This is a genomic window from uncultured Merdimmobilis sp. (assembly GCF_902471145.1).
Lineage (GTDB): Bacteria > Bacillota > Clostridia > Oscillospirales > Ruminococcaceae > Merdimmobilis > Merdimmobilis hominis.
In genome coordinates, this window is the sequence record NZ_CABRJC010000016.1 from 1 (window position 1) to 50,067 (window position 50,067).

Here is a 50,067-nt window from a genome sequence, read left to right on the forward strand (position 1 = left end):
GGGGCTCATTTCCACAACGACGTGGGCTGTGCCGTGGCCAATTGCACCACTGCGGTGCGGGCTGGAGCCACCCAGATCCAGGGCAATTACCTGGGCCTGGGGGAACGCTGCGGCGACGTGCAGCTCTCAGTGGTCATCCCCAATTTACAGTTAAAATCCGGCTACAGCTGCATCCCCAACAGCAAGATGGAGCTGGTCACCCGGGTGGCCTCCTTTATCGCCGAGACGGCCAACATCAATATCCCGGCCAACATGCCCTATTTGGGGCGCAACGCCTTTGCCCACAAGGACATTGACAGCTGCGGGGGCAAATCTGCCCCTTCGGCCCATATCTCCCCAGAACTGGTGGGCAACCGGCGCAACGTGCTCCTCTCCGAATTTATCGGCAAATCCGGCCTATTGGCTGCGGTGCAGCGGCTGGATCCCACCATCACTCGGGAAGAGATCCAGGGAAAACACCTGGGGAACCATATCCGGGCGATGGAGCGGGAAGGGTACCAGTTTGAATCCGCTGTAGCCAGCCTGATCCTCATGGTAGTGCGTGAACTCCGGCCGGGGAAACAGCCTTTTGAATTGGCCTCCGCCCAGATTGCCGGTGACCCCTGCCGCAGCGACCAGCCGATTTTAGCGGTAGTCAAAGTGAAACGAAAAGGGGAGTCCATTCTGGGGGCCGGGGAGGGAAAAGGGACCATTGACGCTTTGGCTTCCGCTTTTTACCAAGCCCTGGGAAGCTGGTATCCCGCTTTGCAGAAGATCCGGATCATCGACTATAAGGTCCGGCTTTTGGACACCGCCCCGTCAGGGGAGCGCTCGGTGCGGGTAGCGGTTACCGTCTGCGACGGGGAACTGACCTGGTGCACGCTGGGCATCTCAAAAGATGTGCTGCAAGCCAGCTGCCAAGCCCTGCAGGACGCTCTCCTATACGGCTGCATGCAGACGGAAGAACAACAGGAAACCACAGTGGGCTCTACGCCCGTAAAACAATAGGAGGAGACGAATTTCCATGGATGGACAAGAATTTTACGGCGAATTTTCTGCTTGGCTGGACGAAGTTTTGAAGGAGGAACTCCCCCAAGGGATCGCTGCCTTCAACTTCAACCTATATGAAGGGGAGGATGCCTTTGACATCCAGTTAATCGGTGCCAGCCGGTTTGATGAGGCGGACGATGACTGGGCTTGCGACGAAGCCTTCTCCAGCGAAGAGGATGTCTACTACCTCCCACGGGAGAGTGAGGACATCGAGTGGCAGGAGGGGCTGTCCTGTGCCGCTGACCTGGTGGATCTGTACCTGGATCAAGGTCAGTACGCCGGAAAGCTCAAAGCGGCCCAGGCGGTGGCCATCGGTTTTGTAGACGGGGATTTGACCATCCTTTACACCCGGGAATAACGGTGTCAATTGGGGCGGGTAGCGCTGGATGGAATCCGGCCTGCCCGTTTTTTGTGGGGGCAAGGGCCGCGCTGGCGGCTTTCAGCAGGAGGAGCAGGAAATTATTTGGTGGCCGGCGAATTATGGATTGCCAAAAGAGGATGTTTTTGGTATAATGACACCGTTTGGACCTACTCTAGGCAATCCTTGAAGGGGATAACGCCGCCCGGCAGGCAACAAAAAGGCCGTGCATCCTGCGGGGGAGGCACATCCACTGCGGCGGCCCTTTCAGCAATTCGGAAAAATCCATAAGGACACAAGAGGTCTTGTGTCCTATTTTTTCGGGAAAAAGGGGCTAAATTGCAAGCATTTTGTGAAAAAAAACCTTCCGGCGTTTCAATCCACCTGCAATGGGTGTATACTAGGGTTGGTTCCTTTCACGCCGGGAAAAAGCTTTACAACGGCGTGGCAATTGTTGTAAAATAGAATAAAACTGTGGGAGTGAGTCGAATGGCATTGAAGTATAAACGAATCCTGCTCAAACTCAGCGGCGAAGCCCTTGCCGGAGATCAAAAATTCGGCCTGGATTACGACACCGTATACCGGATCTGCGCCAGCGTCAAGAAATGTGTGGAACTGGGCGCAGAGATCGCCATTGTAGTGGGCGGCGGCAACTTTTGGCGGGGCCGCAGCAGCGGCCAGATGGACCGCACTCGGGCTGACCACATGGGAATGCTGGCCACGGTGATCAACGCCCTGGCCCTGGCAGACGCCCTGGAGGCCCAAAAGGTGGATGTGCGGGTGCAGACCGCCATCGCCATGCAGCAGATCGCCGAGCCCTACATAAGGAACCGGGCGGTCCGCCATCTGGAAAAGGGCAGAGTGGTTATCTTTGGCTGCGGCACCGGCAACCCCTTTTTCTCCACCGATACCACATCTTCCCTGCGGGCAGCGGAGATCGACGCGGATATCATCTTTAAAGCCACGTTGGTGGATGGTGTCTACGACAGCGACCCCAACAAGAACCCCGATGCAGTCCGGTACGACCGGCTTTCTTTCAGCGAAATCCTCAATAAGGAGCTGACGGTCATGGACATGACAGCGGCTTCTATGTGCAAAGACAACCACATCCCCATTTTGGTGTTTAGCCTGGATGATCCCGATAACATTGTCCGCGCGGTACAGGGCGAGGAAATCGGAACTCTGGTGCAGTAATAGAAGGAGGCGTCATTTATGAATGCTATGGTAAAACCTTACGAGGAAAAAATGAACAAAACCCTGCAAGTCCTGGACAAAGAATTCAGCGGCATCCGCGCCGGCAGAGCCAACCCCGGCCTGCTGGATCAGATTATGGTGGACTACTACGGCGTCCCCACCGCAATTGGGCAGATGGCGGCTATCTCGGTCCCGGAAGCCAGAATGCTGATGATCCAGCCCTGGGATAAATCCACCCTGAAAGCCATTGAGAAGGCCATCCAGACCTCGGATCTGGGCATCAACCCCAACAACGACGGCAGTGTCATCCGGCTGGTGTTTCCCCCTTTGACCGAAGAGCGCAGAAAAGACCTGTGCAAAACCGTCAGCAAGACGGCGGAGGATGCCAAGGTGGCCATCCGCGCCATCCGCCGGGATGCCAACGACAAATTCAAAGCTGCGAAAAAGGCCAGCGAAGTCACTGAGGACGACCTGAAACAGCTGGAAAAAGAGATTCAGGACATCACCGACCGGTTCATCAAGGACATCGACAAGGCGGCGGAAGCCAAATCCAAAGAGATTATGGAAATTTAGATAAGCCCTCCTGCATAGAAATCAGTAGAGAAGCGAGGCACGGTTCATGTTTGAGCAAAAATCCAAATCACTGCCCCCGGTGCTGCCCAAGCACATAGGCATCATCATGGACGGCAATGGCCGATGGGCTACCAAACGCGGCCTGCCCCGCACAGCCGGTCACAAGCAAGGCGCCAAGACTTTTGGCGATATCACCGCATACGTCCGCGATCTAGGCATCCCCTACATCACCGCTTATGCCTTTTCCACCGAAAACTGGAAGCGGCCGAAAGATGAGGTGGACGCCATCATGAACCTGCTGCGGGAGTATTTGAAAGATGCGTACCGGTTTGAAAAGGAGAATGTCCGGGTTCATTTTTTAGGGGATCCTGCGCCGCTGGACAGGGACCTACAGGAAATGATGGCGGACATCACCGAAAAGAGCCGGAACAATACCGGCATCACGGTAAACATTGCGCTGAACTATGGCGGCAGGGCGGAGATTGTAGAAGCTGCCCGCCGCCTGGTTCAGGATGTGCGGTCCGGCCTCCTGCGGGAGGAGGACATCACCGAAGAAGCGCTTTCAGCCCGGCTGTACACTGCGGGCCAGCCTGACCCCGATCTCATCATCCGGCCCAGTGGGGAACACCGTTCTTCCAATTTCCTGCTGTGGCAGTCCGCCTATGCGGAGTTCATCTACATGGATGTGCTGTGGCCGGACTTTAAGCCGGAACACCTGGATAAAGCCCTCTGGGAGTATGCTGCCCGGAACCGGCGGTTTGGAGGAATTTGATTTGAAGCAGCGCATACTTTCGGCTGCTGTGGGACTGTGTGTCCTGTTTGTAGTCCTTCGTTTTTTTGATACGCTGATTCTCAATGCAGCAGTCAGTGTCATTTCTCTTCTGGCGCTCTATGAAATGCTGGCGGCAACGGGGCATATCCGCTACCGGGGCCTCTCGCTGGCCTGCTTTCTCACCGCCGCATGGATTCCCTTTTTAAAGACCAGCTATTTTGTACAGCTTCGGCTGTTCCCAGTCCTCGTGTACCTGCTTGTGGTGGTGCTCTTCTGCATCCTGCTGGCAAAACACGAGACCCTGAATTTTGAAGATGTAGGCTTTGCCTTTTTTGTCAGTTTGTTTATCCCGCTTTCCATCACCACCGCCATCTATATGCGGGATTCCTTCGGTGCGGTGTTGGGCATGTTCTATGTGTTGGTGGCTTTGGGTGGGGCGTGGCTCTGCGACACCTGCGCCTATTTCTCTGGCGTGGCCTTTGGCAAACACAAAATGGCCCCGAAAATCAGCCCCAAAAAGACGGTGGAGGGCGCTGTAGGCGGGGTCATCGGAGCGCTGCTCCTCCTATTGGGGGTGGCGTATCTTCTCTCCCATGGGTTTGCTATGCTTGGCAGCCCCATTGAAGTGGATTACTTGCGCCTTGCGCTGATCAGCCCGTTGCTTTCCCTGACCAGCATGGTGGGGGATCTCTCCGCTTCGGTGATCAAGCGCCAATGCGGCATCAAGGACTTTGGCTCGATTATGCCCGGTCACGGCGGTGTTCTGGACCGGTTTGACAGTGTGCTGTTTGTCATGCCGCTGGTGTACATCATCGCCCGGCATCTGCCCTTGGCAGGGTTGGCATAACAGCGTGGAAAGGAAGATTCCTACGAAAAAAACAATCTCCATATTGGGCTCTACCGGGTCCATTGGGACCCAGAGCCTGGCGGTTTGCCGCAATCTGGGCATCCGTGTCCACGGCCTTTCCGCACACAAAAACTGCAGATTGATTGAAGAACAGGCGAGGGAGTTTCTTCCTCGCTATGTCGTTATTACCGACCTTTCTGCCTACCGTGAGGTGAAAACTGCTTTGGCGGATACCCCTTGCCAGGTGGTTTATGGGATGGAGGCGCTCTGCGCCCTAGCGGCGGACCCCCAGAACGACTTAGTGCTCAACTCGGTAATGGGGATGGTCGGCCTCCGTCCTACCCTGGCGGCGCTGGAGGCGGGGAACCAGGTGGCCCTCGCCAACAAGGAGACCTTGGTGGCTGGCGGGAGATTAGTCACCGGCCTTGCCCAGAGGAAGGGCCTTCCCATCCTGCCGGTGGACAGCGAGCACTCAGCCATTTTCCAATGTTTGCAGGGGAGTGCAGGGAACCCCATCCAATCCATCCTTCTCACCGCGTCGGGTGGCCCATTCTTCGGGAAAACCCGGGCGGAACTGGAACAGGTGGGAATCGGCGACGCCCTAAATCACCCCAACTGGTCCATGGGGGCGAAGATCACAGTGGATTCCGCGACCCTGATGAACAAGGGGTTGGAGTTTATTGAGGCCATCCGGCTGTTTGATGTCCCGCCGGAAGCCATCCAGGTGGTGATCCATCGGGAGAGCGTCCTTCACTCGGCGGTGGAGTTTGCCGACGGGTCGGTCATCGCCCAGCTGGGGGTTCCAGATATGCGCATCCCCATCCAGTACGCATTGACCTACCCCCAGCGGGTGGGGAGCGGCGTTCGGCGGCTTTCCCTGGCGGATTGGGGCAAACTCACCTTTTTTGAACCGGATTGCGAGACCTTCTCCTGCCTGCCCGCGGCGATAGAGGCAGTGAAGCGGGATGGGCTCGCCCCAGCAATTTTAAACGGCGCCAATGAGGAGGCTGTAGCCCTCTTTTTGGCGGGGGAGATCCCCTTCCTGCAAATAGGGGAGTTGGTGCGGGAGGCCCTGGAGAGGGTCCCTTCCCAGGATGATTTTACCCTTGAGGACGTGTTAGAGGCGGATCGAGCGGCAAAGGATTGTGTAAAAACCCTGGCGGCCTGTTATCGGCGGTAAAACGGGGCAAACTTTGCACAGGGGCGCCAAATAGGGCGCCAATACGCATGGCTTTAGGAGGTCTTTATGGGTAACACTTTGAGTACAATTGTCATTTCAGTGCTGGTATTTGGCGCGCTGATCTTCATCCACGAGCTGGGCCACTTTCTGGCGGCAAAATGGGCGGGGATCCGGGTCAACGAATTTTCCCTGGGCATGGGCCCGGTGATCTTCCAGCGGCAGGAAGGGGAGACCGCCTACTCCCTGCGGGCTTTCCCTATTGGCGGATTTGTCAGCATGGAAGGGGAGGACGACGGCAGCAACGACGAGCGGGCCTTCTGCAACAAGAGCGTGGGCAAGCGCTTTCTGGTCATCTCCGCTGGGGCCATGATGAACCTTTTGCTGGGTTTCCTGTTGATGATCCTTCTGGTCTGCATGGGCAACGCCGTGGGCACCACCCAGATCAGCCAGTTTGGAGAAGGGGCGGTCAGTTCCCAATGGCTACAGGTAGACGACGAGATCGTCTCGGTCAATGGCCATCGGGTGCGCACCCCCAACGACATCAGCTATGAATTTATGAATGAGGATGACGGCGTCCTGGATATGGAAGTAATCCGGGATGGGGAGAAGATCAACCTTTCCGGCGTCACCTTCGACATGCAGGACATCGGGGATGGCCTCAAAGCTATCCGCATTGATTTTAAGGTATACGGGGTGCAGAAAACCATCTGGAATGTGCCGCCATATGCTTTTAATTGGTCGGTTTCCATTATGAAGCAGGTCTGGTCCTCGCTGATCAAAATGGTCACCGGGCAGTTTACCCTCAACCAGCTCTCCGGGCCGGTGGGGGTGGCCTCCACCATTGGCGAGGCAGCCTCTATGGGGTTGGACAGCACCATTTTGATCATCGCCTTTATCACCATCAACCTGGGTGTGTTCAACCTGCTGCCCTTTCCCGCGTTGGACGGCGGCCGGCTGTTTTTCCTGCTCATTGAGATGATCCGGCGCAAACCCATCAAACCAGAATATGAGGGCTATGTCAACACAGCGGGACTTCTGATCCTTTTGGGGCTGATGGCTATGGTGACCTTCAACGACGTCATAAAATTGATTTTCCGCTAAAAAGGAGGAGACGCCATGACAAGGAAATTGACCCGGCGGGTTGCAGTAGGGGGAATCCCCATCGGGGGTGGGGAGCCGGTTGTGGTGCAATCGATGCTCAACACCCGGGCTGGAGATGTAAAGGCCTCGGTTGCCCAGGCCAAGGCGCTGGAGCAAGCCGGCTGCCAGATCGTCCGCATCGCTGTCCCAGACCAGGATGGGGTGCGGCTGATTGGTGTGCTGAAGGAAGCGGTCTCCATGCCGGTTGTGGCGGACATCCATTTTGATTACCGCTTGGCACTGGAATCCATCGCTGCCGGGGTGGATAAAATCCGCATCAACCCTGGAAATATCGGCTCAGATGACCGAGTCCGCCAGGTGGCTGAAGGCTGTAAGCGGGCGGGGATCCCCATCCGCATCGGGGTGAACTCCGGTTCGGTGGAGAAAGAAATCCTCCGCCGGTTTGGCGGCCCCACGCCGGAGGCCATGGTGGAGAGTGCAGCCTACCACGTCTCTTTGCTGGAACAATTTGACTTTCACGACATCATCCTATCCCTGAAAAGCTCTGGGGTGCCACAGACAATAGAGGCTTACCGCCTGGCTTCCCAGCGGTTTGATTACCCCCTCCATCTGGGGGTCACCGAAGCGGGAACTGAGCGGATGGGCTTGGTGAAATCCGCTGTGGGCATCGGCTCGTTGCTGGCGGACGGCATCGGCGATACCATCCGGGTATCCCTGACCGCCGACCCAGTCAAGGAGATCGCCGCAGCCAAAGACATCCTGCGGGCGGTGGGACTGGATCAAACCGGCCCTACCATTGTCTCTTGCCCCACCTGCGGCCGGACCCGGATCGATTTGATCGGCCTTGCTCACCAGGTGGAGGAGGCCCTTGCCGATTGTAAGAAACCCATCAAGGTGGCGGTGATGGGCTGCGCAGTCAATGGCCCAGGGGAAGCGCGGGAGGCGGACATCGGCATCGCCGGCGGCGATGGGGTGGGTCTCCTGTTCAAAAAAGGGGAGATCATCAAAAAGGTCCCGGAGGAGGAACTCCTCTGTGCACTATTGTCCGCCATTGAGGAATTGTAGTTACATAGAAGTGGTGAAACATTGAGCAGTTTTCATGAGATATTCGGCGCCTATTTGGGCCCGATGGATTTGAATTTGGCACGTGGGGAGATCACACGGCTGCGGGTTATCAAAGCGGAGCGGACCATGGAGGTGACCCTCTTTTTAGAGGACACTGTCTCCCACGAAGCGCTGCATATGGCAGGGCAAAAATTGGCGGAGGCGCTGAGGCTCTCCGCCGCTGTTTTACTGCCCACCTACCCCAAGGAGAAATTCAGCCCCGATTACCTGCCGGAGCTGGTTGTCCGTCTGCGGCAGGAGGGGGCGCTGGTCAACGGCTTTTTTGAAGGGGCCTCCGCCCGCTTGGAGGGAGGGACCCTGTATATCGCCCTATCCCATGGGGGGGCAGATCTGCTGCGCCAGGCCCGCTGCCCAGAGAAGATCAGCTCCATCCTCCGGGAGGAGTTTGGCCTGGGCTTCCAGGTGGAACTGGAAGGGGTCCTCACGGTCCAGAAGGACAGCGCCCAGTTCACTGAGGTGATCGCCAAAGCGGAAGCTGCCCTGCCCAAGGTGGAGCTGCGCCCTGCATCCGCCAGCGCGCCCAAAGAGCGGCCGAAACAGAAGGTGGCCTTCGACATCACTGGCCTGCCCTTTGAGCCGGACAGCATGCAGGTGGTCATCGGCAAACCCATTAAAGAGCGGCCGATGAAGCTCTCCGACGTGGATCAGGAGAGCGGCACCGTGGTGGTGTGGGGCGACATTTTCCGGGCGGAAAAGCGGATGACCCGGGATGGGAGCCGCGCCATCTACTCCATTGATTTTTCCGATTACACCAACTCCAACACCCTAAAGATCATCGCGGACAAGGATAAGACCGACCCGCCGGACAGCCTCACAGTAGGCAAAACCATTGTGGTGCGGGGGCTGGCCTCCTATGACAAGTACGACCGGGAGATCACCATCCGGCCCAGCGATGTCAGCACAGTGAAGAAGATTTCCAAGGTGGATGAGGCCCCCACCAAACGGGTGGAGCTCCACCTCCACAGCAACATGTCCGCTATGGACGGCATCACCGGCCTGGATAAGATCATTGACCAGGCCTATAAATGGGGTCACCGGGCCTTGGCCATCACCGACCACGGGGTGGTGCAGGCCTTCCCCGACGCCATGAACGCGGTGAACAAAATCACCAAGGAAGGCGGGGAATTTAAGGTCCTCTACGGGGTGGAGGGCTATTTCGTCAACGACATGGTGCCCGCGGTGGCTGGCGGCGAGGACGTCCCCTTTGACGGGGAGTTCATCGTCTTTGACCTGGAGACCACCGGCCTTTCCGCTGCCACTGAGCGGATCACCGAAATCGGCGCCGTGCGTCTGGTAAACGGGGAAGTGGCGGAGGAGTTCAACACCTTTGTGGACCCGGAGACCGCTATCCCGGTGAAGATCACCGAACTGACCGGCATCACCAATGAAATGGTGCAGGGCGCCCCAAAAGAAAAAGAAGCCCTGGAGATGTTCTATCAGTTTTGCAGAAAAGGCAATGCGGTGCTGGTGGCCCACAACGCCCCCTTTGACACCGGCTTTCTCAAAGCAGCAGCCCGGCGCAGCGGCATGAAGTACGAGTTCACCTCGGTGGACACGGTTCCCATTTCCCGGTCGTTGTTCCCCGGGCTGAAAAACCACAAGCTGGACACGGTGGCCAACCACCTGAAACTTCCCCCCTTCAACCACCACCGGGCCTGTGATGACGCCCGGGTGCTGGCGGGCATCTTCGCCAAGGAGATGGAGATCATCGAGGCGGACCGGGGAGTCAACACCATTGGGAGGATCAACACCGCCCTCACTGCCAGCGACCCCCAAAAATTGCCCTCCTATCACATCGTCATCCTGGCGAAAAACTCCCAAGGGCTGAAAAACCTGTACAAGCTGATCTCCATGTCCCATCTGGACTATTTTTATAAACGGCCCCGCATCCCCAAAAGCGAGCTGATCAAGCTGCGGGAGGGGCTGATTATCGGCAGCGCCTGCGAAGCCGGCGAGCTGTTCCGGGCCATCCTGGACGGCAAGGCTTGGAATGAATTGTGCGACATCGCCCGGTTTTACGACTACCTGGAGATCCAGCCCATCGACAACAACCGGTTCCTTTTGCGGGAACAGCGGGTCAACAGTGAGGAAGAGCTCCAGGATTTCAACAAGACCATTGTCAAGCTGGGCGACCGGCTGGGCCTCCCGGTGGTTGCCACTGGCGACGTCCACTTCTTAAACGAGAGCGACTCCATCTTCCGGGAGATCCTCATGGCGGGGCAAGGGTTCAAGGACGCGGGGGAGCAGGCTCCCCTCTATTTGAAGACCACAGGCCAGATGCTGGAAGAATTCTCTTACCTGGGCGAGAAAAAAGCCTACGAAGTGGTGGTGGAAAACACCAACCGAATCGCCGACATGGTGGAGGTGCTCAAGCCTATCCCCGACGGCACCTTCCCGCCCCACATCGAGGGCGCAGAAGAGGATTTGCAGCGGATCACCTGGGGCCGCGCCCGGGCTGTCTACGGCGATCCCTTGCCGGAATTGGTGGAAAAACGCCTGGACCGGGAGCTTTCCTCCATCATCAAACACGGGTTTTCCGTGCTGTACATCATCGCTCAGAAGCTGGTGGCCAAGTCGGAAGAAAACGGCTACCTGGTGGGGTCCCGCGGCTCGGTTGGCTCCTCCTTTGTGGCCACCATGGCCGGCATTTCGGAGGTCAACCCTCTGCCGCCCCACTACATCTGCCCCAACTGCAAGCACAGTGAGTTTATCACCGACGGCTCCATCGGCTCAGGGTTTGACCTGCCCGCCAAGGTGTGCCCGGTCTGCGGCACCCCCTATTTGCAGGACGGCCACGATATCCCCTTTGAAACCTTCCTCGGGTTTAATGGCGACAAATCCCCGGATATCGACCTGAACTTCTCCGGCGAGTATCAGGCCCGAGCACACAAGTACACCGAGGAGCTGTTCGGTTCCAGCCATGTTTTCAAGGCAGGCACCATCTCCACCGTGGCGGAGAAAACCGCCTATGGATTTGTGAAAAAATACCTGGAAGAGCGGGGGAGGATGGTCCATCGGGCGGAGGAAACCCGCCTGGCCCTCGGGTGCACCGGCGTTAAGCGGACCACCGGCCAGCATCCTGGCGGCATGGTGGTCATCCCCGGTGCCCATGAGGTCTACGACTTCACCCCGGTGCAGCACCCGGCGGATGACGCCGATTCCTCCATCGTGACCACCCACTTCGACTTCCACTCCCTCCATGACACCATCTTGAAGCTGGATAACCTGGGACACGATGTCCCTACCCTGTATAAGCACTTGGAGGACAGCACTGGGGTCAAGGTCAATGACATCCCCATGAGCGACCCTAAAATCATCAGCCTGTTCACCTCGCCAGAGGTGCTGGGGGTTAGTGAAGAGGACATCGACTGCAACACCGGCAGTTTGGGCCTTCCGGAGATGGGCACCAGCTTTGTGCGGCAGATGCTCCAGGATGCCAAGCCCAAGACCTTCTCCGACCTATTGCAGATTTCCGGCCTGTCCCACGGCACCGATGTCTGGTTGGGCAACGCCCAAGATTTGATCAAAAGCGGTACCTGCGACATTTCTGAGGTCATCGGTACCCGAGACAGCATTATGCTGTACCTGATTTACCACGGTCTGGAGCCGGGAATGGCTTTTAAGATCATGGAGATCACCCGTAAGGGCAAGGCTACCAAGCTTTTGACCGAAGAGCATATCACCGCCATGAAGGAACACGACGTCCCCGATTGGTACATCGACAGCTGTATGAAGATCAAATACATGTTCCCCAAGGCCCACGCCGCCGCCTATGTCATCGGCGCCATCCGGCTGGGTTGGTATAAGGTTTACCGGCCGCTGGAATTTTATGCCACCATCTTTACGGTGCGGGGCGGAGATTTTGACGCTGACGCCGCCATCCGGGGCAGGGGAGCGGTGCTGCAGAAAATGGAAGACTTAAAGCGCAAAGGCAATGAGCGCACCACCAAAGAGGATGACCAGTACGCCACCTTACAGATCATGAATGAGATGATGGCCAGAGGCTTCCAGTTCCTGCCGGTGGATTTGTACAAATCCCACGCCACCAAATACCAGTGCGAGGATGGAAAGATCCGCCTGCCTTTCTGTGCCCTTAAGGGGCTTGGAGCTGCCGCTGCCACCAGCATCCAGGATGCTGCAGCGGAAGGGGAATTCATCTCGGGGGATGACATTATCAACCGTGCAAAGGTCTCCAAAGCGGTGGTAGAACTTCTCAAAGATGCAGGGGCCCTCAAAGATATCCCTGACAGCAGTCAGATGACATTTTTTTAAAAAGGTGAAAAAAGCCTTTTGTATCAACAAAAATCCGTCTGTAAAGATAATGTTCTTTACAGACGGATTTTTGAATTATGTGAAATATTTTTGGAGAAAAACCCTAGTTTTAAAAATCATTATCGAATTTTGCCTGCAAGAAAATCTTCTTTAAACTGCACTTTTGGCACGGTGAACACCTTGCCATCCAGGTAGGAGAGATGCTCCCCATCGGTGGAAAAGCGGAACCCCAGCTGGTAAGAATACAGCGCCTGGAACCGGAATCCGGTGCCCTTGTTATCCCGGTTGAAACCGTATTTGGTGTCCCCCAACAGGGGATGTCCCACATGTGCCAGGTGGGCGCGGATCTGGTGGGTGCGGCCGGTGAGCAGCTCTACCTCCAGTAGGGAGAAGCGGCCGTTTTGGGCCAGCACCCGGTATTTGGTCAACATGGTCTTGGCGCCAGACCGGGGGGAGTCAAAGACAAAGACCTGGTTTTTGGACTCGTCTTTGATGTGGTAAGCTTTGAGGGTGTCGGATTTTTTGGGCATCTGCCCGTGGACGATGCAGAGGTACCGTTTGTCCAATTCCCGGTCCTTGATCTTCTGGTTGAGCACCCGCAGGGTGGGGGCATTTTTGGCCGCGATGACAATCCCGCCGGTGTTGCGGTCAATCCGGTTGCAGAGGGCTGGGGCAAAGCTGTTTTCCTCCTGGGGCCGGTACTCCCCTTTGTTGTAGAGGTAGTGGAGCACCCGGTTGATGAGGGTGTCCACCTGTTCCTTCTGATCCTCGTGGACCAAAAGCCCAGGTTTTTTATCTAAAAGAAGGAGGTTCTCATCTTCATAGAGGATGTCGACCTCCCCGGGGGCGGCTAAAAAAGGAAACTCCATCTGGGGTGTTTCAAAAAACTCATCATTGAGGTAGCATTCCACCAAATCCCCCGCCTGCACCCTGGTGGAGATTTCACACCGCTTGCCGTTGAGCTTGATCCGCTTGGTCCGCAGGGCCTTGTACAGCAGCGACTGAGGCAGTTTGGGAATGGATTTGGCGATAAACTTGTCCATCCGCTGGCCGGCATCGTTTTGGTTGACCACAAATTGTTTCATGATTCCTCCCCGCTGGGATGCCCAGCAATTCCATAAAAGTCTTGTTCCAGTATACCAAAAAGCAGGGGAAATGAAAAGAATTCCGGACAAAACCTCACCGATCCATTCCAAAATCCGCCGGTTTTTGCTATACTGGGAGCATCAAGGGGAGCGGAGGCAGAGACAGGTGGAACAACAAAAGGGATCGGGGAAGGATAAGAATATCCACAGCGGACACCGGCAGAGGATTCGGGACCGGTTTCTCAAAACAGGGCTGGATGGGTTCCAGGACCACGAGGTGTTGGAACTTTTGTTGTTTTATGCCATCCCACGGGGGGATACCAACAAAATCGCCCACCAGTTGCTGGAACGGTTCGGGTCTTTTTCCGGCGTATGCGACGCCCCGATAGAGGAACTGCAAAAGGTCCCTGGCGTCGGGGCAAGCGCCTCAATCCTGGTGGGGATGGTTTCTTCCTTAAGCCGCCGCTACCTGGACGACAAATATGCCGCGGGAACGGTGTTGGACACCACCGAAAAGGTGGGCAGTTTCCTCAAACACAAATTTGTAGGCCGCACCAATGAGGTGGTGTATTTGGCCTGCCTGGACAACAAAAAGAAGCTGCTGTACTGCGACATCCTCACCGAAGGGACCATCGACAGCGCACCCATCACCGTCCGCCGGATTGTGGAGGTGGCTATGCGTGTGGCCGCGGCTTCAGTGGTGGTGGCCCACAACCATCCCCAGGGGTTTGCACTGCCCTCCAACGACGATATCGCCACCACCATAAAGCTTCGCAATGCGTTGGATGCGGTCTCGGTTCAGCTGTTGGACCATATCATCGTCGCCCAGGATGATTTTGTCTCCTTGGCAGATTCCGGCCTTTTTGTGGGGATGTAGGCGGGCGCAGCCCCAAATCTCCAGATCCGCTGAAGCAATAAAAAAGCAGCGCGGCTTGTTGCCGCGCTGCTTTTTTATGTGCTGTTGTGCTGGCACTGAGGGGCGGGAATGCGAAAAGGGATGATTAAATAGAGAGGGTTATGCCTTTGCCGGGGGATAGCGCTCCTCCAGCCACTGGATTAAATCAGCTACGGCGCCATCCATACAGGGCCCAAGAACCATTTTGCACAAAGGCTTCAGATCCTCCGGAGTAGTGCCTACACAGGTAGGAAACCCGGCGGAGAGGAACATCTCCCGGTCGTTGTAAAAATCCCCGATAAATACGGTGTTTTCAATAGGAATGTTTTGCTCCTTGCACAGCTTCAAAAAGGCGCTGGCCTTGCTCACCCCATGGGGAAGCATCTCAATGGAGGTGAGGGCGGAGCGGACGAAGTCCACACCGGGGTAGGGGCGGCTTTTCAGTTCCTCATAGACTTGTTGGGCATCTTCTTCTGGAACAACAAAAAGGAATTTGTAGTAGGGGCCTTGGAGTTCCTCTAAGGTTCGGCGGGGAAATTCCCGGGAAAAGCACTGATCCGGCCGGCCCTCTTCTTTTAGGATGAAGTACCCTTCCTCATTGATGAGAAGCACGCCAAATTCCCGGTGCTGGGAAAGGATCTCCCGCAGGTAATCCTCTCCTTGTGGGGGGATATAGGTCACCGAATGAGCTCTGTCCTCCGCAAAACTATAGACAGCACATCCGTTGCCGATCACCGAATCGGCATTGATGGGCAGGCCCTCCACAAAAGGCTTGATGTTGGTAATGCCCCGGCCGGTGCACAGGGCAAAATGACCTCCTTTTTCCACAAACCGGGCGATGGCCTGGCGGTTGCGCTGGGGGATGCCAAGCCCTGCGATTCCCAAGGTGCCGTCAATGTCGCTGTAGAGATAGATGTCCGATAGGGTTTGAATCATATATTTCCTCCAGAAATTACTTGAGAATGGGGAAGGGTTTCCCCTCCATCTGTGGCATGTCCACACCCGCTAAGGCAGCCAAAGTGGGGCATTCATCCAGCAGGTCGGCGCCATCGATGACTACCCCGGGGCGGATGTCCGGCCCGAATGCCACAAAGGGGGGCTTTTCCCCTTTGGATGGGTGATGGCCGTGGGTGGCGCTGTATTGATCGTAGAGCGGGGATTCCCGGGAAATGAGGATAGGGGCGGTAAAACTGTTCTGGAACAAGGTGCCAAGGGCGCCCTCTACCACAAAGGAGAATTCTCCGGAAAGGCCCTCTTCTTTCAAGGCTTCTTCGGCGGTGTACACCCGGTCGATACACTGGGGATAGGCGGCCTGGAGGGCGAGAAGAGCCTTGTGAACCCGGGATACCAGCCTTTCATCCCCTTTGTCCTTGAGGTGGATGTGGGTGGAGAACCCGGCAGAGAAGCTGTACGCCTCATACTCCTCTGGCAGGCCGTTTGCCCCCAGCCGGATGAAGCCCATATCCACCAAGCAGGCATTGAGGTGGAATACCTGACGGATGTCGATCTGCCCATGGTCGCCCAGCAGCACAAAGTTGGTGTCCTCGTAGGTGCCAGCGTCCTTGGTGGCCTCTACGATCCGGCCCACGGCGATGTCAAGCTGTTTGATACAGTCTTCAATCTCCTGGCCGTGGTCCCCGTGGACGTGGCGGGCGTGGTCCAGGTGGACGATGTGGTGAAGGAGCAGGTCCGGTTTGTGGTTGCGCAGGATGTCAATGGCGATCTCCACCCCGTAGACCCGCAGGTCGTCATTGCTGTGCCAGTCGTAGCGGGAGATGAACCGGTCATAGTACTCCTCAAATGCAGCAGGGGAGGCGGCCTTGCGGTAGACTTCCCGCTGGTCCTCTTTGAGGGCTTTCACCGGCCAAATTTCCGGCACATTGTACCCCCGGGTATCCCCGGCGGTCACCGGCCAGTTGACCGTCGCCGCAGTGCGGCCGTCCTCCCAGACGGCGTCCACTAGGGTGGGAACTTGGATGCCTTCTTTCTCCCAGTACCAGTCGGAGCCCATGATGCTCCAGTTGGGTTCATCCCGGGTGATGCCCGGCTTCTGGTTGTGGGGGATGCCGTTTTTCTCCGGCCTTACGCCGGTGACAATGGCGGTGTGAATTGGATAGGTCAGGGTGGGATAAATTTCTCGCACATTTTTGACAATGGCGCATTTTTCCGCCAGCTGGGAACAGTAGGGAAGTTGGAACAGTAGATCCAGGTCGCCAGTTTGCAGTGCATCTAGGGAGAGGACGATCAGTTTTTTTGCCATAGGGCACAATCTCCTTTGCTTGTATTGAAAATGGTGGGTTTGGGTAGAGAAAAGGAACGCCGCCTTTTCCAAAAAAGAAGGGGTCGGCGTTCCAAGGGGAGGCTATTCCGCCAAGAGCTTATCCACTTTTGCAGCGGTCTCCTGCAAGGTGGAAACCGTGTCCGCGCCGTTGACCCAAATAGCATCCAGGGCAGCGACAATCTCATTGCTGGCCTGGGCGTATCCCGGATTCATGGGGCGGCCGTGGCCGTAGAGCTCCAGCTGATCCAGGGCCACTTTGAATTGAGGGGTGGACTCATACAGCTTCTGGATGCGGTCGGTAGCGGTGGCGCTCTTGCGGCTGGGGACGTAGCCGGTGTATTCGCTGGCGTAAGCGGCCTGTTCGGGGCTGGTCATCCATTTGATGAACTCCCAAGCGGCTTCTTTGTGTTCGTCGGAGATTTTGGAGGTCATAATCAGGTTACAGCCGCCGGTGGGCACGCCGTACTGGCCGTTGCCAGGGATGAAGCAGGTGTTGACTTCGAAGTTGTTCTCTTTGGCGTTGGCCAGGATGTTGGAGAGGTTGGCGGTGGAGGTGAACCACATGGCGCAGTTTTGGTTGATATAGTCCGCGTCGATTTTAGTGGAGTCGGCGCCGGCCACGCAGCGGATGTACCCCTGGTCCTTCAAATCTTTAAAGAACTGGATGGCCTCAATGGATTTTTCGTCGGCGATGTTTGTTTTGGTCTCTTCGGGGTTTAGGACGCTGGTTCCGTTGCCCAAGAGGAAGGCTTCCAACACCCAGATGTAGGAGTACATAGAGAGGCCATAGGCTCCGGTCTCCTCTTTTATGGTCTTGCAGTACTGGGCCAGTTCCTCCCAGTTTTTGGGGCCCGCCGGATCAAGGCCGGCTTTCTCCAGCAGGGTGGTGTTCATATAGAGGATGGGGGTGCTGCGCAGGTAGGGCAGGCCGTACCAGGTACCGTCTACCTGGCAGTTGGTGAGAAGGCCCTCATAGAAGTCATCCATGTCGATATTGTCCCGTTCAATATAGGGGCTCAAGGGCTCCAGAACGCCGTTTTCGGCAAAGGTCTTGATGGATGCGATTTCCATGACGGTGACATCGGGCACTGTGCCGGAGATATAAGCGGCTTGAAGCTTCTGGTGCAGGTCCACATAGGTGCCCTGGTATTCGGCAGTGACGTGGATGCCTTTTTCCTTGCCCACCGTCTCGTTGAATTGGTTGACCAGATTGATGTTGTTCTCCTGGATCTTATCGGTCCAGGAATACCAGTAAGTCAGCTCCACTACTTCACTGTCGCCACTGGAGGAATCCGGGGTGGAGGGGCCGCCGCCTCCGCCGCCGCAGGCCGCAAGGGAAAGGGTCATGGAAGCCGCCAAAAGAAGTGCGATTGCCTTTTTCATGTTGAATCTCCTTATATTTTGATTTATAGAATTCCAACCGCAGTGGAAAGGGGGAACGGTTATTTTTCACCCATGTAGGTAAAGGCCCGGATTACCTGCTTCTGGGCGATAAAGAAAGCAGCCAGCACCGGTATGACCAGCAGGACGTTGCCCGCCATGAGGATGTGGTATTTGATACCGCCCTCAGCCGCTTTCAGAGCGGCAATCCCCACCGGCAGGGTGCGCACAGTGTTGTTGGTGGTCAGCACCAAGGGCCAAAAGTAGTCATTCCAGCTGCTGATAAAGGTGAGCAGCGCCAAAGTGACCACAGTGGGCCGGGCGATGGGCAGCATAATCCTGCGCAGGATGGTCCATTCGCTGGCGTTGTCCAGGCGGGCTGCCTCTAAAAGCTCCTCCGGCACCTGCTTGAAGGTCTGGCGCAGCATAAAGATGGCGAAAGCGCTGCTGGCCGAGGGGAGGATCAGCGACCAATAGCTGTTGATGAGGCCCAGCTGGCTAAACAGCAGGAATACTGGCAGGAAGATCAACTGGGCGGGGATCATCATGGTGGCCAGGGTCACCCCGAAGAGGAATTTGCTCCCTTTAAACTCATACCGGGCAAAGGCATAAGCCGCCGGGATCACCGTGATGCACTGGCAGAAAAGGGTGCCAAACACCACAATCAAGCTGTTTTTGAGCATATTCAAGAAGGGGATGGCGTTGAAGGCGGTGACAAAGTTTTCCCACTGGGGATTGCTCACCCAAAAGGAAGGGGGCATCTTCAGGGTTTCGCCCATGGTCTTGATGGAGGTGAGCACCATCCAATAGAAGGGGAGGAAGAAGATGAGAAAGAGGAAGACGTCGAAGACCAGTTTCCCCGCGGAAGTGAAGGTGATGCGTTTTTTCATATCTATGTCTCCTTACCGGTAATGGACCCGGCGGCTCAGGCTGCGGAAGTAGAAGATGGTACAGATGCCGATGATGATCATCAAGACCACCCCCATGGCGGAAGCGTAGCCGATTTTGTAGTAGGAAAACCCGTAGAGGTAGATGTCGTACACCAAGGTATTGGTGGAGTTCATCGGCCCGCCGGAAGTCATGATGTTGACCGTCTCAAATACTTTGAAGGAGGAGATCATGTTCATCAAGGTCAAAAAGAATAGGGTGGGGGAAAGCATGGGCAGGGTGATTTTAAAGAAGGTGGTCATTCCGCTGGATTTGTCCAGGTTGGCAGCCTCATAGAGGTAAGGCGGGATGCTCTGCATGCCGGAGAGGAGGATCATGGCGTTGTAGCCAAGGCTCTTCCAAACGGATACGGTGATCAGGGAATACATGGCCACATCTGGGTCGTTGAGCCAGCCCACCGCAGGCAGGTGGAGAAGCTCCAGCAAGTAGTTGAGCAGACCGTAGTCGCTGTCCATCAGCCACATCCAAACAAAGGAGATGGATACCAGCGAGACCACATAAGGGGTAAACACAACTCCCTGTAAAAACCGGTTGACCCGGGTGTTGGCCTTCAGATAAACCGCCAGGGGAAGGGCGAGCCCCACCGACAGCACCACAGTAAAGAACATGTATTGGAAGGAGTTCCCCAGCACCTGCCAGAATTCTGGGTCGGCAAACATGTCAGTGAAGTTTTTGAGGCCGATGAAGGTCTTGGGGCCGATCATGTTCCACTTGAAGAAACTGAGATAGATCATGTAGAAGATGGGGTAGAGGACAAACACCGAGAAGATGGTGAGGGAGGGGGCCACCATCAGGTAAGGCAAGGCCCTGGAGAAGATGTGCTTGGGTTTCCCCTTTGCCGTTTCCCGCACCTGGGCGGCGGGGAGAATCGCTTCCGTTTTTAGCATACAGTCCCTCCTGTTTCGTTAGGCGATGGCCTGTTCTTGCTGGTCGAAGAAGAACAGGTTGGATTTTTTCACCACAATGGTCACCTTGCCGTACCCCACACCCCAGTCGTCAAAGATTTTTACGTGGACAATCCCATAGGGGGTCTGGACTTTGTAAAGGGTTTGGTCACCCAGCATCTCCCGGGCGAGAAGGTCCCCTTCCATGGCGACATAGTCGCCGGTCAGGCCAGTGATGGAGGATGCCACCATGGCGATTTCCGGCCGGAATCCCACATAGCGGGTTCCCTCGGGGAGGGAGACCCCCAATTCTGTGAAAGCAGAGGCATCCAGTACATTCATGGGCGGGGATCCGATAAATTTGGCGGTGAATACATTGGCTGGGTGCTGATAGATCTCATTGGGGGTGGTGCTTTGGCGGATAACCCCCTTTTCCAGCAGGACGATGTCGGTGCCCATGCTCATGGCCTCCACCTGGTCGTGGGTGACGTAGACAAAGGTGGTGCCCAGCTTGCGGTAAAGCTCGATCAAATCGGTGCGGATCTGGTTGCGCAGCTTGGCGTCCAAGTTGGAGAGGGGTTCGTCCATCAAAAAGACAGCTGGTTTTTTTACAATGGCCCGGGCCAGGGCCACCCGCTGCCGCTGCCCGCCGGAGAGGTGCTGGGGTTTGCGGTCGAGATATTCGGTCAGGCCCACCATTTCGGAGATTTCCTGGATCCGTTTGTCCCGCTCCTCCTTGGGGATTTTGCCGTTTTTCAGGCCGAATTCCATGTTCTCCCGCACAGTCATAGTGGGGTAAAGGGCGTAGTTCTGAAAGACCATAGCGATCTGCCGGTCGCCGGGCGCTGTGTCCCGGACGCTGATCCCGTCCATAAAAATATCCCCCTGGGTGACCGTTTCAAGGCCGGCGATCATCCGCAGGATGGTGGACTTGCCGCAGCCGGAAGGCCCCAAAAGGACGGTAAAGCTCCCTTCCTTGATGCCTAAATTCAAATTCTCAATGACCGGAGGGTTCCCGCCATAGGATTTGGTGATGTTTCTGAGTTCAATCTTGTACATACAAGTACCTCCCATTTCGATTACGCATTCATCCTACCAGAGCTTTGTTTAAGAATCCGCCATCATCCGGTAAAAAACAGGTAATTTTTTGGTGGGAGAATGGGGAATAATCTAAGAATAATTCCTAAAAATGTTGCGAATCTAGAAAAAAGAGGTATAATAAGAAAGAATACGGATTTAATCCACTTTTCTTCCCTAAAGAGAGATTCTTCAACCGCTGGGGCCAAAGGCGGTGCGGCCAATTACCCTGGCAAAAGCTCGGCCTGCCCGGAGGGGGAAAAATCTGGGGTTTTTGGCGGGGAAGGAGTTTTTCCCGAATGAAATGTGAAAAAATACAACATTCTAGTTGTATGAATCCCCGCAATGTGGTATAGTAGTAAGGCTAAGGAACCTATGTTCGAATTCATTCGAGTTCTTTTGTTTTTTGTTTGTTGTTTGCAGTGATTCCGGTTTGGGAGTTGACTGGAGGAACTTGTCCCCAGCAGTTGTTGGGAGAAAGGAGCTGTAATGCCAGATCGTTTTGAACTTGTATCGCCGTACCAGCCCACCGGCGACCAGCCAGAGGCCATCGACCGGATTGTCAAAGGATTGGAGCGGGGGGAGAGGGAAATCGCCCTGATGGGGGTCACCGGCTCCGGTAAGACCTTCACCATGGCAAACGTCATCGCCCGGCTCAACCGGCCGACCCTGATTCTCGCCCACAATAAGACCCTGGCGGCACAGCTGTGTTCCGAATTTAAAAGCTTTTTCCCCAACAACGCGGTGGAATATTTTGTGAGCTATTACGACTACTATCAGCCGGAGGCGTACATTGCCAGCACCGACACCTATATTGAGAAGGACAGCGCCATCAACGATGAGATTGAAAAACTGCGCCACTCGGCTACAGCGGCTTTGTCGGAGCGGCGGGATGTAATCATCGTGGCCAGCATCTCCTGCATCTACACTATGGGCGACCCGGAAGACTATCAGAACATGATGATCTCCCTGCGGCCCGGGATGCAGAAGGATCGGGACGCCCTTTTGCGGGAACTGGTGGATCTCCAGTACGAGCGCAACGACATCAACTTTATCCGCAATAAATTCCGGGTGCGGGGGGATGTGGTGGAAGTGTTCCCCGCCAACTCCAGTGAGACCGCCATCCGGGTGGAGTTTTTCGGGGATGAGATCGACCGCATCAGCGAGATCAATGTGCTCACCGGCGAGGTGAAGAATGTAGTCAGCCACGTGGCCATCTACCCGGCATCCCACTACATTGTACCGGCGGAGAAGATGGCAGCTGCTTTGGAGGAAATCCGCCGGGAGGCGGACGAGCAGGTGGCCCGCTTCCGGGAGGAAGGCAAGCTCATCGAGGCCCAGCGCATCGCAGAGCGGACCAACTACGACATTGAGATGCTCTCGGAGATCGGCTTCTGCAAGGGCATAGAGAACTACTCCCGGGTGCTCTCCGGCCGGGCGCCGGGCAGCACGCCATATACCCTGCTGGATTACTTCCCCAAAGATTTCCTCTTCTTTGTGGATGAATCCCACGTCACCTTATCCCAGGCTCACGCCATGTACGCTGGGGACCGCGCCCGCAAGACCAGTCTGGTGGAGTATGGGTTCCGCCTGCCTTCTGCCCTGGACAACCGGCCTTTGAAATTTGAAGAGTTCTATGATAAACTCAACCAGATCGTCTTTGTCAGCGCCACCCCTGGCCCTTTTGAGAGGGAGCACGCCTCCGAGATCGTGGAGCAGGTCATCCGGCCCACCGGCCTTTTGGACCCGATTATCGAGGTCAAGCCGGTGGAAGGGCAGATCGACGACCTGCTGTCGGAGATCAACGAGCGGGTGGCCCGCAAGGAAAGGGTGCTCATCACCACTTTAACGAAGAAGATGGCGGAAGACCTGACCGATTACCTGGAAAACATGGGGGCCCGCATCCGTTATATGCATTACGGGGTGGACACTATCGAGCGGATGGAGATCATCCGCGACCTGCGCCTTGGGGAATTTGACGTCCTGGTGGGCATCAACCTTCTGCGGGAGGGCCTGGACATCCCGGAGGTTTCCTTGGTCGCCATTCTGGATGCGGATAAGGAGGGTTTCCTCCGGTCGGAGACGTCGCTGATCCAGACCATCGGCCGGGCGGCCCGAAACGCTAACGGCAAGGTGATTATGTACGCCGACGCGGTGACCCCTTCCATGGAGCGGGCCATCCGGGAGACCAACCGCCGCCGCAGCATCCAGCAGGCGTACAACGAAGCCCACGGCATCGTGCCCCAGACCATTCTGAAGGACGTCCACGAGGTGCTGGAGATCTCCAGCAAGGAAACTACCGAGCAGAAGGCCCGGAAGAAGAAACTGAGCCACAAAGAGCGGGAAGCCCTCATCGAGAAACTGACGGTGGAGATGAAGAACGCCGCCAAGCTTCTGGAATTCGAGCACGCCGCTTACCTGCGGGATAAGATTAAGACCCTGCGGGAACAGAAATAACCAGGACGACAAAGGAGTAATCAATTTTGGCTATCGATAAAATTGTGATAAAGGGAGCCAGGGAGCATAACCTCAAGGACATCGACGTGGAAATCCCCCGGGATAAACTGGTGGTGTTCACCGGCCTCTCCGGTTCAGGCAAATCCTCCCTGGCCTTTGACACCATCTATGCTGACGGCCAGCGCCGGTATGTGGAAAGCCTCTCCTCCTATGCCAGGCAGTTCCTGGGCCAGATGGAGAAACCCAACGTGGATTCCATTGAAGGGCTGTCCCCGGCCATCTCCATCGACCAGAAGACCACCTCCAAAAATCCCCGTTCCACCGTGGGCACCGTCACCGAGATCTACGACTACCTGCGCCTCCTGTACGCTCGGATCGGCGTGCCCCATTGCCCCATCTGCGGACGGGAGATCACCCAGCAGACGGTGGACCAGATGGTGGATAAAATCCTGGAACTGGAGCCCGGCACCAAAATCCAGGTGATGGCGCCTGTGGTCCGCGGCAAAAAAGGGGAGCACGTCAAAGAGCTGGACAGCGCCCGCAAATCCGGATATGTCCGGGTGCGGGTGGATGGAAACCTCTACGATCTCTCCGAGGAGATCAAACTGGAAAAAAACAAGAAGCACACCATTGAAATTGTCATCGACCGGCTGGTGATCAAAGAGGAGATCAAGTCCCGTCTCACCGGCTCTTTGGAAACGGCCCTGGCCCTCACTGGCGGCCTGGCCCTCATCGATGTGCAGGGGGGGAAGGAACTGCTCTTTTCCCAGAACTACGCCTGCCCGGAACACGACATCAGCATTGAGGAGCTCACCCCCCGGATGTTCTCCTTCAACAACCCCTTTGGTGCCTGCCCAAAATGCACCGGCTTGGGCACCTTCCTGAAGATTGACCCGGATTTGGTCATCCCCAATAAAAACCTTTCCATCCGGGAAGGGGCCATCAAAGCCAGCGGCTGGTATTTTTCCGAGGGCGGCATCGCCCAGATGTATTTTGAAGGGCTGGCCGACCACTACGGCTTCTCTTTGGACACCCCAGTAAAAGACCTGCCTAAGCAGATTGTGGACCTGCTTCTCTACGGCAACAAAGGGGAGAAGATCAAGGTCAAGCGGGAGACCGGCACCATGGTGGGCTCCTACACCACCGACTTTGAGGGGATCGTCAACAACCTGGAACGCCGGTTCCGGGAGACCAACAGCCAGTGGATGCGGGACGAGCTCTCCACCTGGATGAGCTCGGTGGTCTGCCCCGAGTGCCACGGCGACCGGCTGAAAAAGGAATCCCTGGCGGTGACTGTCGGGGGAATCAACATCAGTGAGTTCACCAAGATGTCGGTGGTGGCCGCCCTGGAGTTTTTGAACAACCTGAAGCTCTCCCCCCGGGATGAGATGATCGCCGCCCAAATCCTCAAGGAAATCAAGGAGCGGCTGGGCTTCCTGCAGAGCGTGGGCCTGGAATACCTGACCTTGGCTCGTTCTTCTGGGACCCTCTCCGGCGGTGAGAGCCAGCGCATCCGGCTGGCCACCCAGATTGGCTCCTCTCTGATGGGGGTGCTTTACATCCTGGACGAGCCCTCCATCGGCCTGCACCAGCGGGACAATGACAAGCTGATCGCCACCCTCAAACGGCTTCGGGATCTGGGCAACACCCTGATTGTGGTGGAGCACGACGAGGACACCATGCGGGCGGCGGACTACATTGTGGACATCGGCCCTGGGGCGGGTATCCACGGGGGAGAGGTGGTCTGCGCCGGAACGGTGGAGGACATTATGGCCTGCAAAGAATCCCTGACCGGCCAGTACCTTTCCGGGGAGAAACAGATCCCTGTCCCCAAGGAGCGGCGCAAGGGCAACGGCCACTTTTTGGAGGTGGTGGGCGCCACCCAGAACAACCTGAAAGGGGTGGATGTGAAAATCCCCCTGGGCTGTTTTGTGGCGGTGACCGGCGTCTCCGGGTCGGGAAAGTCCTCTCTGGTCAACGAGGTGATCTACAAGACCTTGGCCGGGGAGCTTAACGGCGCCCGGATGAAACCCGGCGCCTGCCAGGAGATCCGCGGCTTGGAATTCCTGGACAAGGTAATCGACATCGACCAAAGCCCCATCGGTCGGACTCCTCGTTCCAACCCAGCCACCTATACCGGGGTCTTTACCGACATCCGCAACGTCTTTGCCCAGACCAACGACGCCAAGATGCGGGGCTATGGGCCAGGGCGGTTCTCCTTCAACGTCAAAGGGGGCCGGTGTGAAGCCTGTGAGGGGGACGGCATCCTCAAAATTGAGATGCACTTCCTGCCGGATATTTTTGTCCCCTGCGAGGTCTGCAAGGGCCGCCGGTACAACCGGGAGACCTTGGAGATCAAGTACAAGGGCAAAAGCATCTACGACGTGCTGGAGATGACAGTGGAGGAAGCACTCCGCTTTTTTGAGAACCAGCCCAAGATCCGGCGGAAGCTGCAAACCCTCTATGATGTGGGCTTGGGGTACGTCAAAGTAGGCCAACCGGCTACCACCCTCTCCGGCGGCGAGGCCCAGCGGGTCAAGCTGGCGGCGGAGCTCTCCAAGCGGCCCACCGGAAAGACCATCTATATCTTAGACGAGCCCACCACCGGCCTGCATACCGCTGACGTCCACAAGTTGACCGAAGTGCTGCAAGCCTTTGTGGAGGCTGGCAACTCGGTGATCTTGATTGAGCACAATTTGGATGTCATCAAGGTGGCCGATTATATCGTCGACCTTGGCCCAGAAGGGGGAGACAAAGGCGGGGAGGTAGTAGCCACCGGCACACCTGAGGAAATTGCCGCCTGTGAGAAGTCCTACACCGGCGCATATTTGAAAAAGATTTTGAAAAGATAGGAAAGTGGAAAAATTCCTCTTTACTGTAATATACTTGTATGGTATACTAGAGGAAATAAATATGAGTAAAGGAGCGGTATCCAATGAAAAGCTATATCTGCACCGTTTGCGGCTATGTGTACAGCGAAGAGCAGGGCGATCCCGATAACGGCATTGCAGCAGGTACCCTGTGGGCAGATGTCCCGGAGGATTTCTTGTGCCCCCTGTGCGGCGTTGGCAAAGACATGTTTGAAGAGCAGTAATAGGGAACAAAGGGGACGGAGTGATTCCGTCCCCTTTTGCCTTATCAGGCAATAAAACGCCATTTTGAGAAAGAATTTGTGCTTGAAATTTCTTCCAATTGCTTCGATGGAATTCGGTTAAAATATCTAAATTTGCTCCTTTTTTCGTGAAAAGGTATAAAAAAGTCCCTTCAAATTTGCAGGGACTTCTCTTTTTTTCGTGATTCTGCACCAAAGGATGTCGAAAAGAGATGCATATTGTAATAAAAAATTCTTTCAGCATAAAAAAATATGCACAGATGAAAAAATGTGCTATAATAGTGGCAAGAGGCTATCATCTAATTTGGAGTGAAGGAGCGTCATTATGACAGAACTTGAGAAGAGAGCATATTTCCTGGACAAAATCATGTCCTCTATGAAAATAGCGACCGGCTGCACCGAGCCTGTTGCCATTGCCCTGAACGCGGCAACTGCCCGCAAAAATGTCAAAGGCGAACTGAAAGAAATCCATGTAAAGATGGATATGGGCCTGTTCCGTAATGCTATGACCGTTGGCATCCCCGGCATCTCCAAGCGGGGCGTTGATGTGAGTGTGGCTGTGGGCATCGTCGCCGGCGATCCCGACAAGGGGATGGACCTGCTCAGCACCTTGACTGAGGCCGACTATGAGAAGGCAAAAGTCCTGCTGCCCATGATTGAGATCACCTTCAACGAAGAGTGTACCAGCCTGTTCATCGAGACTACCTTGGTCACCGACTGTGATTCCGTCCGGGTCACTACCTTTGGCGCTCATGACCGCATCATCGACATCTCTCACGCTCCCTTCAAGGAGCTGGAACTGGCCAATGCCGCTGTGGATACTTCTATCCAGAACTATACACTGGCGGACTTCATCGAGTTTGCCAACAATGTTCCCCTGGCTGACATTGAGCCTCTCCAGACGGGTATTGACACCAACCTGGCTGCTTCCGAGGTTGGCAAGCAGATGCTGATGGGCAAAGTCCTTTCCAAACTGACTGCGGACGGCATGATGGACTCCTCTGCTGTTGCTGAAACGCAGAAGACCGCTACCTGTGCTGCTTATGCCAGAATGTCCGGTGGCGTCGTCCCGGTTATGACTGCGTCCGGCAGCGGCAACCAGGGCATCACTTTGTATCTGACCATCGCCAAATTTGCCATGGAAAAGAATATCGACCGTGAGACCACCCTGCGCGCCGTTGCCCTGGGTCATATGGTCAACATCTATGTCAAATCCTACATCGGTGTTCTTTCTCCCATCTGCTCCTGCGGTATTGCCGCCGGCTTGGGTGCTTCGGTTGCCATTGTTTACATGTTGGGCGGCAGCGAAGACCAAATGATGGGCGCTATGCGCAACATCCTGGGAAGTGTTTCCGGTATGCTCTGTGACGGAGCCAAGGAAGGCTGTGCCACCAAGCTGCTGATCGCTGCAAATATCTCTGTACTGTCCGCATTGATGGCCATGGAAGGCCTGTGCACCAGCCCCGCTGACGGCATCGTGGGCGACACCTTCCCCAAAATGTTCGAAAACCTGGCTTATGTTGCCAATGTGGGTATGAAACCCGCCACCAAAGCGATGGTGGATGTCATGTTGGCAAAGAGAAGCAAATAACACCAACTTCCTGTACATAACCGGAAAAGAGGACGTGGGATGTATCACGTCCTCTTTTCTATTCGGGAATAAGAAGAACGCCCCCTCTATTGGGGGGGCGTTCTCTATATGGGGGAAGGAGGGACTAGATAGATTGAAGGAGCTGGCTGAGGGTTTCTGCTGCATCCCCAAGAAGGAGGGATACGCCTTCTTTGCGGGAGTAGAGGGGGTTGTCGACGCCAGCGTAACCGGGCTTTAGATCGTAGTTGCAGATGATGATGTGCTTGGCGTGATCTACATTGAGCACCGGCATGCCGTAGATGGGGGTACCCTCTGCGTCCCGGGCGGCGGGGTTGACCACGTCGTTGGCCCCGATGATGATGGCGGCGTCACAGGAGTCAAACTCGGGGTTGACCTCCTCCATCTCGTGGAGCTTCTCATAAGGGACGTCCGCCTCGCAGAGGAGGACATTCATATGGCCGGGCATCCGTCCAGCGACGGGGTGGATGGCGTAGAGGACTTGGGTCCCGTTGGCTTCCAGCTTATCGGAGAGCTGTTTGACCAGGTGCTGTGCCTGGGCCAGGGCCATGCCGTATCCGGGGACGATGATGACCTTCTTGGCCTCCCGCAGGATCTCGGCGGGGGAGAGTTCTTCCGCAACAACTGGTTCCGGCTCCTTCTCTTGTGGAGCGGGAACAGCGGCCTTGGGTTTGGCGGGGGCAGAAGTCTTGCCCAAGAGGATGTCCCCCAGCGAGCGGTTCATCGCCCGGCACATAATCTGGGTCAGCAGCAGGCCGGATGCTCCCACCACGCCGCCGATAGCGACCAGGAGCGGGTCGCCGATGGCCATACCGGCGATGGAACCAGCTACGCCGCTCAAGGAGTTGAGCAGGGAGATGGTGATGGGCATGTCAGCACCGCCGATGCGGATGGCAAATGCGATGCCAAAGAAGCCGCTGATGGCGAGGGGCACCACAATCAACAGGAGAGGGGAGAGGCCCTCTACTGCCGCAGCTCCGACACAGACAGCGGAAGCAACCAAAGAGATGGTCGTGATCGCCTGGTGGGCGGGCCATACAATGGATTTCTGAGAGAGGATCTTGTGAAGCTTGCCCGCGGCGATCATGCTCCCGGTGAAGGTAATGGAGCCGATCACCATAGCCAAAGACGCAGTGACTCGGGAGAATAGATCCAGCTGGGGAGCCTCTAGAAGAGAAAGCAGGGCCACCAGCATAGAAGCTGCACCGCCTAGACCGTTGAAGAAGGCGACCAACTGGGGCATTTCGATCATCTTAATTTTGACGGTCCAAACAAGGCCGATGACCAGGCCGACCGCCATACTGCCCCAAAGAAGCCAATCGGATAGGATATCATACCGATACAAAGTGACCAGGACGGCTGCCAGGGTACAGCCTGCGCTGAGCAGGTTGCCCTTGACCGCAGTGGGGACTTTGCTCATCATGGCAATTCCTACAAGGACGCCTAGGGTCAGCACCGCGCAGATCATGTAGTATACGGTGGATGTCATCTCGTCTCCTCCTTTGTGCGGAACATTTTCAGCATCCGGTGGGTGACTCCGAAGCCGCCGGCCACGTTTACCATAGCGAGGATGATTGCCAAAGCGCCCAAAATGCGGCTCCCGGTGGAGGCCGCTGCGGCCGCAGCGGTCAGCGCCCCCAGAACGGTGATTCCGGAGAGGGCATTCATGCCGCTCATCAACGGGGTGTGGAGCAGGCTGGGCACATTGCTGATGATTTTATAGCCTACCAAAGTGGCGACGATAAAAATCACAACGAGTAAAATGGGATTCATGAAAGTACCTCCTAATTCTATCGAGCTTCTAGGAAAAAGGGCGGTAATCTGCTTCCCGCGGATTACCGCCCCTCCTATCAAAGACGATTGAATGGTATGTAGATTTACAGGCCCATGGCCTCTTTGGCGCCGACGTGAACGATCTCGCCATCCCGGCAAACCAGGATGGAGGAGACGATTTCATCGCTGGTATCCAGCACGATTTTGCCGTCTTTGGTCAGGTATTTCACCAGGTTATAGATATTGTTGGCGAACATCCAGGTGGAGCTGGTGGGCAGCATACCGGGGATATTCTTAATGCCCTGGAGGGTGACGCCGTGTTTCACTTCGATGGAGCCGGGAGGGGTGATCTCGCAGTCGCCGCCTTGGTCGATGGCAATGTCTACGATGACCGAGCCAGGCTTCATGGTCTTGACCATCTCCTCTGTGATCAGGATGGGAGCGATTTTGCCGGGGATCAGAGCGGAAAGGAAGACAATGTCCATATCCTTAATGGCCTCGGCCAGGATGGCGCGCTCTTTTTCCAGCCACTCATCGGGAAGCTTGTTGGCGTAACCGCCTTGGCCGATGGCGATTTCTGGAGGAACGCCCAGGTCGATAACTTTGGCTCCCAAGCTCTTGGCCTGCTCGCAGGCGTCGGGGCGGATATCAGCGGCGTGGACGACGGCGCCCAAACGCTTGGCGGTTGCCACGGCCTGGAGGCCGGCGACACCGGTGCCGAGGACCAGCACGTTGGCGGGCTTAATCATGCCGACAGCGCAGAAGATCTGGGGAACGAATTTGGGCAGGGCATCGGTGGCCATGATCATGCCTTTATATCCAGCGCAGGTGCTCATGGAGGTCAGCGCGTCCATGCTCTGTGCTCTGGAAATACGGGGGACACCGTCCAAAGTCAGGGCGATGACCTTTTTGGCGGCCATTTTCTTGACCATTTCATGGTTGACGGGGGAAGCGGGGTGGATGAAGGTGATCAGGTACTGGCCTTCATGCATCATATCCACTTCGTGGAGGCCCTTTGCTTCGTTAAACAGAGGCTCTTTTACCTTCAAAATGACGTCGGATTTCGCAAAGACTTCCGCAACGTCATCCACCAGGGTGGCGCCCGCTTCTGCATACAGTGCATCGGGGAAGTAGGATTCTACGCCGGCGCCTTTTTCAAACAGGACGGTCGCCCCGTCGGCCACCAGTTTTTTCACCGTCTCAGGGGTTGCGGAAACGCGGCCTTCACCATGCATAATTTCCTTTGGAATACCGATGATCATAACAGTTCCTCCTTATAAACCTTTATTTATGAGAGGGGCAGCTGGGAGAAAAGATCACCCCATACAACCGTCCTCATAGGTGCAGCTTCAGTTTTCTTCCAAACCGGCGGAAAAGTCATTTTTAACAGTGGAGAGGATCACCAACGTTTTGGTGACTGACACGCCGGGCACGCTTTTGATCTCATTCAAAATCCTCTCCAAGGAGCCTGTGGAATCGGTGAGGACCTTTACAATAAAGTCAAAATCGCCGGTGACGTAGTGGCACTCCACAATTTCAGGATAGCTTTTGACAAACTCGGTAAACCCGTCGTTGTACTGGGGATGCTCGATCCCCACCGAGATCAGGGCGGAAAGATCCTTCCCAATTTGCTTGGGGTCCAGCACCACTGTGTACTGCCGGATGATGCCGGCATTTTCCAGCTTCCGGATCCGTTCAATCACCGCCGAAACTGACATATTGACCTTTTCGCCAATGACCGAGGCGTTTTCCCGGGAATTTTTCTTCAGGCAGTTTAGGATGCGAATGTCAATCCGGTCCATCTATCTGTCCGCCTTCCATCTTGATTTACTTTCATCATACCCCCAATCTGGAAAAAAGTAAATATAATTACCAGAATTCAAAAACATTTTTGAAAAATACTAGTCAAAACAGAAATATCTTTGTTTTTCAAGCCCTCTTGTTTGGTGATTAACAATCTGAATCAAGAAATTCCAAATATTTTTAGGCATTATTACTATCCCAACTGGATTTTTCAAAGAAAAAGCCGGCTTTTCCAAAAAATCTAAAATAGAAGGCCGAAAAAAAGATATTTTTTCTTTTCCACAAAGACAGTCGGATTTTAGGGCGGGGAATGGGATTGGACGATGGGGTTTTTATTTGACTATCCTCTTTGCGGATAGTATAATATATGAGTTAATACTGCAAGATTTGAGAGGATTCCCCATGGCTGCAAACACATTGACCCAATATGACTTTTTTGACGCGGACCCCGCCCGGCAGGAGCGGTATATGGACCGGGTTTGTTCCTTTTTATCCCAGCGCTGTGATACCCCGCCGCTGGCCCTGGTCCACTCCTTTGGCTGCCAGCAGAACTCCAGCGACACCGAAAAACTAAAGGGGATGCTTGCCCGGATGGGCTATGGCTTCACCGACCGCCCAGAAGAGGCCCGCCTTGTCCTTTTCAACACCTGTGCGGTGCGGGAAAACGCTGAGGACCGGGTCCTGGGCAACGTGGGCGCCCTCAAAGCCTACAAAGCCGCCAATCCGGAACTGATCATCGCCCTGTGTGGGTGCATGATGCAGCAGCCCCATATGGCGGAGAAGGTGAAAAAAAGTTACCCCTATGTGGATTTGGTCTTTGGCACCCATGTAGCCCATATGTTCCCCGAGCTGCTGTACACCTGCCTTAGCGAGGGCAAGCGGGTGTTTAACCTCAGTGAGGAAAGCGCCCCTATGGCCGAGGGGCTGCCTGTTCTGCGGGACAATGACCTGAAAGCCTGGCTTCCCATTATGAATGGGTGCGATAACTTTTGCTCCTACTGCATCGTCCCCTATGTGCGGGGCCGGGAGAAAAGCCGCCCCAGCAAGGAGATTATCAGGGAAGCCACTGAACTGGTGGCAGCTGGGTACAAGGAGATCACCCTTTTGGGACAGAATGTCAATTCCTACGGCAAGGGCCTGGAGGAGCAGATCAATTTCGCCGGGCTTTTGCATCAGGTCAACGCCATCCCCGGCGATTTCCGCATCCGGTTTATGACCAGCCATCCCAAGGACTGCACCCACGAGCTGATCGACGCAATCGCCGCCTGTAAAAAGGTCTGCAACCACATCCACCTGCCGGTGCAGTGCGGCAACAACCGAGTGCTGAGAGAGATGAACCGCCACTACACCGTGGAGGAATATCTGGAGCTGGCCGCTTATGCCCATCAGAAAATGCCGGATGTCACCTTCACCAGCGATATTATTGTGGGCTTCCCTGGGGAAAGCTATGAAGAGTTCCAGGACACCCTGGAACTGGTCCGCAAAATGCGCTACAGCGCCCTCTATACCTTTATATACAGCCGCCGCAGTGGAACCCGCGCCGCCCAGATGCCAGACCCCGTTTCAGGGGAGGAGAAGGGGCGCTGGTTCCAGGAGCTCCTTGACCTCCAGGAAAAAATCGGGCTGGAGGAGCATGAGGCCATGGTGGGAGGCGTCTACCGGGTGCTGGTGGATGGAGTCGGCAAGACCGGGGAAGGGTATCTGACCGGCCGGACTGAATCCAACGTCATCGTCGATTTTAAGGCCCCAAAGGAAATCATCGGCCAGTTTGTCCAGGTCCGAGTGACCAAGGCGCGCAACTGGCTGGTCCTTGGGGAATTAATATAAAATAATGAACCTTTATGGAGGAAACAAACATGGACATTATCGAATGCGCAAGACTCCTCGGCAAAACCCTGCAGCAGGATGAGAGATATCTGCGGCTGAAAAAAGCCACCGAGGTCAACGACGCCGATGAAAAGCTTCAGGAGATGATCAACGCCTTCAACATGAAGCGGATTGAGATCAACCAGGAAGTGCAGAAGACCGAGAAAAACGGCGATCGGATGATGCAGCTGGATTCCGAGTTCAAACAGCTGTACCAGGATATCATGTCCACCCCTTTGATGGTGGAGTACAACGCCGCCAAACAGGAGATGGATGAGGCCCTGACTTTTGTCAACCAGATCATCATCGGCAGCGTCAACGGCGAAGATCCCGACACCATCGAGCCGATGGAGATGGGCTGCGGCGGCAACTGCGCATCCTGCCAGGGTTGCCACTAATCTTTTGACTACACATCCGAACAAAAATTTTTGTCACAGTGTGCCTTCACCTCACGGGGTGGGGGCGCACTGTGGCCCTAATTGGGGAGGAAACGCAAGTGACAGAATTATCGCCCATGATGCAGCAGTATATGCAGGTCAAAGAGCAGCACAAAGACCACATCCTCTTCTTCCGCCTGGGGGATTTTTATGAGATGTTCTTTGACGATGCCCTGCTGGTTTCCAAGGAATTGGAGCTGACGCTGACCGGACGGGATTGCGGACTCCCGGAGCGCGCCCCCATGTGTGGGGTGCCCTACCACAGCTGCGACGCCTACATCGCCCGGCTGATCAAAAAAGGGTACAAGGTCGCCATCTGTGAACAGATGGAGGACCCCAAATCGGCCAAGGGCCTGGTCAAGCGGGATGTCATCCGGGTCATCACCCCGGGCACCCTCATTGAGACCAACATGTTGGAGGAAGGGGTCAACAACTTCATCGCCTCCATCTACCTGGAAGGGGAGTGCTACGGCGTGGCCGTGGCGGACATCTCCACCGGGGAAATCCACCTCACCCAGTTTGAAGATCCCCAGGATGAAACCATTAAAAACGAGATCTCCCGGTTCGCCCCCAGCGAGATTGTCTTCAACACCGCTTTTTTAAGCAAAAACCACATTGCTTCCTTTATCAAAGAGCGGCTCAGCTGCTGTGCCGAATGCCTGGACGACAGCGCCTATGCCGTGGAGGAAGCCAAGGCCCGCGTCCTCTCCCACTTTGGGGAAGAGACGCTGCAAAACCTCTCCTTGGAAGAAAAACCACTCGCGGTCTGCGCCGCCGGGGGGCTGCTCTCCTATCTCTACGACACCCAAAAAACCGGGGTGGAACGGCTTTCCACTATCGATTTGTACAGCGAAACCCAGTATATGCGGCTGGACATTACCGCCCGCCGCAACCTGGAATTAACCGAGACAATGCGCTCCAAAGAAAAGAGGGGTTCTCTTCTTTGGGTGATTGATAAAACCAAAACCGCCATGGGCAAGCGTCTGCTGCGCCAGTACTTGGAACAGCCGCTGGTCAACCCCGCCCACATCGACAAACGGCTCAACGCGGTGGAGGAACTGTTTGAAAACCCCATCCTGCGGGACGATGTCATAGACCAGCTCTCCGGCATCTACGACCTGGAACGGCTGATGACCAAAATTGTCTTTGGAAACGCCACGCCCCGGGAGCTGAAATCCCTGGAGATGACGACCCGCAGGCTTCCGGCCCTCAAAGAGCGTCTTTGCGGGGTAAATTCCCGGTACCTTCAGGAGATATACCGGGATATCGACCCCTTAGAGGATATCTGTGACCTGATCTCCCGGGCCATCTTCGACGAGCCGCCCATCACCTTAAAAGACGGCTGGGTGATCAAAGACGGCTACCAGGAGGACCTGGACCACCTGCGGGGCCTTGTGACCCACAGCAAAGAGTACCTAGCCGCCATCGAGACCCAGGAGCGGGAGAAAACCGGCATCAAAAACCTGAAAATCAGCTACAACAAGGTGTTTGGCTACTACATAGAGGTGACAAAATCCTATTTGTCCCTGGTACCGGAAACCTATATCCGCAAGCAGACCCTGGCCAACTGTGAGCGCTATATCACCCAGGAGCTCAAAGACCTGGAGGACCAGATCCTCTCGGCCAACGAATCCATGCTGTCCCTGGAGGCCAAAATTTTTGAGGACGTCCGCTCCACCGTGGCCTCCCAGCTCCACCGGATCCAAACCACTGCCAACGCAGTGGCCCGGCTGGATGTCTTTGCCTCCTTGGCCTTTGTGGCCCAGCAGAACAGCTATACCCGGCCGCGGGTCAATCTCTCCGGCCGCATCGCCATCACCGACGGCCGGCACCCGGTGGTGGAATCCATCCTCACCGACCAGCCCTTTGTCTCCAACGACACCCAGCTGGATTTGGCGGAGAACCGCATCGCCATCATCACCGGCCCAAACATGGCGGGCAAGTCCACCTATATGCGCCAAACCGCCCTCATTGTCCTCTTGGCCCAGATCGGCAGCTTTGTCCCGGCGGCCCAGGCGGAGATCGGGGTAGTGGATGGCATCTACACCCGGGTGGGGGCGTCGGATGACCTGGCTTCCGGCCAATCCACCTTTATGGTGGAGATGAACGAGGTCGCCCAGATCCTCAAAGGGGCCACCAGCCGCAGCCTGCTCATCCTGGACGAAATCGGCCGCGGCACTTCTACCTTTGACGGGATGAGCATCGCCCGGGCGGTGATCGAATACATCGCTGACCCCAAAAAGCTGGGAGCCAAAACGTTGTTTGCCACCCATTACCACGAGCTCACCGACCTGGAGTCCCTCATCCCCTGCGTAAAAAACTACAACATCGCGGTGAAAAAGCGGGGGGACGACATCACCTTCCTGCGCAAGATCATCCGGGGCGGGGCGGACGACAGCTACGGCATTGAAGTCTCCAAGCTGGCGGGTATCCCAGAGTGGATCATCAAGCGGGCCCATGAGATCCTGGAGGAGCTGGAAGCCGGCAAGGCCGCTCCCGCGCCGAAAGTCCGGGGAAAGAAGCGGCGGGAAGCCCCTCTGGAAGACCAGCAGGTGATGCTCCCCGGGGCGAAGATCTCACCGGTGGAAGAGCTTTTGAAACAGACCGATTTAAACACCATGTCGCCCATTGAGGCGCTCAACAAGCTGTACCAGTTAAAAGCCCTGGTGCAATAGGGAAAGGAGGCCGACGCCTTGGCAAAAATTCATCTTTTACAGCAAGAAGTGGCGGAATTGATCGCCGCCGGTGAAGTGGTGGAGCGGCCGGCATCCATCGTCAAAGAATTGGTGGAAAACGCCATTGACGCCGGCGCGGACCAGATCACCATTGAGATCAAAGGCGGCGGCGTCCGCTACATCCGCATCACCGACAACGGCTGCGGCATCGCCCGGGAGGATGTGAAAAACGCCTTCCTCCGCCATGCCACCAGCAAGGTCCTCACCGCCGAGGATTTAAATGGCATCCTAACCTTTGGGTTCCGGGGAGAGGCTCTGGCTTCGGTGGCCGCCATGTGCCGGGTGGAGATTTTGACCCGCACCGCAGAGGAGACCTGCGGCACCCGCTATGTCATCGAGGGCGGGGTGGAGAAGGATTTATTGGACGCCGGCTGCCCGGTGGGGACCACGCTGGTGGTCCGGGACGTCTTTTACAACACCCCCGCCCGGATGAAATTCCTCAAAAAAGACAGCACGGAAGGGATGGGGGTCTCCAACGTAGTGGACCGGATGGCCCTCTCCAACCCCGGGGTCTCTTTCCGCTACCTGCGGGAAGGGGAGCTGAAATTGACCACCCCGGGCAACGGGGACCTTCTCTCTGCCATCCACGCGGTGTATGGGAAGGAATTTTCCTCTTCCTTGATCCCGCTGGGGGAGGGGAGGGGCCTTGTCCGGGCAGAAGGGTACATCTCCAAGCCGGAGTGCGCCCGGGGCACCCGCTCCATGCAGCACTTCTTTGTCAACGGCCGGTACGTCCATTCCAAAACCTGTGCCGCTGCCTTAGAGGAAGCCTATAAAAACTCCACGATGGTGGGCAAGTTCCCGGGATGTGTCCTCAACCTGGTCATCCCGCCGGACACAGTGGATGTCAATGTCCACCCTGCCAAGACAGAGGTTCGCTTCTCCGACGAGAGGGCGGTGTACAACGTGGTTTACGCCGCCTGCAAAGATGCGGTGAGCCAGTACAGCAAGGATCGGTTTTTGGGCGATCCCCAGCCAGCCAAAAAAACGTCCATCACCCCCTTCGGCCTGCGGGCCTTTGATCATACAGGGGAACAGCAGCGGTTTTCCCATCTGGAACATTCTGCGTCTAGTGCCCCACCACCCCAGAGGGGGTGGGCACCCCCTCCCAAATTAAAACCTCAGCAAAAACGGGATTGGAATACGGGATCTCAGTCCAAGGTGATCCCCTCAAAACCGGACACCCCCTCAAGAGAAACCCTGTTGGTGGCAGATGATGTCCTCGTCCCCTACCGGGTAAAGGGGACTGCGGCAGCCCAGAAACAAATGGAGATTCCTCCACAAAAATCAATAGAAACGGACAAGCCGCCGCTCTCAGGTCGGGGAGGAATCCCCCCGGCTGGGGAAAATAAACCGGCTCCGCTGCTCTATTCCGGGGATACCGACCCCTATGAGGACATCCGGCTGGTGGGGGAGGTCTTCGGCACCTACCTGGTGCTCCAGACCCCTGACGCCATCATTTTGGTGGACAAACACGCCGCTCATGAACGGTACATCTTCAACCAGCTCAAGTCCCAAGGCCGGGAAATGGAGCGGCAGGTGTTGCTCTCCCCAATTCCAGTCAACCTCTCCAAGGAGGAATACGCAGCTGCAGTGGAATCGCTAGACCTCTTTGAGGAAGCGGGCTTCTCCGCCGAAGATTTCGGGGACGGCTGCCTTCTCATCCGGGAGACGCCCCTTCTCCTCAATCAGCTGGACATCCCCGCAGTGGTGGCGGAGGTCGCGTCTAAAATCGCCGCCCACAACCGGGAGGTCACCCCCGATCTGATCGAGGATCTGTACCACTCGGTCGCCTGCAAATCGGCCATCAAGGCCCACGACAAAAACGGAGCGCTGGAACTCTCCCAGTTGGTGCGGCTGATCCGGGAGAACGATGACCTGCGGTACTGCCCCCACGGGCGGCCCATCTCGGTGCGGATCACCCAAAAAGAATTGGAAAAAATGTTTGGCAGGATTGTTTGATATGGATATGCAAGAAAAAATTCCCCTGTTGGCCATCGCCGGACCCACCGCTTCCGGCAAAACCAAACTGGCGGTGGAGTTGGCCAAAGCCTTTGACGGCGAGGTCATCTCCGCTGATTCCATGCAGGTGTACCGGGGCATGGCCATCGGCACTGCCCAGCCCACCTTGGAAGAAATGGAGGGCATCCCCCACCACCTCATCGGCTTTTTGGACCCAGATGAGGCGTTCAGCGTGGCCCAGTATGTGGAACTGGCCCGGGCGAAAATCCGGGAGGTGCACAACCGGGGCAAGCTGCCCATCCTGGCGGGGGGGACGGGGCTGTACCTTTCCTCGGTCGTCGACAACATCGACTTTCATGAGATCAAAAGCGACCCGGACCTGCGCCGGGAATTGGAAGCCCGAGCCCGGGAAGAGGGTGGGGAAGCCCTGCTGCGGGAACTGGCATCCTTTGACCCGGAGCTGGCGGCGGCCCTCCACCCCAACAACCTGGGGCGGATTCTGCGGGCCATCGAGGTGTACCGCCTCACCGGAAAGCCCATGAGCCTGCACCAGGAGGAATCGCGGCAGAAGCCGGGCAACTACGCCCTTTGCTACCTGGGCCTTTGCTATGACAACCGGCAGAAGCTCTACGATCGAATCAACCTGCGGGTGGATTTGATGGTGGAGGCTGGCCTTCTTCAGGAGGCGGAGGATTTGTTCCGCTCCCGGTTTGCCGGAACTGCCCGCCAGGCCATCGGCTACAAGGAGCTGGAGGGCTACTTCTCTGGGGGAACACCTCTGGAGGATTGCCTGGAGGCGATCAAGCTGGGTTCCCGACGGTATGCCAAGCGGCAGCTAACCTGGTTCCGGCGGGATGGACGAATCCACTGGATCGCCGTCGACCGCTTCCCCTCTTGGAGGGAAGTTTTGGAAGAAGCGCAAAACACTCTGGTAAAAAGTGGAATATTATGCTATACTAAATAAAATTGCCGGTTTGCCGGCAGTTGCCGCACCAAAGTTCTGACAAGCACAGGCCCTTTTTGCCCAAATTTCGGCGGCTGGGCCCGATTTTCCATAAGGAGGTTGCGCGATGAAAAGCATGAATTTGCAGGATGTATTCCTCAACCAAGCCAGGAAGGAGAAAACCCCAGTTACCATCTATTTGACCAACGGGTTCCAGTTTAAAGGGACAGTGCGCGGGTTTGATTCCTTCACCGTGATATTGGATGCCGACGGCAAACAAAACCTTGTGTACAAACACGCGATTTCCACCATTGTGCCCGCCAAGGCCATCAGCATTTTGGATGCCTACGATGGGCAGGACGGGGAATAACCGCCCGCCGATGACAAGGGGAGACCAATGAACAGTTTCGCACAACGTTTGGCCGCCTTTTTCCTGGCGGTGCTGCTCCTCACCTATGTGGGATACCAAGGGTACCGTTACTTTTCTACCCAGTACGAGACAGAGACCGCCTATAGCTACACAGTGGCCGATACCCTGACGGCGCGGGGCATCATGATCCGGGATGAAGAGGTCATCGACGAAAAACCGGCCGGCATTGTCAGCTATATCTATGAGGACGGCACCAAGGTTTCGGCCGGGATGTCTATTGCGGAGATTTACACCAACAGCGCCGACGTAAAAAAACAGAAAAAAATCCGAGAGCTGGAGGAGGAGATCGCCCTCCTACAAGAGGCCGGCACCCTAAGTGAGAGCAGCATCTCCGGGGCGGAGGCCATCAACCGCAGCATCCACAACAGCGTCACAAACCTGCTCACCGCCTCCGATTCCGGGGTGGTGACCGATTTGGATGGCAGCGTCAACGAATTGACCGTCCTTCTCAACAAGAAGCAGGTGGTCACCGGCAAGGTGGACAACTTCTCCGAGCGGATCGCCTACCTGGAGAAAGAGCGGGATTATCAAAAGAGCACCATCTCCTCCGGGTTCACCCAGTTCAACAGCCCTCAGACCGGTTACTTTGTCCACACGTTGGATGGGGCGGAGGGCCTGCTCAGCTCCGAAAATATGGAGAGCATCCCAGTAGAGGAATACCAGAAACTGGTGGAGCGGGAATTTACCCCCGATGACAGCAAGATCGGCAAGGTGATCCGCAGCCACAATTGGTATCTGGCCGTTCCCATTGAGGCGAAGGATTTGGGCAGGTGCCGGATTGGGGCCAAGGTGGATATGGATTTCCACCTGACCCAATTAAGCGGCATCCCTGGGGTAGTCAAGGCCATTCTAGGCGGGGAAGATGGACAGGATGCCGTCCTGCTAATCCAATGCAGTTATGTCCTCCCCGAGCTGACCAGCCTTCGTACCGTGGAAGTGGAGATCCACTTCCAATCCTACACCGGCCTTCGGATCAGCAGCGATGCCCGCCGTTTCCTCGACGGGAAAGAGGGCGTCTATGTGAAGCAGGGCCACGAGATTCGGTTTAAAACCATCACCCCCATCTATGAAGAAGAGGGATTCATCCTGTGCGGGGTGTCCGTCGACAGCGAAAACGGCCTGAAGCTTTTCGATGAAGTCATCGTGGAGGGGACCGAACTATACGACGGAAAAGGAATCAAATAAGGGCGCTCCCCGCGTCAGAACAGCGCCGCGGGGAGAGGCCATTCCTCTGGGGGCGCCCCTCCCGCAAAGGGACAAAAAGATCCCCGGCGCCGCGGTGCTGGATACCGCCTATATCCCTCCGCAATTGGCCAGGGATAACGGTAGATGGGCGGATAGAAGGATGGAAATTCTACCCAAATCCGATAAAAATACGGAAATTCGCAGTTATTTTTGCAAGATGGCACAACTGTTTATTGACATAAAGACAAAAAAATTAGATAATATCTGTATGGATTTTTTGTCCAAGGGAGTGTGGGTATAAAGATGGGGCCGCTGCTGTCGGCCTGGAATCCTGGCCGGCATTCTGCGGACGTTGGACAAAGATTGATGTAAGGGGAAGAAAGTAAAATGAGTATTGTGGATAAATTCAAAAACTTTGTGGGAATCCCTGAGGATGACTACTATGAGGATGATGAAGAGATGGATTTTGTGACTCCGAACAAAGCCCCCGAGTACACCGCCCCTGCAGAGACCACCAAGCGCAACAAGGTTGTCAATATTGCGGCTACAACCCAGCTTTCGGTGGTGCTGGTCAAGCCGGAGCGTTTTGAAGACGCCAGCGGCATCGCCGACCATCTGAACGCCAAGCGCACCGTCGTGCTCAACCTGGAGTCCACCAACAAAGAGGTCTCCCGGCGGCTCATCGACTTTTTAAGCGGCGTCGCCTACGCCAACGAAGGCCAGATCAAACGGGTCGCTAACAGCACCTACATCATCACCCCTTACAATGTGGATTTTGTGGGCGATTTGTTGGATGAGCTGGAGAGCAGCGGCGTGTTTTTCTAAGCCATGCCGAAAGACTACCTAACCCCGGAAGAACGGCTGTTTGCCGACCGGGTGGAAGACCTGTTTTCCATTGTAGAATCCCGCAGCATCCCCAAGTTTTCCTCCTTTTTGGATGAGCGGCAGCAAGCCATCGCCAAACAGGTGGCGCCCCGGGGGAACTATCTCCTGTACGCCGGGCATCCGGGGGAAGGGGACCGGTTGATGCTGGGGGTTTTCCCTGATTATTGCGAACCAGATGGCGGCTTGTTTCCCATCGTGCCCATCACTGTCCGCTACCGCAGGCAGGATGCCCTCTCCCACCGGGATTTTCTGGGTGCGCTGATGGGGCTGATGATCAAACGGGAAGCCATTGGGGATATTTTGGTCGGCGAAGGGCTCAGTGTGTTGTTTGTCACCGAACCCGTCGCCGGCGTTGTGCTGGGCGAACTCCTCAAGGTGGGGTCCTGCGGCGTCAGCTGTGAACAGGGACTGCCAGACGAGTTGCCCAGCGCTCATCAATACCGGTCCATCGGGGGCACAGTCAGTTCCCTGCGCCTCGACTGTGTGGTGGCCCTGCTCACCAATCTGAGCCGGGAAAAAGCCAGCCAGTTGATCCGTTCCGGCCTGGTTTCCAAGAATGCCCAGCCCATGGACTCCATCTCCAAGGAGGTGGCGGAGGGGGATAAGCTCTCCATCCGGGGATACGGCAAATTTTTGGTTGGTTCCGCTGGGACGGTCACCAAAAAAGGAAGAATCCACCTGGAATGCAAAAAGTATATTTGAGGAGGTTAGAAAATGCTCACTCCCAACGATATCGCAAACAAAAAATTTGACAAAGCGATGGGCGGTTACCGGATCGACGATGTGGAAGCGTTTCTGTCCCAAGTCTCCGATACGGTGATCGCACTGTATGAAGATAAAAAGAACTTGGAAGAGAAGATTGAAATTCTCGCTGAGAAGCTGGAGGAGTACCGGGCGGATGAAGACAGTCTGCGCAACGCCCTTCTAGGTGCTCAGAAGTTGGGGGACAGCGTCATCCGGGAATCCAAAGCCAAAGCGGAGGTCATCCTGCGGGATGCCAGCGCCAAAGCGGAGCGGATGGTGGACAACGCCCAGCTCCAAATCGAGCGGGAGAAGATGACCCTGGTGCGGATGCAGTCGGAGGTCAGCAACTTTAAAGCCCGGCTGTTGGCCACTTACAAAAAACACATTGAATTGATCGGTTCCCTGCCCGGCAATGTGGATGCTGAACTTTCGATGAAAGAGGCGGCTCCAGAGCCTGCTCCTGCTGTGGCGGAGAAGGCCCCGGTCACCGTGCCCAGCGATGAGAATGCTGTGGCATTGGATGAGCTGTTCCAGCCCTCCAAGGAAGAGGCCCCTGCGCTGACCTTCCAGAAGGAGTCCGCCGAAGAGAAAAAGGAAGAGATCCCGGTGATGAAGCCCCAGACAACGGTAAAGACAGAATCCAAATTCGGGCCGCTGAAATTCGGCGCAGGCTATGACCTGCAGCGGGACAGCGACACCGGTTTTTCCAAAAAAAAGAGATAAAATAAGGGAGAGGAAAGCAAAATGTCTCAGGATTACAACAAGACGATGAATCTGCCGCAGACGGAATTTTCTATGCGTGCGGCTCTTCCCAAAAAAGAGCCTAAAATGGTAGAGGAGTGGCAGACCAGCGATCAGTACCATAAATTGATGGAGAAGAATGCGGGCAAGCCCCTGTATGTGCTCCACGACGGCCCTCCATACGCCAACGGCGACATCCACATGGGCACTGCTCTCAACAAGGTGCTAAAGGATATCATCGTCCGCTCCAAAAATATGACCGGTTTCCGGTCCCCCTATGTCCCAGGCTGGGATACCCACGGCCTCCCCATCGAGCTGAAAGCCCTGAAAAAAGTGGGCCTGGGCGCCGACATCAGCCCGGTGGAACTGCGCCGCCACTGCAAAGAATTTGCTCTGAGTTATGTGGACAGCCAGCGGGAACAGTTTAAACGCCTGGGAAGCCTGGGCGACTTCAGCGACCCCTACCTGACCTTAAAACCGGAGTTTGAGGCTCGCCAGATTGAGATTTTCGGGGAAATGGCCAAAAAGGGCTACATCTACAAGGGGCTCAAACCGGTGTACTGGTGCCCCCACGATGTCACCGCCCTGGCGGAGGCAGAGATTGAGTACGCCGACGACCCCTGCTACTCCATCTATGTGAAATTCCTCGTCAAGGACGACAAAGGTGTGCTTACGGGCTTGGGCGCCGACCTCTCCAAAACCTATGTGATCATCTGGACCACCACCACCTGGACTCTGCCCGCCAACGTGGCCATCTGCGCTGGCCCGGACTTTGACTACAGCCTGGTCAAAGCAGGGGAAGAGTACTATGTGGTGGCCACTGAGCTGGTGGAAAGCACCATGAAGGCCGGCCATATTGAGTCCTATGAGATCCTTGGCAGCTGCAAAGGCAAGGATTTGGAATACGGCACTTGCTATCATCCCTTCCTGGACCGGGAATCCATGCTGATCGTGGGCGACCATGTCACCCTGGAGACCGGCACCGGCTTTGTCCACACTGCCCCCGGCCACGGCGCCGAGGACTTTGACGTCTGCGTCAACCACTATCCGGAGATCCCTGTCATCGTCCCGGTGGACGACCATGGCCGTATGACCGAAGAGGCGGGATTCTCCGCTGGTCTGACCACCGACGAGGCCAATAAGGTCATCGCCAAACACTTGGAGGAGAGCGGCCACCTGTTCGCCACCATGAAATTCACCCACCAATACCCCCACTGCTGGCGCTGCAAACAGCCCATCCTGTTCCGCGCCACCGAGCAGTGGTTCTGCTCCATCGACGGCTTCAAGAAAGAGGCCATCGACGCGGTGAAGCAGGTGGAGTGGATTCCCGGCTGGGGCGAGGACCGGATGATCTCAATGATCCAGGACCGCAACGACTGGTGCATCTCCCGCCAGCGGAACTGGGGCGTACCCATTCCTATCTTTTACTGCAAACAATGCGGCGCTTACCACATCGACGACTCCACCATCAAAGCAGTGGCCGACCTGTTCCGCAAGGAGGGTTCGGATGGCTGGTATCTCCACGAGGCTTCGGAGATCCTGCCTGCCGGCACCAAGTGCCCCAAGTGCGGTTGCACCGAATTTACCAAAGAGACCGACATCATGGATGTCTGGTTTGATTCCGGCGTCACCCACGCGGCGGTGCTGGATCAGCGCCCCGATCTAAAATGGCCTGCCGACCTCTACCTGGAGGGCGCGGATCAGTACCGCGGTTGGTTCCAATCCTCCCTTTTGACCTCGGTGGCCTGGAGGGGTATCGCCCCCTACAAAGCGGTCTGCACCCACGGCTGGGTGGTGGACGGCGAGGGCCGGAAGCAGTCCAAATCCCTGGGCAACGTCAACGCCCCTTCGGAGGTTATCGACGAGTACGGCGCGGACATCCTGCGGCTATGGGTCGCCTCTTCCGATTACCATTCGGACGTGCGGGTCTCCACCGACATCATCAAACAGCTGGCGGAGGTTTACCGCAAGATCCGCAACACCGCCCGGTACATCCTGGGCAACCTGTACGACTTCAATCCGGACACCGACTCGGTTTCTGACGATCAGCTCACCGAGCTGGACCGCTGGGCATTGGACCGTCTAAACTCCCTGACTGAGAAGGTGCGGGCGGCTTATGATCGGTTTGAGTTCCACATTGTTTATCATGCGGTACACAACTTCTGCACGGTGGATATGTCCAACTTCTATCTGGATGTGCTCAAAGACCGCCTTTATTCCGAGGCCGCCGATTCGGTGGAGCGTCGGGCTGCACAGACCGCCATCTACCGCATCCTGCGGGATTTGACCTTGCTGTTCGCGCCGGTGATCCCCTTCACTTCGGAGGAGATTTGGTCTTATCTTCCCTTGGAGAAGGGCATGGACAAAACCGCGCCGGTCTTCAATGAGATGCCCACCGCCCACGCCGGTGAGAGTGAAGCGTTCATGGCCAAATGGGATCGCATCCATGCCCTGCGGGATGACGTCAACAAAGCTTTGGAGCTGGCCCGTACCGCCAAGGTCATCGGCAAGAGCCTGGAGGCCAAGGTCATCCTCTCCTGCGAAGGGGAGCTCTTGGATTTTGTTGGTAGTGTCAAGGAGACCCTGCCCATGGTGTTCATCGTCTCCCAGGTGGAGATCAAAGAGGGCGCCGAAGGCGATTTCGCCGGCGACGTGGCTGGCCTAAAGGTCACAGTCGCAAAAGCGGATGGCCAAAAGTGCGAGCGCTGCTGGATTTACAGCGACACCGTCGGCCAGTGCGCCGAGCATCCCACCCTCTGCGCCCGCTGCGCAAAGGTCCTGGGCAAGTAATACAAATCCGTTCCAGTTGCGGCGCATCAGCAGTGGTGTGCCGCAATTTTGGCTTATGGCCACCCCCACAAAAGTACAAACCGCCCCAGGGCGGGATTGGAGTGAACCCATGACGGCATACATCGCACTTTTTGTCTCCTTAATCCTGATTGTTGTGGATCAGGTGATTAAAATTTGGGCCTATCAAAGCCTCTCCCAGATCGGGTCGGTTTTGGTGATCCCCCATCTCCTGCGCCTGACCTATGTGGAAAACTTTGGTGCGGCTTTCGGCATCCTCCAGCAAAGGCGCTGGCTGCTTATCGGCATCACGGTAGCGGTACTTGCCTTCCTAGTCTGGACGCTTTTGGCAAAAAAGGTCACCGAAAAGCCCATGGTGTGGAGCTTTGCCCTCATTATCGCCGGAGGGGCGGGGAACCTCATCGACCGGATGCAGCGGGGCTTTGTCGTGGACTACCTAGACGTGAGCCCGCTGTTCAGCTTCCCAGTGTTTAACTTTGCCGACTGCTGCGTGGTCATCGGCACTGCCTTGATGATTTTTTATATCCTGGTGTTGGAACCCAAACAGCGGGAGGGGAAATAGATGGAAGTCCTGGAACTGACCGTCCCGCCCGAAGGGGCGGGGGAGCGCCTGGATAAATGGATCTCCACCCAGGTGGAGGGGGTGAGCCGCTCTGCCGCCCAGAAGTTCTGCGAGGAAGGGCTGGTGGAAGCCGCCGGGAAGGCCCTCTCCAAGAACTATAAACTCAGGGGCGGGGAGGCACTCTGCCTGACCATTCCCGACCCGGTGGAACTGGATGTCACCCCCGAGGACATCCCCCTCGACATCGTCTATGAGGATGCAAGCCTCCTGGTGGTCAACAAACCCAAGGGGATGGTGGTCCACCCGGCCTATGGCAACCTGAACCACACCTTGGTCAACGCCCTCCTATACCATTGCAAGGGGCAGCTCTCTGGAATCAATGGAGTGATCCGTCCAGGGATTGTCCACCGCATCGACAAGGACACCAGCGGACTATTGGTAGTGGCCAAGGATGACCAGGCCCACAGTTCCCTGGCTGCCCAGATCAAGGAACACAGCTTTGACCGGTTCTATCATGCCGTGGTATACGGCAATTTGAAAGAGGACTCCGGCACTGTCCACCAGCCCATTGGCCGCCATCCCACCGACCGGAAAAAGATGGCAGTCACCGACAAAAACAGCCGGGATGCCGTCACCCATTTTGAGGTGGTGGAGCGGTACCAGGGGTTTACCCACGTCCGCCTCAAGCTTGAGACCGGCCGTACCCACCAAATTCGTGTCCACATGGCCTACATCGGCCATCCGGTGGCAGGGGACCCGGTCTACGGCCCCCGGAAGGTGATCTCTTCTTTGGAAGGCCAGTGTCTCCACGCCAAGACCATCTCCTTTCTCCACCCCAAAACAGGGGAGCTTTTGTCCTTTGACAGCCCGCTGCCGGGGTATTTCACCCGGTTTTTATCCACCTTAAAACGACGTTAGGAGTGCACCATGATCGAGAAACTATCCGACATCTATCTGTTCAGCGACATCGACGGCACATTGGGGGTCAGCGGCAAGGGCATCCCGGAGCGCAACCGGGAGGCAGTAGCCCGCTTCGTGGAAAAGGGCGGACATTTTGCCATCGCCACCGGCCGTACAGTGGACAATGCCCGCCGCTTCACCGGGGAGATCGGCATCAACTCCCCCTGTATCCTCAGCAACGGCTGTGCTGTGTACGATTACGGGCTGGAGGAATACTACTTCACCAGTCATCTGCCGGAGGGGGCGCCCCGGTATTTGGCGGAGATTCTGCGGGATTACCCCCACATCGGGGCCGCCGCAGTCAACGCCACCGATTACTGCTACATTGGGGAGCGATCCCAGGTCAAAGAGGTTTTCAAACGCAGCCACACCGACTTTAAGCTGATTCAGCCGGAGGATTTCACCTCCGATTATTTCAAGGTGCTGTTCGCTGTGCCCGATGAGGAGTGTCAAACCATTCTCCAGGAGCTTTCCGGCCGAGGGTATGAAGGGGTGTATTTTGTCAGCTCCGACACCTTTTACATCGAGATGCTGCCGGTAGGCGCCTCCAAGGGAGATGCCATCCGAAAGCTGTGCAAGCTGAAAAACATCCCAATCGACCATACCATCGCCATTGGCGACTACTACAACGATGCAGAACTGCTGAAAGCGGCGGGATTCGCCGTCACGGTGGCGGAAGCTCCCCAGGAGATCAAAGCCCTGTGCGACCTGGTGGTGGGCCCCTGCATGGACGGAGCTGTCGCCGATTTGATCGAATATCTGGAGGAACGGTACGACCGCTAGACCAAAAGAAGTGAGGGGAACTGGATGAACCGGGACAAGCTGACGCGGCTGTTCGCTTTCCTGGCCATGACGCTGGCCGGGTTCTACCTTCTGTTATCCCTATGGGCACAGCCGGACTTTCCTCTGCCCTCCTTCCAGGTGCCAGTTGCAGTGGATGGGGAGCCGGTGACCCAGCCGGGTAAACCCATCGGGCCGGTCAACCCCAATACTGCCTCTCCGGAGGAGCTGGAAACTTTGCCGGGAATTGGCCCTGTTCTGGCCCGGCGGATTGTAGATGCCCGGCAATCCATTCCCTTTACCGCCCCGGAGGATCTGCTCCAGGTGGAAGGGATCGGGGAAAAGACCTTGGAAAAAATCCTGCCCTATCTGGTTTTTTCCGAGGGGGAAGGGGCGTAGTTTGACGCAAGGGGAGACATCCCCTATAGATTTGGTACGCATGGACTCCTTATGGCATCAAAGGGAGCGGAGGACAGGGGTGTCTTCCGCTCCCTTTTTGTTTGTTATCGCAGGTAGCCTTTCAATCGGTCGATGCTCTGTTGTTCAAATTCCAATAGGTCTTTGCCCAGCCGCTGCACCTCTGGGTCGGATTCCCCACATTGTTTCAGCCGTTTTTCCAGGTCGATGATGCCCATGGTGCTGCCGTTGATCATCATTTCGGCCAGGTGGGAAGGGGAGGAATCCAGCATGGTGTTGGCGGCGATCCCCACCTGCATGGACAGCCTAGACAATGGGTTTGGCTCCTTGGGGGATAGTTCCATTTCCTGAAGGCGCTGGGAGGCGTCTTTGGCAAAGTTTTGGTACTGATCGCGGCAGGAGCGCAGCTCGCCTCCAAATTTCCCCTGGCTCGCCTTGGGGAGCAGGGCATCGGTAGAGTGGTATCCCGTTTTGGCATTTTTGTAAATTGCACTTAGTAATTCAGCGTCTTTATTCATCATTTATCCCCTCATTTCCATTTGTTTTTATGGTTAGCATACCGGGAATTGGGGCAGAATATCCGAGAAAAGGTCTGGTTCGGGAGGCAATTTGCACCAAAAGGGGATATAGTTTACCAATTCTATCCAAAAATTTTTTCACATCTGGAAGAAAACCGATAGAATGATAAAAAAGGATTTTTTTGTAGAAATACGGTTGACTTCGGCCTGTGCTTATAGTATAATAAACCATGTCGTCAGGAGAGGGAATCGAAGCTCCGGCGGCAAGGTGTTGGGGAGCATAGCTCAGCTGGGAGAGCATCTGCCTTACAAGCAGAGGGTCACAGGTTCGAGCCCTGT

The 50,067-nt window shown here is 56.1% G+C and carries 42 protein-coding genes; 30 read left to right on the top strand and 12 right to left on the bottom strand.

Translation table 11 applies throughout. The annotated features are described in order from the left end of the window. From RDQ42_RS07995 to RDQ42_RS08040, 10 genes are all read left to right on the top strand, one after another. The coding region (locus tag RDQ42_RS07995) for an alpha-isopropylmalate synthase regulatory domain-containing protein (protein WP_308588529.1) at positions 1-987 on the top strand (987 nt) is incomplete at its 5' end. A 16-nt stretch (positions 988-1,003) separates the two neighbouring features. Continuing rightward, entirely contained in the window at positions 1,004-1,387 is a 384-nt protein-coding gene (locus RDQ42_RS08000; RefSeq protein WP_054332425.1) for a hypothetical protein, read from the top strand. Between the two features lie 489 nt (positions 1,388-1,876). Continuing rightward, complete coding sequence (gene pyrH, locus RDQ42_RS08005) at positions 1,877-2,581, top strand: UMP kinase (protein ID WP_054332424.1); 705 nt, start codon at positions 1,877-1,879, stop codon at positions 2,579-2,581. Between the two features lie 18 nt (positions 2,582-2,599). Next, positions 2,600-3,154 (top strand): ribosome recycling factor, encoded by a 555-nt coding sequence (gene frr, locus RDQ42_RS08010; RefSeq protein ID WP_054332423.1) that lies wholly within the window; start codon positions 2,600-2,602, stop codon positions 3,152-3,154. Positions 3,155-3,200: 46 nt separating this feature from the next. After that, entirely contained in the window at positions 3,201-3,926 is a 726-nt protein-coding gene (locus tag RDQ42_RS08015) for an isoprenyl transferase (protein WP_054332422.1), read from the top strand. A gap of 1 nt (position 3,927) precedes the next feature. Further along, positions 3,928-4,773 (top strand): phosphatidate cytidylyltransferase, encoded by an 846-nt coding sequence (locus RDQ42_RS08020; protein ID WP_204211269.1) that lies wholly within the window; start codon positions 3,928-3,930, stop codon positions 4,771-4,773. 16 nt (positions 4,774-4,789) lie between these two features. After that, complete coding sequence (locus RDQ42_RS08025) at positions 4,790-5,953, top strand: 1-deoxy-D-xylulose-5-phosphate reductoisomerase (protein ID WP_071428371.1); 1,164 nt, start codon at positions 4,790-4,792, stop codon at positions 5,951-5,953. Positions 5,954-6,019: 66 nt separating this feature from the next. Beyond that, positions 6,020-7,054 carry an RIP metalloprotease gene (locus tag RDQ42_RS08030; protein WP_231358362.1) on the top strand — a complete coding sequence of 345 codons (1,035 nt, stop codon included), beginning with the start codon at positions 6,020-6,022 and terminating at the stop codon, positions 7,052-7,054. A gap of 15 nt (positions 7,055-7,069) precedes the next feature. Then, positions 7,070-8,119, top strand: a complete 1,050-nt coding sequence (gene ispG, locus RDQ42_RS08035) for a flavodoxin-dependent (E)-4-hydroxy-3-methylbut-2-enyl-diphosphate synthase (protein WP_231358363.1) — start codon at positions 7,070-7,072, stop codon at positions 8,117-8,119. A 21-nt stretch (positions 8,120-8,140) separates the two neighbouring features. Further along, positions 8,141-12,451 (top strand): PolC-type DNA polymerase III, encoded by a 4,311-nt coding sequence (locus tag RDQ42_RS08040; protein ID WP_308588532.1) that lies wholly within the window; start codon positions 8,141-8,143, stop codon positions 12,449-12,451. Positions 12,452-12,570: 119 nt separating this feature from the next. Here the strand turns inward: RDQ42_RS08040 and RDQ42_RS08045 are convergent, their stop codons facing one another. Continuing rightward, positions 12,571-13,536 carry an RluA family pseudouridine synthase gene (locus tag RDQ42_RS08045; RefSeq protein WP_308588533.1) on the bottom strand — a complete coding sequence of 322 codons (966 nt, stop codon included), beginning with the start codon at positions 13,534-13,536 and terminating at the stop codon, positions 12,571-12,573. 166 nt (positions 13,537-13,702) lie between these two features. Here RDQ42_RS08045 and radC point away from each other — a divergent pair, with 166 nt between their 5' ends. Continuing rightward, the gene (gene radC, locus RDQ42_RS08050) at positions 13,703-14,413 is read left to right on the top strand and encodes a DNA repair protein RadC (protein WP_071427058.1); all 711 of its coding nucleotides are present in this window, start codon (positions 13,703-13,705) and stop codon (positions 14,411-14,413) included. 138 nt (positions 14,414-14,551) lie between these two features. On the opposite strand, the gene RDQ42_RS08055 is transcribed toward radC, so the two are convergent. The 6 genes from RDQ42_RS08055 to RDQ42_RS08080 all read right to left on the bottom strand — a co-directional run bounded on the left by RDQ42_RS08055 (position 14,552) and on the right by RDQ42_RS08080 (position 20,983). Next, a complete protein-coding gene (locus RDQ42_RS08055; protein WP_071427059.1) occupies positions 14,552-15,367 on the bottom strand; it encodes an HAD family hydrolase in 816 nt (271 codons plus the stop codon). A gap of 16 nt (positions 15,368-15,383) precedes the next feature. Continuing rightward, positions 15,384-16,691, bottom strand: a complete 1,308-nt coding sequence (locus RDQ42_RS08060) for an alkaline phosphatase family protein (RefSeq protein WP_231358365.1) — start codon at positions 16,689-16,691, stop codon at positions 15,384-15,386. A gap of 102 nt (positions 16,692-16,793) precedes the next feature. Next, positions 16,794-18,095: an ABC transporter substrate-binding protein gene (locus RDQ42_RS08065; RefSeq protein ID WP_308588534.1), complete on the bottom strand. Its 1,302-nt coding sequence runs from the start codon at positions 18,093-18,095 to the stop codon at positions 16,794-16,796. Positions 18,096-18,154: 59 nt separating this feature from the next. Further along, complete coding sequence (locus tag RDQ42_RS08070) at positions 18,155-18,982, bottom strand: carbohydrate ABC transporter permease (protein ID WP_071427061.1); 828 nt, start codon at positions 18,980-18,982, stop codon at positions 18,155-18,157. Between the two features lie 12 nt (positions 18,983-18,994). Continuing rightward, on the bottom strand, positions 18,995-19,927 hold the full coding sequence (locus RDQ42_RS08075; protein ID WP_083386287.1) for a carbohydrate ABC transporter permease: 933 nt from the start codon (positions 19,925-19,927) through the stop codon (positions 18,995-18,997). 18 nt (positions 19,928-19,945) lie between these two features. Continuing rightward, positions 19,946-20,983: an ABC transporter ATP-binding protein gene (locus RDQ42_RS08080; RefSeq protein ID WP_231358366.1), complete on the bottom strand. Its 1,038-nt coding sequence runs from the start codon at positions 20,981-20,983 to the stop codon at positions 19,946-19,948. A 507-nt stretch (positions 20,984-21,490) separates the two neighbouring features. On the opposite strand from RDQ42_RS08080, the gene uvrB reads away from it, so the two are divergent. The 4 genes from uvrB to RDQ42_RS08100 all read left to right on the top strand — a co-directional run bounded on the left by uvrB (position 21,491) and on the right by RDQ42_RS08100 (position 28,161). Further along, on the top strand, positions 21,491-23,458 hold the full coding sequence (uvrB, locus tag RDQ42_RS08085) for an excinuclease ABC subunit UvrB (RefSeq protein ID WP_308588535.1): 1,968 nt from the start codon (positions 21,491-21,493) through the stop codon (positions 23,456-23,458). A 26-nt stretch (positions 23,459-23,484) separates the two neighbouring features. Further along, on the top strand, positions 23,485-26,310 hold the full coding sequence (gene uvrA, locus RDQ42_RS08090) for an excinuclease ABC subunit UvrA (protein WP_054332412.1): 2,826 nt from the start codon (positions 23,485-23,487) through the stop codon (positions 26,308-26,310). Between the two features lie 83 nt (positions 26,311-26,393). Next, on the top strand, positions 26,394-26,552 hold the full coding sequence (locus tag RDQ42_RS08095) for a rubredoxin (RefSeq protein WP_071427063.1): 159 nt from the start codon (positions 26,394-26,396) through the stop codon (positions 26,550-26,552). Between the two features lie 343 nt (positions 26,553-26,895). Beyond that, positions 26,896-28,161 carry a serine dehydratase subunit alpha family protein gene (locus RDQ42_RS08100; RefSeq protein ID WP_231358367.1) on the top strand — a complete coding sequence of 422 codons (1,266 nt, stop codon included), beginning with the start codon at positions 26,896-26,898 and terminating at the stop codon, positions 28,159-28,161. Positions 28,162-28,285: 124 nt separating this feature from the next. Here RDQ42_RS08100 and RDQ42_RS08105 read toward each other — a convergent pair whose 3' ends face one another. From RDQ42_RS08105 to RDQ42_RS08120, 4 genes are all read right to left on the bottom strand, one after another. Then, the gene (locus tag RDQ42_RS08105) at positions 28,286-29,668 is read right to left on the bottom strand and encodes an NAD(P)(+) transhydrogenase (Re/Si-specific) subunit beta (RefSeq protein WP_308588536.1); all 1,383 of its coding nucleotides are present in this window, start codon (positions 29,666-29,668) and stop codon (positions 28,286-28,288) included. After that, positions 29,665-29,952 (bottom strand): NAD(P) transhydrogenase subunit alpha, encoded by a 288-nt coding sequence (locus RDQ42_RS08110; protein ID WP_054332409.1) that lies wholly within the window; start codon positions 29,950-29,952, stop codon positions 29,665-29,667. The genes RDQ42_RS08105 and RDQ42_RS08110 overlap by 4 nt, the downstream gene beginning before the upstream one ends. 104 nt (positions 29,953-30,056) lie before the next feature. Then, on the bottom strand, positions 30,057-31,214 hold the full coding sequence (locus RDQ42_RS08115; protein ID WP_231358369.1) for an NAD(P) transhydrogenase subunit alpha: 1,158 nt from the start codon (positions 31,212-31,214) through the stop codon (positions 30,057-30,059). 87 nt (positions 31,215-31,301) lie between these two features. Continuing rightward, a complete protein-coding gene (locus RDQ42_RS08120) occupies positions 31,302-31,754 on the bottom strand; it encodes an Lrp/AsnC family transcriptional regulator (protein WP_054332407.1) in 453 nt (150 codons plus the stop codon). A gap of 403 nt (positions 31,755-32,157) precedes the next feature. On the opposite strand from RDQ42_RS08120, the gene miaB reads away from it, so the two are divergent. The 15 genes from miaB to RDQ42_RS08195 all read left to right on the top strand — a co-directional run bounded on the left by miaB (position 32,158) and on the right by RDQ42_RS08195 (position 49,192). Beyond that, a complete protein-coding gene (gene miaB, locus RDQ42_RS08125) occupies positions 32,158-33,582 on the top strand; it encodes a tRNA (N6-isopentenyl adenosine(37)-C2)-methylthiotransferase MiaB (protein WP_231358370.1) in 1,425 nt (474 codons plus the stop codon). 29 nt (positions 33,583-33,611) lie between these two features. Continuing rightward, the gene (locus RDQ42_RS08130) at positions 33,612-34,019 is read left to right on the top strand and encodes a YlbF family regulator (protein WP_054332512.1); all 408 of its coding nucleotides are present in this window, start codon (positions 33,612-33,614) and stop codon (positions 34,017-34,019) included. A gap of 98 nt (positions 34,020-34,117) precedes the next feature. Next, positions 34,118-36,733, top strand: coding sequence for a DNA mismatch repair protein MutS (gene mutS, locus RDQ42_RS08135; RefSeq protein WP_308588537.1), 2,616 nt, complete (start codon positions 34,118-34,120; stop codon positions 36,731-36,733). Between the two features lie 18 nt (positions 36,734-36,751). Continuing rightward, the gene (gene mutL / locus RDQ42_RS08140) at positions 36,752-38,755 is read left to right on the top strand and encodes a DNA mismatch repair endonuclease MutL (RefSeq protein WP_231358372.1); all 2,004 of its coding nucleotides are present in this window, start codon (positions 36,752-36,754) and stop codon (positions 38,753-38,755) included. Between the two features lies 1 nt (position 38,756). Then, complete coding sequence (gene miaA / locus RDQ42_RS08145; RefSeq protein ID WP_054332510.1) at positions 38,757-39,719, top strand: tRNA (adenosine(37)-N6)-dimethylallyltransferase MiaA; 963 nt, start codon at positions 38,757-38,759, stop codon at positions 39,717-39,719. Between the two features lie 106 nt (positions 39,720-39,825). Then, positions 39,826-40,068 (top strand): RNA chaperone Hfq, encoded by a 243-nt coding sequence (hfq, locus tag RDQ42_RS08150; RefSeq protein WP_054332509.1) that lies wholly within the window; start codon positions 39,826-39,828, stop codon positions 40,066-40,068. A gap of 27 nt (positions 40,069-40,095) precedes the next feature. Continuing rightward, a complete protein-coding gene (locus RDQ42_RS08155; RefSeq protein ID WP_308588538.1) occupies positions 40,096-41,313 on the top strand; it encodes an HlyD family efflux transporter periplasmic adaptor subunit in 1,218 nt (405 codons plus the stop codon). 387 nt (positions 41,314-41,700) lie between these two features. After that, a complete protein-coding gene (locus RDQ42_RS08160) occupies positions 41,701-42,138 on the top strand; it encodes a cell division protein SepF (protein WP_054332506.1) in 438 nt (145 codons plus the stop codon). A gap of 3 nt (positions 42,139-42,141) precedes the next feature. Beyond that, entirely contained in the window at positions 42,142-42,900 is a 759-nt protein-coding gene (locus RDQ42_RS08165) for an RNA-binding protein (protein ID WP_071427069.1), read from the top strand. A 12-nt stretch (positions 42,901-42,912) separates the two neighbouring features. Continuing rightward, entirely contained in the window at positions 42,913-43,665 is a 753-nt protein-coding gene (locus RDQ42_RS08170) for a DivIVA domain-containing protein (RefSeq protein ID WP_231358373.1), read from the top strand. Positions 43,666-43,686: 21 nt separating this feature from the next. After that, complete coding sequence (gene ileS / locus RDQ42_RS08175; protein ID WP_231358374.1) at positions 43,687-46,473, top strand: isoleucine--tRNA ligase; 2,787 nt, start codon at positions 43,687-43,689, stop codon at positions 46,471-46,473. A 109-nt stretch (positions 46,474-46,582) separates the two neighbouring features. After that, complete coding sequence (gene lspA, locus RDQ42_RS08180) at positions 46,583-47,053, top strand: signal peptidase II (RefSeq protein ID WP_054332501.1); 471 nt, start codon at positions 46,583-46,585, stop codon at positions 47,051-47,053. Then, positions 47,054-47,971 (top strand): RluA family pseudouridine synthase, encoded by a 918-nt coding sequence (locus RDQ42_RS08185; protein WP_231358375.1) that lies wholly within the window; start codon positions 47,054-47,056, stop codon positions 47,969-47,971. A 9-nt stretch (positions 47,972-47,980) separates the two neighbouring features. Next, positions 47,981-48,796 (top strand): Cof-type HAD-IIB family hydrolase, encoded by an 816-nt coding sequence (locus RDQ42_RS08190; protein ID WP_054332500.1) that lies wholly within the window; start codon positions 47,981-47,983, stop codon positions 48,794-48,796. A 24-nt stretch (positions 48,797-48,820) separates the two neighbouring features. Further along, positions 48,821-49,192: a helix-hairpin-helix domain-containing protein gene (locus tag RDQ42_RS08195; protein ID WP_082398726.1), complete on the top strand. Its 372-nt coding sequence runs from the start codon at positions 48,821-48,823 to the stop codon at positions 49,190-49,192. A gap of 104 nt (positions 49,193-49,296) precedes the next feature. On the opposite strand, the gene RDQ42_RS08200 is transcribed toward RDQ42_RS08195, so the two are convergent. Next, the gene (locus tag RDQ42_RS08200; protein WP_071427072.1) at positions 49,297-49,731 is read right to left on the bottom strand and encodes a hypothetical protein; all 435 of its coding nucleotides are present in this window, start codon (positions 49,729-49,731) and stop codon (positions 49,297-49,299) included. Positions 49,732-50,067 lie beyond the last annotated feature (336 nt).

Excerpts from the sequence above, each read along its gene's own strand:
- RDQ42_RS08095 (WP_071427063.1), top strand. The coding sequence starts at position 26,394 with ATGAAAAGCTATATCTGCACCGTTTGCGGCTATGTGTACAGCGAAGAG.
- RDQ42_RS08120 (WP_054332407.1), bottom strand. The coding sequence starts at position 31,754 with ATGGACCGGATTGACATTCGCATCCTAAACTGCCTGAAGAAAAATTCC.
- RDQ42_RS08190 (WP_054332500.1), top strand. The coding sequence starts at position 47,981 with ATGATCGAGAAACTATCCGACATCTATCTGTTCAGCGACATCGACGGC.
- RDQ42_RS08155 (WP_308588538.1), top strand. The coding sequence starts at position 40,096 with ATGAACAGTTTCGCACAACGTTTGGCCGCCTTTTTCCTGGCGGTGCTG.
- RDQ42_RS08100 (WP_231358367.1), top strand. The coding sequence starts at position 26,896 with ATGACAGAACTTGAGAAGAGAGCATATTTCCTGGACAAAATCATGTCC.
- RDQ42_RS08130 (WP_054332512.1), top strand. The coding sequence starts at position 33,612 with ATGGACATTATCGAATGCGCAAGACTCCTCGGCAAAACCCTGCAGCAG.
- RDQ42_RS08105 (WP_308588536.1), bottom strand. The coding sequence starts at position 29,668 with ATGACATCCACCGTATACTACATGATCTGCGCGGTGCTGACCCTAGGC.
- RDQ42_RS08075 (WP_083386287.1), bottom strand. The coding sequence starts at position 19,927 with ATGCTAAAAACGGAAGCGATTCTCCCCGCCGCCCAGGTGCGGGAAACG.
- RDQ42_RS08200 (WP_071427072.1), bottom strand. The coding sequence starts at position 49,731 with ATGATGAATAAAGACGCTGAATTACTAAGTGCAATTTACAAAAATGCC.
- RDQ42_RS08055 (WP_071427059.1), bottom strand. The coding sequence starts at position 15,367 with ATGATTCAAACCCTATCGGACATCTATCTCTACAGCGACATTGACGGC.
- RDQ42_RS08065 (WP_308588534.1), bottom strand. The coding sequence starts at position 18,095 with ATGAAAAAGGCAATCGCACTTCTTTTGGCGGCTTCCATGACCCTTTCC.
- RDQ42_RS08070 (WP_071427061.1), bottom strand. The coding sequence starts at position 18,982 with ATGAAAAAACGCATCACCTTCACTTCCGCGGGGAAACTGGTCTTCGAC.
- RDQ42_RS08045 (WP_308588533.1), bottom strand. The coding sequence starts at position 13,536 with ATGAAACAATTTGTGGTCAACCAAAACGATGCCGGCCAGCGGATGGAC.
- lspA (WP_054332501.1), top strand. The coding sequence starts at position 46,583 with ATGACGGCATACATCGCACTTTTTGTCTCCTTAATCCTGATTGTTGTG.
- RDQ42_RS08165 (WP_071427069.1), top strand. The coding sequence starts at position 42,142 with ATGCCGAAAGACTACCTAACCCCGGAAGAACGGCTGTTTGCCGACCGG.
- miaA (WP_054332510.1), top strand. The coding sequence starts at position 38,757 with ATGGATATGCAAGAAAAAATTCCCCTGTTGGCCATCGCCGGACCCACC.
- RDQ42_RS08015 (WP_054332422.1), top strand. The coding sequence starts at position 3,201 with ATGTTTGAGCAAAAATCCAAATCACTGCCCCCGGTGCTGCCCAAGCAC.
- ispG (WP_231358363.1), top strand. The coding sequence starts at position 7,070 with ATGACAAGGAAATTGACCCGGCGGGTTGCAGTAGGGGGAATCCCCATC.
- uvrB (WP_308588535.1), top strand. The coding sequence starts at position 21,491 with ATGCCAGATCGTTTTGAACTTGTATCGCCGTACCAGCCCACCGGCGAC.
- RDQ42_RS08110 (WP_054332409.1), bottom strand. The coding sequence starts at position 29,952 with ATGAATCCCATTTTACTCGTTGTGATTTTTATCGTCGCCACTTTGGTA.
- miaB (WP_231358370.1), top strand. The coding sequence starts at position 32,158 with ATGGCTGCAAACACATTGACCCAATATGACTTTTTTGACGCGGACCCC.
- RDQ42_RS08060 (WP_231358365.1), bottom strand. The coding sequence starts at position 16,691 with ATGGCAAAAAAACTGATCGTCCTCTCCCTAGATGCACTGCAAACTGGC.
- ileS (WP_231358374.1), top strand. The coding sequence starts at position 43,687 with ATGTCTCAGGATTACAACAAGACGATGAATCTGCCGCAGACGGAATTT.
- hfq (WP_054332509.1), top strand. The coding sequence starts at position 39,826 with ATGAAAAGCATGAATTTGCAGGATGTATTCCTCAACCAAGCCAGGAAG.
- RDQ42_RS08160 (WP_054332506.1), top strand. The coding sequence starts at position 41,701 with ATGAGTATTGTGGATAAATTCAAAAACTTTGTGGGAATCCCTGAGGAT.
- RDQ42_RS08080 (WP_231358366.1), bottom strand. The coding sequence starts at position 20,983 with ATGTACAAGATTGAACTCAGAAACATCACCAAATCCTATGGCGGGAAC.
- pyrH (WP_054332424.1), top strand. The coding sequence starts at position 1,877 with ATGGCATTGAAGTATAAACGAATCCTGCTCAAACTCAGCGGCGAAGCC.
- RDQ42_RS08115 (WP_231358369.1), bottom strand. The coding sequence starts at position 31,214 with ATGATCATCGGTATTCCAAAGGAAATTATGCATGGTGAAGGCCGCGTT.
- RDQ42_RS08000 (WP_054332425.1), top strand. The coding sequence starts at position 1,004 with ATGGATGGACAAGAATTTTACGGCGAATTTTCTGCTTGGCTGGACGAA.
- RDQ42_RS08030 (WP_231358362.1), top strand. The coding sequence starts at position 6,020 with ATGGGTAACACTTTGAGTACAATTGTCATTTCAGTGCTGGTATTTGGC.
- frr (WP_054332423.1), top strand. The coding sequence starts at position 2,600 with ATGAATGCTATGGTAAAACCTTACGAGGAAAAAATGAACAAAACCCTG.
- RDQ42_RS08195 (WP_082398726.1), top strand. The coding sequence starts at position 48,821 with ATGAACCGGGACAAGCTGACGCGGCTGTTCGCTTTCCTGGCCATGACG.
- RDQ42_RS08170 (WP_231358373.1), top strand. The coding sequence starts at position 42,913 with ATGCTCACTCCCAACGATATCGCAAACAAAAAATTTGACAAAGCGATG.
- RDQ42_RS08185 (WP_231358375.1), top strand. The coding sequence starts at position 47,054 with ATGGAAGTCCTGGAACTGACCGTCCCGCCCGAAGGGGCGGGGGAGCGC.